Source organism: Sphingomonas horti (assembly GCF_009753715.1).
Lineage (GTDB): Bacteria > Pseudomonadota > Alphaproteobacteria > Sphingomonadales > Sphingomonadaceae > Sphingomonas_B > Sphingomonas_B horti.
This window is the reverse complement of record NZ_WQMS01000013.1, coordinates 111911-166523: the sequence shown is the minus strand read 5'-3', so window position 1 is coordinate 166523 and position 54613 is coordinate 111911. Positions and strand designations below refer to the sequence as shown.

Genomic DNA, 54613 nt, shown 5'->3' with positions numbered 1-54613 from the left:
GCACTCGAAGCAGCTGACGCCCTTGGCGACATGGATGTCGTGGCGGAAATAGACGAAGTCGGGCACCCGCGCGACGCGCTTCCAGTTCAGCGAGCGGTTCTCGGCCAGGCTCTGCCGCACCGGCGCCAGCATCGCCGCGTTGGTCCACAGCTGCGAATGGCAGGTCATGCAGACATGAGTCGCCGGAAACCCGGCATCGGCGCTGGTCTCGACCGAAGTGTGGCAATAGCGGCAGTCGATGCCGAGCTCGCCGGCGTGATGCTTGTGGCTGAACGGCACCGGCTGCATCGGCGTGCGCGCGACCTCCGTCATATATTGCGATCGGGCGACAGTGCCGCCCAGCAGCAGCGACCCGACCGTGCCGAGGACGAGCGCGATCAGGATGGCGCGCAGCCATGTGTCTGCGGTCGGCGAGAATATCTGCGCCACCCGGGCCCTCTCGACTGGGAACGGCCGACGAACGGACCAAACATAAGCTAAGTTCCGACTTTGGTTCCCGCCGGCGGAACGAATTTTCCTGAGGTCCGTTCGCCGGACGACCGCTCGTTTCCCCGAGGCGCCTCGTCCCATGTCCGAAGCCGATCATGCGCAGGATTTCGAACGGTCCGACGCGTCGCCCTGGCTGATCGTGGCGCTCGCCGCCGGCCTGGCGGCGACGGTGGTCGCGGTGATGATCGCGCTGAACCTGGTCTTTGCCCGCGCGCTGGTCGATCGCCCGAAAGGGCCGGTCGTGCCGCTGCCGCCGGCACCGCGGCTGCAGGTCGCGCCGAAGGCCGATCTTGCCCGTGTCGATGCCGCCGAGGCGGCGCGGCTGCAGCGCATCGATGCCGCGATGCGGCAGGTGGCGGCGGAGGGCTGGCGCCGATGAAGGCCGCGCTGGTGGGGGTCCTGCTCGCCATCGCCGCGCCATCAGCGGGGGCGGGGTTGCAGCCCGCCCAGTTCGGCGCGCTCGCCTTTCGCCAGCACCCCGGCGCTCAGGTCCCGCTCGACACCGTCCTCCGCGACGAACGCGGCCGCCCGGTCCGGCTCGGCGCGCTGCTGGCGAACAAGCCGGCCGTGCTGGTGCTCGAATATCTCCATTGCCCCAATCTGTGCGGCCTGGTGCTGTCGGGTCTGGTGCGCGACCTGAAGGCGGCGGGCCTTCAGCCGGGCCGCGACCTCCAATTCGTCGCGATCAGCATCGACCCGAGCGAAGGGCCCGCCGACGCCGCGCGGGCGCGCGCCGGCTATCTCGGCAAGGACGCCAACCCGGCCGGCTGGCATTTCCTGACCGGTCCCGAAGCGGAGGTCCGGCGCGTCGCCGACGCGGTCGGCTTCCGCTATCAGTTCGACAAGACCATCGGCCAGTACGCTCATCCCGCCGGCTTCGTGGTGCTGACGCCGGACGGTCGCATCGCGCGCTACCTGCTCGGCTTCGAGCACGACCCCGCCACGCTGAAGACCGCCGTCGCCGAGGCCGCGCGCGACCAGGTCGAGCCGCCCGCCCATCCGCTGCTGCTGCTCTGCTTCGGCTATGATCCGCAGGCGGGGACGATCGCCTATACCGCGATGCAGGCGCTCCGCATCGCCGCGGTCGCCGCCGTCGTCGCGCTGGCGCTGTACCTCCTCGCGTCGATCCGGCGCGAGCGCGTCCGCTGATGCGGGGCTTCCCGGTCTGGCCGGTCGAGGCGGGCCATTATGCCGGGGAAATGGACGCGCTGTTCATCGGTCTGGTCATCGTCACCGTCCTGACCGCCGGCTTCGTCTGCTTTCTGCTCATCTTCTTCGCCGCCCGGTACCGCGCCGGCCACGACGCGGACCGCAGCCACACGATCGAGAAGACCTGGCGATGGGAAGTCGGCTGGACGACCGCGTCGCTGCTGATCTTCGTCGGCCTCGCCGTCTGGGGCGCCGACCTTTATCTGCGCCTCTACCGCCCGCCGAAGAATGCGGTGCAGATCTTCGTTGTCGGCAAGCAGTGGATGTGGAAGGCCCAGCATCCGGGCGGCCAGCGCGAGATCAACGAGCTGCACGTCCCCGCCGGCCGCGCGATCCGCCTCGTGATGGCGTCGCAGGACACGATCCACAGCTTCTACGTGCCCGCGCTGAGGGTCAAGCAGGACGTGGTGCCGGGCCGCTACGAATCCATGTGGTTCCAGGCGGACAGGCCGGGCCGTTACCATCTGTTCTGCGCCGAATATTGCGGCACCGACCATGCCCGGATGGGCGGCTGGCTGACGGTGATGGCGCCGCGCGCCTTTGCCGGCTGGCTCCGCGACCGGGGCGGCCAGCAGAGCCTCGCCGCCCAGGGCGAGCAGCTCTTCCACGCCTTCGGCTGCAGCGGTTGCCACGGCCCAGGCGGGACGGTCCGCGCGCCCGACCTGAACGGCGTCTATGGCGGTCCCGTCGCGCTCCAGGACGGCCGCGTCGTCAGCGCGGACGAGCGCTATGTCCGCGATTCCATCCTGATGCCGAAATCTGAAGTGGCGGCCGGCTATGATCCGGTGATGCCGTCCTTCGCGGGCCAGGTGGGAGAGGACGACCTCGCCAAGCTGGTCGCCTATGTCCAGTCGCTGGGCAGAAAGGGGGCCGGCTGATGCACGGATCGCCCCCCAATTACCTGACCGCGCGGACGACGATCCGCTCCTGGCTGTTCAGCACCGATCACAAGCGGATCGCGCTCCTCTACTTCGCCTCGATCACTTTCTTCTTCCTGATCGGCGGGCTGGCGGCGGTGCTGATCCGGCTGGAGCTGGTCACGCCCGCCGCCGACCTGGTGCTGCCGGACACCTATAACCGGCTGTTCACGATGCACGGCGTGATCATGGTCTGGTTCTTCCTGGTGCCGTCGATCCCGACCACGCTCGGCAATTTCGTGCTGCCGCTGATGCTCGCCGCGCGCGACCTTGCCTTCCCGAGGCTGAACCTGGCGAGCTGGTATTTCTACATCGCCGGCGGCGCGCTGACCGTGCTCGCGCTGCTGCTCGGCGGCGTCGACACCGGCTGGACTTTCTACGAGCCCTACGCGTCGGCCTTTTCGAACGGCTATGTCACGCTTGCCGTGCTCGGCATCTTCCTCTCGGGCTTTTCGTCGATCCTGACGGGTCTGAATTTCATCGTCACGACCCACAAATTGCGTGCGCCGGGCATGACCTGGTACCGGCTGCCCTTGTTCGTCTGGTCGCTTTACTCGACCAGCGTGATCCTGGTGCTGGCGACGCCGGTGCTGGCGATGACCTTGTTGATGCTGGTCGCAGAGCGGGTGCTCGGCATCGGCATCTTCGACCCGGCCTTGGGCGGCGATCCTTTGCTCTGGCAGCACATGTTCTGGTTCTACAGCCACCCGGCGGTGTACATCATGGTGTTACCGGCGATCGGCATCGTCAGCGAGCTGGTGCCGGCCTTCGCCCGCAAGCAGATATTCGGCTACAAATTCGTCGCCTGGGCCAGCGTCGCGATCGCCGCGATCGGCTTCCTGGTCTGGGGCCATCACATGTTCGTGGCCGGCCAGTCGCTCTATGCCAGCCTGGTCTTCTCGTTCCTCAGCTACCTCGTCGCCGTCCCCTCGGCGATCAAGGTGTTCAACTGGGTGGCGACCCTGCACAAGGGCTGGATCCGCTTCGACGCGCCGATGCTCTACGCGTTCGGCTTCATCGGCCTGTTCACGATCGGCGGGCTGACCGGCCTGTTCCTCGCCGCCCTGGCGATCGACGTGCACGTGACGGACACCTACTTCGTCGTCGCGCATTTCCACTACATCATGGTCGGCGGCTCGGTCAGCGCGTTCTTCGGCGGACTCCATTACTGGTGGCCCAAGATCACCGGCCGCCTCTATCCCGAAGGCTGGGCGCGGGCCGCCGCGATCCTTATGTTCTTCGGCTTCAACCTGACGTTCTTTCCGCAATTCGTACTCGGCTGGTTAGGCATGCCGCGCCGCTATGACGCCTATCCGCCGGAGTTCCAGATCTGGCACGTCCTGTCCTCGGCCGGCGCCAGCACGCTCGCCGTCGCCTATGCGATGCCGCTCTTCTACTTCTTCTGGTCGCTGGTCTGGGGCGCGCGGGCGCCGGCCAATCCGTGGGGCGCGACCGGCCTCGAATGGCTGACCGGCTCGCCGCCGCCCGCGCGCAATTTCGAACGGACGCCGATCGTCGTGCGCGGTCCCTATGACTATGTCGAGGGCCAGCCCCGGCCGCAGGCCGAGAATGTCTGAAGCTTCGCCCGCCTTCCAATATGCGACCCTCTCGCAGCAGCGCGAGGCGGCGACGCTCGGCATGTGGGCATTCCTGGCGACCGAAGTGCTGTTCTTCGGCGCGCTGATCGCCGCCTATTCCGCCTACAGGACTGCCTGGCCCGCCGAGATTGCCGCCGCTGCCCGTCACACCAGGGTCGCGCTGGGCGCGATCAACACCGCCGTGCTGCTGACCAGCAGCGCCTTCATGGCGACCGCCGTGGCCGCCGAAGAGGCAGACCGTCGCCGCCCGCTGGTGCTGTGCCTGCTCGCTACCGCGGTGCTCGGCCTCAGCTTCATCGGCATCAAGGGCTATGAATATTGGCTCGAATACCGCGAAGGGCTGGTGCCGGCGCTGAACTTTGACTTCGGCCGCTATGGCGGCATCGGCGAGCTGTTCTTCCTCTTCTATTTCTTCGCGACTGGGCTGCACGCGGTCCACCTGACCATCGGCATCGTGATGGTGCTGGTGCTTGCTGCGCGGATCGGGGCAGGGCGCCCGCCGCGCCCGCCCGTGCTTCGCATGGTCGGGCTCTACTGGCATTTCGTGGACATCGTCTGGATCTTCCTGTTCCCGCTGATCTACCTGCCGGGGCGTACGGGATGAGCCGGGCGCTGGGCTGGATCTGGGCCTGCTGGGCGGCGCTGCTCGTGCTGCTCGCGACGACGACGGGGCTCGCCTTCCTGCCGCTTGGACGCTGGAACCTGGTGGTCGCGATTGCCATCGCGTCGCTGAAGGCGCTGATCGTCGTGATTGTCTTCATGGAGCTGCGGCGCAGCTCGGGCCTGGTCCGCGTGTTCGCCGGCGCTGGCTTCCTCTGGCTGATGATCCTGCTCGGCTTGACCGGCGCCGATTATGCGAACCGGCATGAGGCCTATATCCCGAACGCCTTCCAGCGGCACGAGCTGCCGGCGAAGCGATGATCCGCGTCGTCTCCTGGTGGAAGGCGATCCTGGCCGGCGTCGCGGGCGCGCTCGCTTGGGAAGCGACCGCCCGGCTGCTGATCTGGGCCGGCCTGCCGATGTTCGACATCGTCCGCCTGCTCGGCACCCTGTTCGTCGACGACGGCAGAAGCTGGCTGTGGTGGCCCGCCGGCCTCGCGCTCCATCTCGGCGTCGGCGCGCTCTGGGCGATCTTCTACGCCTATTTCTTCTGGTCGGTGCTGCCGTACCGGCCGTGGCAGCAAGGCCTGGTCTTCGCAGCCTTGCCGGCGCTGCTCGCCATCCTGATCGCGCGGCCGCAGCTGGAGCTGATGCACGTGCCGATCACCCGCTTCCCCTGGTCGGGGCTGTTCGGCCTGTCCGGCGGCTGGACTGGCCCGCTCAGCATCGCGCTCGGCCATGCCCTATGGGGCGCGGTCATGGGGGCGCTCTACACGCGGCCGGTCGGCCGGAAGGTCGGCAGCGAGCGCGCGCCGAAGCCGGACCGCGCGGTGCCCGACCTGATCTTCAAGCCGGCCGCCGACCCGCCGTCGCTGAAGGATTTCATGTTCGCGACCGGGATCGAATGCAGCTACCCGACGCTCGACAAGGGCAGCTGGCGGGTCGACCAGATGGAGATCTGCGGCCATTACCGCCACTGGCGCCGCGACCTGGAGCTGGTGCGGGAGCTCGGCATCTCGTACCTGCGCTACGGGCCGCCGCTGCACCTGATCCTGCTGGGGCCGGGCCGCTACGACTGGTCGTTCATGGATCAGGTGGCGGCTGCGATGCAGCGGCTCGGCATCTGTCCGATCGTCGACTTCTGCCATTTCGGGCTGCCGGACTGGCTGGGCAATTTCCAGAATCCGGAGCTGTGCCACGCGCTCGGCGACTATGCGGGCGCCTTCGCCAGGCGCTATCCCTGGATCGGCCATTACACGCCGATCAATGAAATGTATGTCTGCGCCCGGCTGTCGGCGCTCGAAGGGCTGTGGAACGAGCAGTGCACCGACGAGCGCTCGTTCGTCACCGCCGCGCGGCACCTCGCCAAGGCGGCGGTGCTGGTCACCCAGGCGGTGCGGCGCGAGCGGCCGGACGCGATCTTCGTCAACAACGAAAGCAGCGAGTTCTACCAGCCCTGCTGTCCCGATCCCGAGATCGAGCGGATCGCCGATTTCGAGAATGAGCGGCGCTTTATCCCGCTCGACCTGCTCTACGCCCATCCGCCGCGCGACGACGTGCGCGACTTCCTGTTCGCGAACGGCATGCCGAAGGACGAATATGCCTGGTTCATGAGCCAGGAAGTGCCGGAGCGGACCATCCTGGGCGTCGATTATTACGATTGGAACGAAAAGGTCATCAACCGCGACGGCCATGCCGATGCGATGGGGGAGCTGTTCGGCTGGTACGTGATCACCTCCCAATATTACCGCCGCTACAAGCGGATGGTGATGCACACGGAAACGAACAGCCGCGATCCCTCCGACGCGCCGATGTGGCTGTGGCGGCAATGGCACAATGTCGAGCTGATCCGGAAGGCCGGCGTGCCGGTGGTCGGCTTCACCTGGTACAGCCTGACCGATCAGATCGATTGGGACATCGCGGTCAGCCGCCCGATCGGCAACGTCACGCCCGTCGGCCTGTTCGACCTCAACCGCGACGTGCGCGGCGTCGGCCTGGCCTACAAGCAGCTGATCGAGATGTTCCGCGACAGCACGACCGTCTGCCCGCGCTGGGGCGAGCTGGACGAGACCGCGGCGCTGCCGCCGCAGCCGGAGCAGGAAAAGGAAGCGGCGCGGTGAGCGGCTGGCCGTTCCAGGGCAGCGACCCGTCGCCGCTGCAGCGACCCCGAGTGGCCGGCGCGATCGCGGCCGGGATCGCCGCCATTCCCGCCGCCGCGCTGGTCTGGCTGACCGGCTCGGCGCGGATGCCGGCGCAGGTGATCGGCGTGCCGGAATGGCTGCTGGTCCTGCTCAGCATCGCCGGCCTGGCGATATCGGGCGGCATCTACGGCTCGATCTTCCTTCGCGCCGCCAACGACCGGCGCGGCGGCTGGCTGTTCGGGCTCGGCTGGGGCTTCCTGACCTGGTCGCTCGGGCCGATCACCGTGTTCCAGTGGTGGATCGGCCGGCCGGTCGCGGTCGGCGAGCACGCGGCCTGGCTGCTCGCCGCGCACCTGCTCTGGGGGCTGCTGTTGGGCGCGGTCTTCCCGCTCGCCCAGAACGGCGTCAAGCGTACGATCGAGAACGCGCCGTCGCCGCGAGAGCAGAGCCTGCAGCGCCGCAACCCGCAAGGGAAAGCACCCGGCCGCTATCGCCGCATGGCGGGCGGGCGGGACGCCTAGGCGGCGACCGATTCCGGCCGCGCCGGGTCGCGGTGCAGATAGGCGGGATCGAAGCCCGCCATCGCGCGCAGGGCCGGGAAGTCGAAAATCTCCACCATCCGCCCGCGCTTGGCGACAAGCCCCCGCGCGCGCAGGGTCTGCAGCACGCGGTTCACGTGCACGCCGGTCAGCCCCAGCACGTCCGCCAGCTGCTCCTGGGTCAGCGGCAGCTCGATCCTGACGTGGCGGCGGTCCTGCTCGAAGCCGCGGCGGATCGCGAGCTCGCACAGCAGATGCGCCAGCCGCTCCTGCGCCGAAAGCCGGCCCAGGCAGAAGGTCCAGCGGCTCAGGATCGCGTTCTCGGCGAAGGCGGATTGCGAGAACAGGGCGGAGATCGCCGGAAAATAGACGCCCAGCGCCAGCGCCTTGTCGCGCTCGATCGTCAGCAGCGTGCCCGGCGTCAGCATCCGCACGCCATAGTCGATTCGCCCGAACGCGAGCACGTCGAGGTTGCAGAAGTCGCCGGGCAGCGCGAGACCGACGATCTGGCGGCTGCCGTTGCGCGAGGTCTGGTGGCGGAAGGCCCAGCCTTCGGCGAGCAGGAAAAGCGTGCCCGCCGGGTCGCCTTCGCCGACCAGCGCGGTGCGGGCGGGGACGGCGCGGCTGGTCAGCGCGGCCTCGAGATGGTGCCGCTCCTCCTGGCCGAGGGCGGCGAAGCGATTCATCCCGTTCAGGCTCATGGCTAAACTCCCCCGCTTGGACCCCGGAAACACTACGACCTTCTTTAGCCTATGTTTAGCAGACAAACGCGGGCGCTGCCACGCGAAACGAAACCGCTCTGTCCGCGTCCGAACAGGCCGTGTCCGTTTCCGGACATGAGGGCACGGGTCCGCCACGCCGTTTCTCTGGAGTGCGAGCGCTGGCACGGGCTTTGCTGATAAGGCGGCATGCCCCGCTTGGCCTCGCCCGTCCTTGCCGATAAGACGCGACAGGAACGCAAGTGTATTGCGTCCCTAAAACAGTTGTGCGAATAGGCAGCCCGATGACCGAGCAGAATTTCGAAGCGATGCGCCGCGCGATGGTGGAGAGCCAGCTGCGGACGACCGGCGTCAACGATCCCCGCGTGATCGCGGCGATGGCCGAGGTCCCGCGGGAGCGGTTCGTGCCGGTCGAGCGCCGCGCCTTCGCCTATATGGACCGGCCGGTCGCGCTCGGCTCCGGCCGCGCGCTGAACATTCCCGAAGCGACGGGCCTGCTGCTCACCGCCGCCGCCGTGCGCGCGGAGGACAAGGTGCTGCTGGTCGGCGCCGGCAGCGGCTACACGGCGGCGCTGCTGGAGAAGCTGGCCGCCCATGTCGTCGCGCTGGAGGAGGATCCGGCGCTGCTCACCTTTGCCCGCGAGAATCTCGGCGGCACCCGCATCGAGCTGGTCGAAGGGCCGCTGACGCAGGGCTGGGCTGCCGCCGCGCCCTACGACCTTATCGTGATCGACGGCCTGGTCGAGGAGGTGCCCCAGGCGCTGGTCGATCAGCTCGCCGAGACCGGCCGGCTCGCCTGCGCGATCCTCGACCGCGAAACGTCGCGCCTGGCGGTCGGGCGCAAGGCCGGCATCGGTTTCGGCCTCGACCTGTTCGCCGACTGCGAAGCCGCGGCGCTGCCCGGCTTCGCCCGTCCCAAGACCTTCGTGTTCTAACGAGAGAAACCCCCGAATGCGCTTCCCGACGACCCTGATCGCGACCACGGCGGCCTTCGCCCTCGCTGCGCCCGCCGCGGCCGATACCCTGCAGGAGGCGCTCGCCAAGGCCTATAACAGCAACCCGACGCTGACCGGCGCGCGTGCCCAGCAGCGCGCGAACGACGAGAACGTGCCGATCCAGCGCGCCGCGGGCCTGCCCAGCTCGGAGGTCACCGCCGGCTACAATGAGAATTACCTGGCGCCCGCCAACTCCTTCACCTTTCCCGCGCGCAGCATCGACGCGACGATCGGCCTCACCGTGCCGATCTATCAGGGCGGGGCGGTCAAGAATGCGGTCCGCGCCGCCGACCGGCGCGTCGAGGCCGGCGAGGAGTCGCTGCGCGGCACCGAATCGAGCATCTTCAGCCAGGTGGTGGCGGCTTATAACGACGTCATCCGCGATTCCGCGATCGTCGAGCTCAACCGCGCCAATGTCCGCCAGCTCGAGGTCAACCTGCAGGCGACCCGCGACCGCTTCGAGGTCGGCGATCTGACCCGCACCGACGTCGCCCAGTCGGAGGCGCGCCTGTCGCTTGCCCAGGGCGACCTGCGCACCGCCGAGTCGAATTATATTTCCAGTCGGGAGCGCTACATCGCGCTGGTCGGCGACACGCCGGACAATCTCCAGCCGCCGCCGCCGCTGCCGAACCTGCCGGCGACGCCGGAGGAAGCGATCGCGGTCGCGCTGCGCGAGAACCCGGACCTCGCCGCTGCCGAGCGCAGCCGCGAAGCCGCGAAGTATGACGTCCGCGTCGCGGAGGCGGGGACCCGGCCGAAGCTCTCCGCCTTCACCCAGGGGCAGTATTCCAACTATCTCGGCACGCTCGGCTCGGGCGTGCCCGGCCTCGGCATCACTCAGAAGACCAGCCAGGCGGTCGCCGGCCTCCAGGCCAAGATCCCGTTGTTCCAGGGTGGCCGCCCCGCCGCCCAGACCCGCCAGGCCCAGGCGCGCGAGTCGCAGTCGCTGGAGCAGGTGATCGCGGCAGAGCGCGGCGTGATCCAGCAGGTCCGCGCGGCTTTCGCGGCGTGGAAGTCCTCACAGGAAGTGATCCGCTCGGCCGAAACCGCGGTCTCGGCCAACACCCTGTCGCTGGAAGGCGTGCGCGCCGAAAACAGCGTCGGCAACCGCACCATCATCGAAGTGCTGAATGCTGAGCAGGAGCTGGTGAATGCGCAGGTCCAGCTCGTCTCGGCACGGCGCAACGCCTATGTCGCGGCCTTCACCTTGCTCGCCGCGATGGGGCAGGCGGAAGCGCGCGACCTCGATCTCGAAGGCGTGACGCTCTACGATCCGACCGCCAATTACCGCCGCGTCCGCCACAAGATCTGGGACTGGAGCAGCGACCCCGATCCGAAGACGATCGCCACGCGCACCGTTGACACGCCCTCGCAGAGGCCGGAAACAATCGTCGGGCCGAAATAGCCGGAACAGGGCATGAGCCAGACGAACGAGCCGTCGATGGAGGAGATACTCTCCTCCATCAAGCGCATCATTGCCGAAGACAGCGAGACGCTGGTGCCGCGTCGCGGCACGCCTGTGCCCGAGCCGGAGGATGAGCCCGACGTGCTGGAGTTGAACCAGCCGATCGGCGAGCCCGAGACGATGGACGCGCCCGCGGCCGAGCCGCTTGCCGCCGAGGAAGCGCCCGCGCTCTCGCCGGCTCCGTTCGCGCCGCCGCCGCGTCCGCCGGCGCCGTCTGCCGAGGATGAGGCCGGCGCCTTGCTCTCCGCGACCACCGAGGCCGCGACCCGCCACGCGCTCGCCGCGCTTTCGCGCATGGTCGTCAAGCCCGAGGACCCCGCCGCCGACAACACGCTCGAAGGTCTGGTCCGCGACATGCTGCGCCCGATGCTGAAGGACTGGCTCGACGCGAACCTGCCCGGCATCGTCCAGGCCACTGTCGACCGCGAAGTCGCCCGGATCAGCGGGCGGGGCTAATCCCATCCCGCTTGCGGGAGGGGTTAGGGGAGGGAAATCGCCTCCATTCGCTCGCCGAGGTCCAGGCCTTCCCCCGGCCCCTCCCGCTTGCGGGAGGGGAGACCTCTTCCCCTCGCACGCCCCGCTCGTCTAAGGCGCCGCGCATGAGCGAGTTGCCCAAGACCTTCGACCCCGGCGCCATCGAATCCCGCTGGTATCCCCATTGGGAAGCGAACAACCTGTTCCGCCCGGAGCGCGGCGACGCCGAGCCGTTCACGATCGTCATCCCGCCGCCCAACGTCACCGGCTCGCTCCATATCGGCCACGCGCTTGACAATACGCTGCAGGACATCCTGATCCGCCACGCGCGGCTGCAGGGGAAAGACGCCCTCTGGGTCGTCGGCACCGACCATGCCGGCATCGCCACGCAGATGGTGGTCGAGCGCGAAATGGCGCTCAGCCAGGACAAGCGGACCAATTATTCGCGCGAGGATTTCGTCGCGAAGGTCTGGGAGTGGAAAGCGCAGTCCGGCGGCCAGATCACCCGCCAGCTCCGCCGCCTGGGCGCGTCGTGCGACTGGGCGAACGAGCGCTTCACGATGGACGAAGGCTTCAGCCGCGCCGTCGTCAAGGTCTTCGTCCAGCTCTACCGCGAAGGCCTGCTCTACCGCGACAAGCGGCTGGTCAATTGGGACCCGAAATTCCAGACGGCGATCTCCGATCTGGAGGTCGAAACGAAGGAAGTGCAGGGCAGCTTCTGGCACTTCCGCTATCCGCTGGCCGATGGTTCGGGCCACATTTCGGTCGCGACCACGCGGCCCGAGACGATGCTCGCCGACATGGCGGTCGCCGTGCACCCGGAGGACGAGCGCTACACCCACCTGATCGGCGCGATGATCGCCCATCCGATCACCGGCCGGCAAATCCCGATCGTCGCCGACGAGCATGCCGATCCGGAGCTTGGTTCCGGCGCGGTCAAGATCACGCCCGGCCATGATTTCAACGACTTCGAGGTCGGTGTTCGCGCCGGCATCAAGCCATCGGACATGCTGAACATGCTCGATGCCGAGGCGCGGATCGTCCAGACCCAGGACGGCCGCGTGCCCGCCGAGCTGATCGGCCTCGACCGCTTCGAAGCCCGCAAGCGCGTCGTGCAGATGATCGACGAAGCCGGCCTGCTCGAACGCGTCGAGGACCGCGCGATCCAGACCCCATTCGGCGACCGCTCCGGCGCGGTGATCGAACCCTGGCTGACCGACCAATGGTATGTCGACGCGAAGACGCTCGCCGGCCCCGCGATCGAGGCGGTCCGCTCGGGCACCATCAAGGTCGTGCCGGAGACGTGGACAAAGACCTATTTCAACTGGATGGAAAACATCCAGCCCTGGTGCGTCTCGCGCCAGCTCTGGTGGGGCCACCGCATCCCGGCCTGGTTCGCCGACGACGGCCGAGTCTTCGTCGCGGAGACGGAGGAGGAGGCCCAGCGCGAGGCCGGCAACGTCAAGCTTCGCCGCGACGAGGACGTGCTCGACACCTGGTTCAGCTCCGCGCTCTGGCCGTTCGGCACCCTGGGATGGCCGGACGATAGTTCCTCCCCCAGCTTGCTGGGGGAGGGGGACCATGCGCAGCATGGTGGAGGGGCCGACGCCAACGGCGTCGGTTGCACCGACGCCGCCCCTCCACCGCCTTCGGCGGTCCCCCTCCCCGAGACAAGCTCGGGGAGGAGTCTCCTCTCCCGCCACTACCCCAACGACGTCCTCATCTCCGGCTTCGACATCCTGTTCTTCTGGGATGCGCGGATGATCATGCAGGGCTTGCACTTCATGAAAGAAGTGCCGTTCAAGACGCTGTATCTCCACGGTCTTGTCCGCGCCCCGGACGGCTCGAAAATGTCCAAGTCGAAAGGCAACACGGTCGATCCGCTTGGCCTGATCGACAGATACGGCGCGGACGCGCTGCGCTTCACGCTGGCGGCGATGGAAAGCCAGGGCCGCGACATCAAGCTCGATGAGCGCCGGGTCGAAGGCTATCGCAATTTCGCGACCAAGCTGTGGAACGCCACGCGCTTCTGCCAGTCCAACGGCATCGGCGCCTCGACCTCGCTGGAGCCGCCCGCCGCGAGGCTTCCGGTCAACCGCTGGATCGTCGGCGAGACGATCAAGACCGTCCAGCGCCTCGACCTCGCGCTCGCCGACCTGCGCTACGACGAGGCCGCGAACACGATCTACCATTTCGTCTGGAGCCAGTTCTGCGACTGGTATCTGGAGCTTATCAAAAGCGCGGTGGACGAGGAGACGAAAGCCGTCGCCGGCTGGGCGCTCGACCAGATCCTGGTCATGCTCCACCCGTTCATGCCCTTCATCACCGAAGAGCTCTGGCACGCGCTCGGCGACCGCCCGTACGACCTGATCGTCGCCAAATGGCCGATCGCCGACGCCCGCGCGATCGATCCGGAGGCGGGCAGGGAGATAGACTGGCTGATCCGGCTGGTCTCCGACGTCCGCACCGCGCGGACCGAGCTGAACGTGCCGCCCGGCGCCCGCGTGCCGTTCGCGGTCAGCGACGCCGGCGCCGAGACCGAGCGGCGCCTGTCCGCCCATGCCGCCGCCCTCGCGCGCCTCGCCCGGATCGAGCGCAGCGAAGCGCCCGGCGGCGAGGCGCAGATCATCGTCGACGAGGCGACCTACCTGCTCCAGCTCGGCGACGTCATCGACCTCGAAGCCGAACGCGCTCGCCTGTCCAAGGCGATCGCCGCCGCCGAGAAAGAACGCGACTCGTTGGCCGGCCGCCTGGCGAACCCCAGCTTCGTCGAACGCGCCAAGCCCGAAGCGGTCGAAAAGGCCCGCGCGGACCACGCCGACAAGGCCGCCGAAGCGGAACGCCTCGGTGCCGCCCTGAAGCGTCTCGGATAATCGTCACCCCGGCCTTGAGCCGGGGCCTACCTTCTTTTCCGGGGGGAAGGCAGGTGGGTCCCGGGCCGAGCGTGGGCACGACAAAAACTACCCCTGTCCTACATCCCCGATCCTGTGCCACACCCCGCGCATGGCAGCGGCGTCGGCACCTGGAAATCGCATCGCATCCGCGCCGCAAAGTTCACGCGTTCCGCTGATGACGTACCGTGACCTTTGGGACCTTTGCCGCGTTGTGAGGCCCCATGGCGCGTGAGAATCCCGCGAATCGCCGCGACCTGACGCAGGGGCCGATCGGCTCGACCTTGCTGCTGTTCGCGCTGCCCACGCTCGGCTCGTCGGTGCTCCAGTCGCTGAACGGGTCGATCAACGCGATCTGGATCGGCCAGATCCTCGGCGAAAAGGCATTGGCGGCGACGACCAACGCCAGCCTGGTCATGTTCCTGCTGTTCGCGGCGGTGTTCGGATTCGGCATGGCGGCGACGATCCTGGTCGGCCAGAATATGGGCCGCCGCGACATCGACACCGCGCGGCGCGTCCTCGGCACCGCGCTCGGCCTGTTCATCGCGCTGTCCATGGTGACGGTCGCCGCCGGCTGGGTCTTCGCGCCGGCGCTGCTGCGGCTGCTGAGCACGCCGGCCGAGGTCTTCCCGCTCGCGCTCGCCTATCTGCGCGTGATCTTCCTGTTCATGCCGGCGAGCTACCTGACCGTGCTGCTGATGATGGGCCTGCGCGGCATGGGCGATTCGATGACGCCGCTCTATTTCATGGGGCTCAGCGCGGTGCTGGACGTGGCGCTGAACCCGGTCTTCATCCTCGGGCTCGGCCCGGCGCCGGCGCTCGGCATCGCCGGATCGGCGGTCGCGACCGTGATTGCCGGCCTCGCCGGACTGGCCGGCATGATCGCCTATATCTACGTAAAGGACCTGCCGATCCGGCTGCGCGGCCATGAATGGCGCTATCTCGTCTGCGACCGCGGGCTGCTCAAGCGGATCGTCGGCCTCGGCGTACCGATGGGGCTGCAGATGATCGTCGTCTCCACCTCGGCGCTGGCGATGATCGGCCTGGTCAACCAGCAGGGGACGGAAACCACCGCGGCCTATGGCGCCGCCAACCAGCTCTGGACCTATATCCAGATGCCGGCGATGGCGATCGGCGCGGCGGTCAGCGCGATGGTCGCCCAGAATATCGGCGCCGACCGCTGGGACCGCGTCGCGCGGGTCACCCGCGCGGGCGTGTGGATGAACATGCTGATGACCGGCGCGCTGCTGGCGGTGCTGACCCTGCTGGACCGGCACGTGCTGTGGCTGTTCCTCGGCACCGACGCGGACGCGATCGGCATCGCCGTCCGCATCAACCTGCTCGCGGGCTGGAGCTTCCTGCTGTTCGGCATCTCGATCGTGCTGTCGGCGACGGTGCGCGCGAACGGCGCGGTGATCGGGCCGCTGGTGATCCTCGCCATCGCGATGTTCCCGGTCCGCTTCGGCTTCGCCTATTCGCTGGAGCCGAGCTGGGGCGGGGACGCGATCTGGTGGAGCTTCCCGCTCGGTTCGGCCGCCTCGATGCTGATGACGATCGGCTATTATCTCCACGGCGGCTGGCGCAGGCAGCGCCTGGTCGGCCCACCGACGGTGCTCGAGGCGGAGGAGCGCACGCTCGCCGATGCCGACGCCACCGGCAAGATGAACCCGGTGGCTTAGGACCGGGGCGCCGCGACTTCGATGATGCCTGCGGCAACGCGTGCCGTGCAGGGCGTGTGGGCCAGCACTTCGCCGTCGATCGAGATGGGAAGCGGCGGGTCGGTCGCGATGCGAAGCTCGACGCCGTGGAACTCGCGGACGGTGCGCTTGCGGGCGCGAAGGCGGAAGATGCTTGCCGCCCAGCTCCACACCAGCCGGTGCCGGCTGTCGCCCAGCACCGCCTGGACGACGATCTCGCCGCTGTCGAGCCGGGCGTCGTCGACCAGCTCGGTGCCGCCATGGAAGCGGCCATTGGCGATCCGCACCTCGACCGCGTCGATCGTCTCGTTGCCGACCGTCAGTTTGAAGGGACGGAAGCGCAGGAACTGGATCGCCGCCCAGCCGAGATAGCCGACTCGCCCCAGATACCGCTTCAGATTGTGCGGGATCGTCTCCGCGATCAGCGGCGACATGCCGATCGCCGCCGCGTTGGCGAAATAGTCGGCGTCGATCATCCCCAGGTCGATCCGCCGCCGCTGCCCGCAAGCGATCACGTCGATCGCGCCTTCCAGCTCCAGCGGGATGCCGAGCGTCCGCGCGAAGCTGTTGGCGGTGCCGAGCGGCAGCAGCGCGAACACCGTGTCATGGGCCACGAAGTCGTCCACCGTTGAGGACAGCGTTCCGTCGCCGCCGCCGACGATCACCATCGGCGGGTCGGCCGCCAGCACGCGCCGGATCGTCGGCCGCAGCTGCTTCGGATCGCGCACCGCATGCGCCTCGAGCAGCTCGATGCCGCGCGCCTTCAGCAGCGCGCAGGCCTGGGCGAACAGGTCGCGCCCCTTGCGGGACTGGGCGTTGACGACAAGGGCGGCGCGCTTGGGAAGCTGTTTCACTGGCATCGGAACGCCGCTTCGGGCTAGTCGGGCGCATGCACAACGCCTCTTATCCCGCGCTCCGCCTGCGCCGCACCCGCGCCTCGGCCTGGAGCCGCGCGCTGCACGCCGAAACCGTCCTCACGCCCGCCGACCTGATCTGGCCTTTGTTCGTCGTCGAAGGCGAGGGGGTCGAGCAGCCGATCTCGACCATGCCCGGCGTCTCGCGCTGGTCGGTCGACCGGATCGTCGAGCGCGCGCGCGTCGCTCGCGACCTCGGCATCCCGTGCCTCGCGCTGTTCCCGAACACGCCCGAGCCTCTGCGCACCGACGATGGCGGGGAAGCGCTCAACCCGGACAATCTGATGTGCCGCGCGACTCGGGCGATCAGGGACGCAGTGCCGGAAGTCGGCATCCTCACCGACGTCGCGCTCGATCCCTACACCGCGCACGGCCATGACGGGCTGATCGACGCCGCCGGCTATGTGCTGAACGACGCGACCAAGGACGTGCTGGTCAGTCAGGCGCTGAACCAGGCTCGCGCGGGCGCCGACATCATCGCCCCGTCAGACATGATGGACGGCCGCGTCGCCGCGATCCGGGAGGCACTGGAAGGCGAAGGTTTCGTCAACGTCCAGATCATGGCCTATGCCGCCAAATACGCGTCCGCCTTCTACGGCCCGTTCCGCGATGCGGTCGGCTCGCGCGGGCGGCTGCAGGGTGACAAGAAGACCTACCAGATGAACCCCGCCAATGCAGAGGAAGCGCTGCGCGAGGTCGCGCTCGACCTGGCCGAAGGCGCGGACACGGTGATGGTGAAGCCGGGCCTGCCTTATCTCGACATCATCCGCCGCGTGAAGGAGCGGTTCGAGGTGCCCGTCTTCGCCTACGCCGTCTCCGGCGAATATGCGATGATCGAGGCAGCGGCCGCGGCCGGGGCAGGGGACCGCGACGCGCTGGTGCTGGAAAGCCTGATGTCGCTGAAGCGCGCCGGCTGCTCGGGCGTGCTCACCTACCATGCGCCGCTCGCGGCGAGGCTGATGGCCCGTTGAGCGAGCGCGAGCGACTGCGGGCATTGGCCGCCGCCGCGCGTCCGCTGGAGCCGGACGCTGGCGAGCGCGCGGCGTTGATGGCGGCCGTGCAGGCGCAGGCGGAGCGCTATCTCCAGGCGCTGCCCGAGGCGCCGACCTATCGCACCGGCGCCATGGCCGCGCCTGGCTTTCCCGATCGGCCGGCCGGCATCGACGATGCGCTCGCTTTCGTCTCGGAGCAGGTCGAGCAGCGCGGAATCGCCACCGCGTCCGGCCGCTTCATGGGCTATATCCCCGGCGGCGGCCTGTTCCATTCGGCGCTCGGCGACTTCCTCGCCGACGTGTCCAACAAATATGCCGGCTTCGCCTCCGCCGCACCGGGCGCGGTGCGGCTGGAGAATGCGTGCGTGCGCTGGCTGGCGGACGTGGTCGGCTACCCGGCCGACGCGGCCGGTGCGCTGACCTCGGGCGGCAGCATCGCGAACCTGTCGGCGATCGTCGCCGCCCGCGACGCGCTCGACCCGGACGGCGGCGGCGCCGTCTATGTCGCGCCGACCGCCCATCACTGCGTCGACAAGGCGCTGAAGATCGCCGGCCGCGGCCATGCCCCGCGCCGGATGCTTGCTCTCGACGCCAATCACCGGATCGCGCTCGATTCATTGGAAGCCGCGCTGGAGCAGGACCGGCGCGACGGCGTTCGGCCCTGGCTCGTCGTCGCCTCGGCGGGAACGGTCGACACCGGCTCGGTCGACCCGTTGGAAGGCATTGCCGAGCTCTGCGCGCGCCACGGCGCCTGGTTCCATGTCGACGGCGCCTATGGCGGCCTGTTCATGCTGTGCGCGGAAGGGCGCGCGGTGCTGGGCGGGATCGAGCGCGCCGACACGCTCGCGGTCGATCCGCACAAGACGTTGTTCCTGCCCTACGGCACCGGCGCCGTGCTCGCGCGCGACGGTCGCACCCTGCGCGCGTCGTTCAGCGCGACCGCCGACTATCTGACGCCGTTCGGGTCCCACGAGGACGTCTCGCCCGCCGATCTGTCGCCGGAGCTGACCCGGCATTTCCGTGCGCTGAGACTCTGGCTGCCGATCCAGCTCGCCGGCCTCGACGCTTTCCGGGCGGCCCAGTCGGAGAAGATCGGCCTTGCCCGCTACATGCACGCGCGGCTGACGGAGCTGCCGGGCTGGGAGACCGCCGCGCCGCCCGACCTGTCCGTGTTCGCCTTCCGCTACCGCCCCGCAGGCGGCGACGTCGACACCTTCAACGAGCGCCTCACCAAGCGGCTGCAGGACGAAGGCCGCGTGTTCTTGAGCTCGACGCGCATATATGGCCGCGTCCATCTGCGCGCCGCGATCGGCTCCTTCCGCACGCATCTGGCGCATGTCGACGAGGCGATCGACGCGCTCCGGCACGCCGCGCAGGCGCTGGAAGCGGAGTAGGGCGTGGCGACCGCGATCGGCGCGATCGAGGCGGCCGGGAGCGGCGAGAAGCGCCGCGACCTCGGCCCGCTGTTCGTCGGCACGATCTTCGTCGGCTCGTTCCTGGCGTTCCTGGTCCAGCCGATGATCGCGCGGATGGTGCTGCCCCGGCTCGGCGGCGCGCCGGCGGTCTGGAACAGCGCGATGCTGGTCTATCAGGCGCTGCTGCTCGGCGGCTATGCCTATGCCCATGCGCTGGCGCGGCTGAACGTGCGCACGCAGTCGGTCGTCCACCTGCTCCTGCTGGCGGCGGCGGCGCTGCTGCTGCCGATCGGGCTGATCGGGCGTGTGCCCTCGGCGACCGCATCGCCCGCCTTCTGGGTGCCGTGGCTGCTGCTGTTGTCGATCGGGCCGCTCTTCTTCGCGGTCGCCGCGCAGGCGCCGCTGATCCAGCGCTGGTATGCGGCGGCGACCGGAGGCCGCGACCCCTATCCGCTCTATGCCGCATCCAACCTGGGCAGCTTCACCGGCCTGCTCAGCTACCCGCTGCTGGTGGAGCCGCGCCTGCCGCTTGGGGACCAGAGCGAGCTCTGGACGGGCGGCTATGTCCTGCTGGTCGTGCTGACGCTCGCCTGCGCGGCAGTGCTGCCGCGGGCCGGGCTCGACACGTCGGACGCCGGCTACACTGCGGAAGCGCCGCCAGCGCTCGGGCGCCGGCTCTGGTGGATTCTGCTCGCGGCCGTCCCTTCCGGGCTGATGCTGTCGACGACGACCTATCTCACCACCGACATCGTCGCGATGCCGATGATGTGGGTGATCCCGCTCGGCCTCTACCTGCTGAGCTTCACGCTGGCCTTCGCCGAGGCGCGCGGGGCGGTTGTCGCGCTGTGCCGCATCTCGCCGCTGGTGCTGCTCGCGATCGGCGGTCTCGCGATCGAGAACGCGCCGCGCCAGCCGCTCCTGACCGCCGCGGTCGAGCTGATCCTGCTGTTCGTGGTCGCGGTCACGCTGCATGGGCAGATGTACCGGACGCGGCCGGCGCCGATCTACCTGACCGGCTTCTATCTCTGCATGGCGGTCGGCGGCGCGCTGGGCGGGCTGTTCTCGGGCCTGGTCGCGCCGCTGGCGTTCGATTGGACCTATGAGCATCCGCTGCTGATCCTGGCCGCCGCCGCTTTGGTGCCGCAGCACTATCTGTTCGTCTGGACCGAACGCCTGTGGGAAAGCCCCGTGCGCGCCCGCCTGCTGACCACCCTGATGGCGGTGCTGACCATCGCCATCGCCGCCATCTCGATCGAGCAGCCCTGGCCATGGCTGTGGGGCCGCGCCGGCTGGTTCGGCGCCGGCGCGATCGGGCTGCTGACCTTCGTCTGCCTCGGCAAGCGCGGGCCGTTCCTGATCGGCATTGCCGGCATGATGCTGGTGCTGGGCGGCTATGACGCGATCCGCCTGTCGCTGACGCCGGACGCGCGCTTCCGCAGCTATTTCGGCGTCTATACGATCCGCGATTATGACGACATCCGAACGCTCGCGCACGGCACCACGTCCCACGGCCTCCAGCTGCTGACGCCGGGCCATGAGCGGGACCCGACCAGCTATTACAGCCCGAGTTCGGGGGTAGGCCAGGCGATGCTGCACCTGCCTGCGATCTCCGGTCCGAACGCGCGAGTCGGCGCGGTCGGGCTCGGCACCGGCACGCTGGCCTGCTATGCGCGGCCGGGGCAGGACTGGCGCTTCTACGAGATCGACCCGACGGTCGTGCATATCGCGCGGCAAACGGGGAAGTTCACCTTCCTCGCCCGCTGCGACCCCGCCGCCGCGATCGTGCTGGGCGACGCGCGGCTGTCGCTGGACGCCGCCGCGACCGACAGCCTCGACATGCTGGTGCTCGACGCTTTCACGTCGGACGCGATCCCGATGCACCTGCTGACGCGCGAGGCGTTCGCGATCTACGCCCGGGTGCTCGATCGGCGCGGCATGCTGCTCGTCCACATCTCCAACCGCTTTCTAGACCTTGAGCCGGTGGTCGCGGCGGCGGCCCGCGACGGCGGCTGGTATGCCGCCCGCTATGACGACACGATCGCGCCCGACAGCGAGGCCTATCGGACCATCTCCAGCTCCAGCTGGATCCTGATGACGCGCGATGCGGCTGTGCTGAGCGCGGCGATCGCCGATCCGCCCGCCGGCGGCGCCTGGACGCCGCTCCGCGAGGACCCCGGCTTTTCCGGCTGGAGCGACGACTATGCGACGATCCTGCCGCTGGTGAAGGTGCTGCGATGAGCTTCGCCCAGGTCACCGAGCGGCTGGTCCTGCGTAGCTGGCGCGAGGAGGACGTCGACGCGTTCGAGCAGGCCTGCAACACGCCCGCGGTCATGCGCTACCTGGGCGGCCTCCAGACGCGCGATCAGATCGAGGCCGCCGTCGCGCGCATCCGCGCCTGCGAGGCCGAGCATGGCTATTGCTTCTGGGCGGTTGAGCGGCGGGCGGACCGCGGCTTCCTCGGCTTTTGCGGCCTCAAGCCGCTTAACGCCCCCGGCGCGCCGCAGCGGATGCAGGCGGAGCCGGAGATCGGCTGGCGGCTCCGCGAGGACACATGGGGGCAGGGCTATGCGAAGGAAGCCGCCCGCGCCGCGCTCGATCTGGCCTTCTCGCGGTTCGGCATGCGCCAGGTCTATGCGATCACCATGACGGAGAACGCGCCGAGCTGGGGTCTGATGCGGCGCCTCGGCATGGCCGCGCGGCCGCAGCTCGATTTCGACATGCCCGGCTATGGCCGGCACGTGACCTACCGCATCGGGAGCGACGAATGGACGGGGTAAGCCTGATCGAAATCCACGGTAAGCGGCCGCGCATCCACGACACGGCCTTCATCGCCCCCGGCTGCCGGCTGATCGGCGATATCGAGATCGGGCCGGACGTCAGCATCTGGTACAATTGCGTGCTGCGCGCGGACGTGAACTTCATCCGCATCGGCGCCCGCACCAACATCCAGGACGGCAGCGTCTGCCATGTCGATTCGCCGCGGCCCGGCGCGCCGGACGGGCACCCGCTGATCATTGGCGAGGACGTGCTGATCGGGCACATGGCGATGGTGCATGGCTGCACGCTTGCCGATCGCAGCTTCGTCGGCTTGGGCGCGATCGTGATGGACGGCTGCGCGATCGACAGCCACGGCATGCTCGCCGCCGGCGCGATGCTGACGCCGGGGCGCCGCATCGGTGCGCGTGAGCTCTGGGGCGGTCGCCCTGCCAAGCTGATGCGGGAGCTGACCGACGCTGAAGTCGCCGGCAACGCGATCGGCGTCGCGCATTATGTCGAAAACGGCCGCGCCCACCGGGCGGCGATCAGCGGACGATCCGCGCCCTGATCCGGTCGAGGTCGCGCTGCTGCGCCTCGACGATCGCGCCGACTTCGGCATCGGCGGCCTGCAGCTCCGTCAGGCCGGCCTCGCTGCCGGTCTTCACGCGCTCCGCGATCAGCGCGTCCAGCTCGGCCAGTGCCGTCGTCGACGGCGCGCGCTCGCTTTCCAGCGCGCTCAGCAGCTCCTGCGCCACCACCCAGCTTTCGCTGCCATCGGCGCCCGCGCCCGATGCCGCGCTCTCGGCCTTGGGGAGCAGCGCGGCAAAGCCACTCTGGCCGGCCCGCGCCCGTGCGACCAAGCCGTCGATCTGCGCCTTCAGCGAGGCGTCGGCGGGGGCGGGGGGCGCCACCTGGCGCACGGGCTCGCTCAGGTCGCGATCCTCGATCGGCCGCTTGGCCAGCGAGGGGCCGACACCCGCGCTCGCGCAGCCGGCGAGCATCAGCGGAACCAGGAGAAACAGGCGCGTCATCGCCGCTCCGCCTAGGTCGTTCGATTGAGGCCCGCAATGGGGTTGCATCCACCGAACGACCCGCCTATGTCGCCGCTTCCCGCGCGCCCGTAGCTCAGCTGGATAGAGCATCAGACTACGAATCTGAGGGTCGGACGTTCGAATCGTTCCGGGCGCGCCATTTTCTCCGCAGCTTCTGCGGCCCACGAAATCCTGCCGGCGACCCCTCGGCCCCTCTCCCATGGGGAGAGGGCGACTCGCGCTTCAGCGCGAGCGGGGGGAGGGGAACAGCACTTTGTGGAGGGCGCCATACCCCCACCCGGTCCGCGCAAGCGCACGAACGTCCAGAAGGTGGGATTTCCAAACTTCCCGTTTGACGAGGAAATGCGGCGCGGGCAGGCTGGTCGTAGCAGCACCGGGTATTGGGAACATGACCACTGCGCGCGCGCAACGCCACTTCCGGACGCCGAACGGGAAGCGCCGGATGGCGCAGCTGGTTTATCGGGAGGTCTATTCCCGGGCACCGACACCGTTCCTCCTGATGACGCCCGAGTTCGAGATCATTGACGCAAATGATGCGTATCTCGCGGCCACAATGCGGCAGCGCGACAGCCTGGCCGGGCGCGATATGTTCCAGGCTTTTCCGGACAATCCTGCGGTTCCCGGCGCAGATGGCGTCGCCAACCTCAAGCAATCGCTGACCACGGCGCGCGCCTCCGCGTCGCGGCAGGTCATGAAAGTCCAACGTTACGACGTGATCGATCCGGAGGGTCAGTGGAAAAAGCGCTACTGGCGTCCCGTGAATTGGCCCGTACTCGACAAAGCGGGCACCGTACTGGCGCTGGTGCACCACGTAATGGACGTGACTTCGGAGGCGCTTGTCAGAGAGCGCGTCGAGTGGACCGACATATTGTTCCGGCGGGCAGACGCCGCTTGCGAGCAATCCCGGCTGCTTCGCGAAGAAACCCGACAACGGCTGGAGCGCTTGCGGCGACGACCATATACAAGCTGACCACAGCAAAGAGGGCGCGAGGGCCGCTCTTGTCGCGGTAAGTCTGCCACAACTCGTCAATGCCGAGCGCGCCACGAAATGTCTGTCCTACTCGCGCGTGTTCCTGCTACGTTCCGCTTGAATGGACGACTCGCCCGCCTTCCAATCTTCGGTCCTGATCGCCCCGGTCGATCAATCCCGTACCATTGATCGAGGGGATTTTTTCCGCACGCCGAACCTTCGTAACCTTCCGCGCTTGGGGCCGGCGTTGCGCGGTATCGCTTGCCTTGCCGGGGCGGAGGGGCTTGACTGACGCTTTCGGGAGAGCGCGCATGACCATTCACACCGCCGACTGGACCAGGGATGCCGAGGCGATCCTGCCCGATCTCGTCGCGCTGCGCCGCGCGATCCATGCCGAGCCGGAGCTCGGGCTGTCGCTGCCCAAGACCACGGCGAAGGTGAAGGCGGCGCTCGACGGGCTGCCGCTCGATTATCGCGAGGGCGGCGCCACCACCGGGGTCGTCGCGGTGCTGAAGGGCGCCCGGCCAGGCCGGACGGTGCTGCTGCGCGGCGACATGGACGCGCTGCCGATGGACGAGGATACCGGCCTCTCCTTCGCGTCCGGCACGGCGGGGGCGATGCACGCCTGCGGGCATGACAGCCATGTCGCGATGCTGGTCGGCGCCGCGAAGCTGCTGAGCGCGAAGCGCGAGGCGTTGGCGGGGACCGTCCTCTTCATGTTCCAGCCGGGCGAGGAAGGCTGGCACGGCGCGCGGCACATGCTCGACGACGGCCTGCTCGATCCGCTGCCCGACGCGGCGTTCGCGCTGCACGTGATGCCGAATGCGCCGCACGGCGTGTTCAGCAGCCGCGCCGGGCCGCTGCTCGCCTCGGCCGACAAGATTAAGGTGACGGTCCATGGCCGCGGCGGCCATGCGTCGATGCCGCACGACGCGCTCGATCCGGTGCCGGTCGCCTGCGAGATCGTGATGGCGATCCAGACCTGGGTGACGCGGCACGTGTCGGTCACCGATCCGGCGGTGGTCACGATCGGCAAGGTCGAGGCGGGCTCCACCGACAATGTGATCCCGGAAAGCGCCTTCCTGCTCGGCACCATCCGCACCCTGTCGCCCGGCACGCGCAAGGCGGTGCAGGACGGGCTGAAGCGTTTGGCCGAGGGCATCGCCGCCGCCCATGGCGCGAGCGCGACCGTCGCGTTCGAGGCCGGCTTTCCGCCGACCGTCTGCGACGCCCGCGCGGTCGCGTTCGCGCGGGCGACGGTGGAGGCAGTGTTCGGCCCCGAGGCGTGGCTTACCATGCCCGCGCCGGTGATGGGGGCGGAGGACTTCTCCTATGTGCTGGAGAAAGTGCCCGGCGCGATGGCGTTCCTGGGCGCGTCTGAAAGCGGCAGCGACTGGCGCAGCTGCTGCGGGCTGCACTCCAACCGGATGGTGCTCGACGAAAGCGTGATGGCGCGCGGCGCCGCGCTCCACGCGGCCATTGCGGAGCGCTTCCTTGCGGACGGCTTTGGCTGAGCTATTCCATCATCATGTGCTGCGGCCCGTCGGCGGGCTTGCCCGGCCGGCGCAGGAAGATCACCAGCGGCACTGCCAGCATCGTCACGATCGCCATCATCTTGAAGTCGTCCAGATAGGCGATCATCAGCGCCTGCCGGTTGATCTCGGCGTCGATCGCCGCCATGACGGCATCGCCGGCGCCCGCCAGCCGCTCCGACGCCGAGGGGTCGATCGAAGGCAGGCTGAACGGGGTGATGTGGCCGACCAGGTCCGAATGGCTGGTCTGGACGTTGCGGGCGAGGAAGGTCGTCACCACCGAGATGCCGGCCGAGGCGCCGATCGAGCGGAACAGGTTCAGCAGGCTCGCGCCTTCGGTCCGGTACTTGGGATCCAGGGTGGCGAAGGCGGTCAGGTTCAACGGCATGAACACCAGGCCCATGCCGAGGCCCTGGATCGCGCCCGAAATCACGATCCAGCGATAGTCCATGCCCAGCGACCACTGCGTCATTTCCCAAAGCGACAGCGCCGCGATCGCCATGCCGGTGCCCACCAGCCAGCGCGGATCGACCTTGCCCATCAGCTGGCCCGCCACCCACATCGTCGCGAGCACGCCGACGCCGCGCGGGGCGAGCAGCAGGCCGGCGTCGATCACCGGATAGTCCCAGATGCGCTGCAGCATCGGCGGCAGCAGCGCCATCGTCGCGAACATGATGACCCCGATCACCACCATGAAGAACAGCGCCGTGATCATGTTGCGGTTGGCGAACAGTTCCCGGTCGAACATCGGGTGCTTGCCCGTCACCATGTGGACGATGAACATCCAGGCGGCGGCCAGCGCCACGCCGGCCTCGATCCGCACTTCCCAGCTGTCGAACCAGTCGAGCTGCTGGCCGCGATCCAGCATGATCTGGAAGCAGGAGACGGCGAGCGCCAGCAGCGCGAAGCCGAAGATGTCGAACCGCCTCGGCCGCAGCGGCTTGGCCGGCAGCAGCAGCCACATCATCGCGAAGGTGATGATGCCGAACGGGACGTTGACGTAGAAGCACCAGCGCCAGTTGAAATTGTCGGTCAGCCAGCCGCCCAGCACCGGGCCCAGGATCGGCCCGACCATGATGCCCATGCCCCACACCGCCATCGCCCGCGCTTGGCGGGAGGGCGGGTTGATGTCCATCATCACCGTCTGCGACAGCGGGTTGATGAACGCGGCGGCGATGCCCTGGAAGACGCGGAAGATCACCATCTCGCCCAGGCTGGTGGCAATCCCGCACAGCATCGAGGCGATGACGAAGCCGGCGACGGCGGCGAGGAACAGGTTGCGCGATCCGAACCGGTCGGCGAGCCAGCCGGTCACCGGGATCGCGATCGCCGAGGCGACGATATAGCTGGTCAGCACCCAGGTGACGGTGTCCGCCGTCGCCCCCAGCGACGTCTGCATGTGCGGCAGCGCGACGTTGGCGATGGTCGTGTCGAGGATCTGCATGATCGTCGCGAGCATCACCGCGATCGTCAGCAGCCCGCGTTGTTCGACCGGCGTGGCGGCGACGTCCGCCGCCGCGACGGGATTAGTGCTGGCCGCGGACATCGACCGTCACATCGGCGCTCAGGCCCGCGATCAGCGGCCGCGGCGACGCCTCGTCGATCGCGATCCGCACGGGGACGCGCTGCGTGACCTTCACCCAATTGCCATTGGCGTTCTGCGCGGGCAGCACCGAGAATTCGGAGCCGGTGCCGGCGCCGAAGCTCCAGACATGACCCTTCAGCTTCAGCCCCGAATAGGCGTCGATCTCGATCTCCGCCGGCTGGCCGACGCGCACCTTGTTCAGCTGCGTCTCCTTGAAATTGGCCTCGACCCAGGTGCGGTCGCCGACGACGATGCTGAGCGCGGGCAGGCCGGAGACGATCTGGTTGCCGACCTGCAGCCGGTCCGCCTGGCTGACGGTGCCGGGCGCCGGCGCGCGGACTTCGGTGCGCTTCAGGTTCAGGAGCGCTTGGTCGAGCTGCGCGCGCGCCGCCGCGATCTGCGGGTTCTCGCCGGGGACGGCGGCGCCGGTCTGCAGCTTCGCCTTGGCCAGCGCGGCCTCGGCCTGCGCGTTCTGCAGCTGCACCTTGGCCTGCTGCAGCGCGTGCTGCGAGTTCAGGTAATTGGCCCGGGTCGTGAACCCGCGCGCCATCAGCGCGGACTGGCGATCGAAATCCTCCTGCGCCTGCTGGATCGCGATGCGCGCCCCTTCGATATCGGCGCCCTTCCCCTGATATTCGGTGCGAAGCGTCTGCACGTTGACCTGCGCGCTGGCGAGCGCGGCGCGCGCCTGCTCGACCGCGATGCGATACGGCTCCGGGTCGATCCGGAACAGCAGGTCGCCCTTGTTCACGTGCTGGTTCTCGCGGACCGAGACCTCGACGATGCGGCCGCCGACATCGGCGCTCACCGACACCTTGTCCTGCTGCACATAGGCGTTGTCGGTGGACACGAACCGGCCGGACGTCAGCCAGAAATAGGCACCGACGCCGATGATGATCAGCGGAACCGACAGGAGTGCGACGATGCGCAGCCAGCCGCGCTTCGGCTTTTCGGCGGCCGGCTCGGCCGCGGCCGGGGCCTGGACGTCGGCCGGAGCGGTGATTTCGCGCTCGGCGATGATGGGGCGATCTGCGTCAGCCATTTGCGGCGGCCTTTTCTTTGCGTTCGTCGTTCAGGTTGGTGCGGATTCGTTCCAGCAGCGCCATCAGCCGCTCGCGATCCGACTCGCTGACGCCATCCAGCGCGTCCTCGATCAGACCGTCGCCGAGAGAACGCAGTTCGCCCAGAATCGGGCGCGCGCGATCGGTCAGATAGATGCGCCAGGCGCGGCGGTCCGTTGGATCGGGGCGGCGCTCGACCAGGTCGGCGTCCGACAATCGGTCCACCATCCGGCACAGGGTGATCGCCTCGACGTCCAGCAGGTCGGCGAGGCGGCCTTGGTTCACGCCTTCGTGGCGCGAAAGCGTGGTCAGCATCCGCCATTGCTGGCGCGTGACCCCGATCGTGCGCGCGCGCACGTCGAACGCACGCCGCATCAGGCGCGAGATGTCGCCGATCAGGAATCCGAGCGTATCAGCCATGGGCGGCGCACATAATAGTGCATGCTTATTATTCAATCGTTGATGCAGATCATTTGTGCGGCCATGGCGAGGGCGAGAGGAGGCGAGCGATGGAAACGGTCACCGGCGGCTGCCAGTGCAGGCGTATCCGCTACGAAGTCGGCATCGAGAATGACGAGGCCTATCTCTGCCACTGCCGCATGTGCCAGCGCGCGACGGGAGGCTTCGCGGCAGCGTTCAAGAGCGTGAAGCGCGCCGATGTTCGCTGGCTGGGCGACGAGCCGGACTGGTATGACAGCTCGCCGATCGCGCGGCGGCCGTTCTGCGCGACCTGCGGCACGCCGCTCGGCTTCGCGTTCCTTGAGGGCAGCGACAATATGGACCTGACCCTCGGCAGCTTCGACGATCCGGGACGGTTCGCGCCGGTCCATCATTTCGGCGCCGAGAGCATGCACGAAGCCTGGCTCGACACCTCGCAGCTGAAGCGCATCCGCACGGACGAGTATCAGCTGCTGGTCGACAAATGGGTGCAGGCGACGGGAAAGATGCCGGAATGAGCCCGAAGACCCACTTCTTCACTGCCTCGGACGGCGTCCGCCTTGCCTGGCACGAGCAGGGGAAGGGGCAGCCGGTGGTGCTGATCCACGGCTATATCTCCTCGGCCGACATGAACTGGATCCGGTTCGGCCATGCCGCCAAGGTGGCGGCCAAGGGCTTCCGCGTGATCATGCCGGACCTGCGCGCGCATGGGCAAAGCGAGGCGCCGCACGATCCCGCCCTGTATCCGCCCGACATCCTGACCGACGACAATCTCGCCCTGATCGCGCATCTGGGCCTGACGGACTATGATCTCGGCGGCTACTCGCTCGGCGCGCGCACCGTCGCGCGCATGCTCGCCCGCGACGCCAGTCCCCGCCGCGTCATCTTCTCCGGCATGGGGCTGGAGGGGCTGATCCATACCTCGCGTCGCGCCGGCCATTTCCGGCACGTGCTGACCAACCTCGGCAGCTTCCGGCCCGGCACGCCCGAGGGCAATGTGCAGGGCTTCATCAAGTCGACCAAAAGCGACCCGATCGCCTTGCTGAACATCCTCAGCACCTTCACCGACACGCCCGAACCCGTCATCCGTGCCATCGAGCAGCCGGTGCTGGTGCTGTGCGGCGAGGAGGATGACGACAACGGATCGGCAACCGCCCTTGCCGAGGCGCTGCCGCACGGAGAGCTCGCGCTGGTACCGGGCGGCCATATGAGCGCGGTGGTGAAGCCGGAGCTGGGCGAAGCGCTCGCGCGGTTCCTCGCCGCTTGACCTCGGGCGCGTCGCGGCGTCATCTGCTTGCCATCCGGACATGAGAGGATGCCGATGAAGAGGATGATGATTTCCGCGCTCGCCGTCGCGGCGGCGCTCGCCGCGGGCAGCGCGGTGGCCCAGCAGCCCGCCGCCCCGACCGCGGCGGAGGCCGACGCCTTCGTCGCCAACGCCGAAAAGCAGCTGGCGGAGTTTTCCGTCGATGCCGCGCGGATCGCGTGGATCAACAACACCTATATCACCGACGATACCGACGCTCTGGCGGCCAAATACGGTACGATCGGGACCGAGATGTCGGTCAAGTTCGCCAAGGAGGCCGCCCGTTTCCAGAAGGTTCCGGGGCTTTCCTTTGACACGAAGCGAAAGCTCGACATCCTGCGCGGCGGCCTCGTCCTGCCGGCCCCGACGACGCCCGGCGCAGCGACGGAGCTCAACGAGATCGCGACGCGGCTGAACTCGACCTACGGCAAAGGCAAGGGCATGCTGCACGGCAAGCCGATCAGCGGCAGCGATATCGAGGCGGCGATGGGCACCAGCCGCGACCCCGCCGAGCTGAAGGAGATGTGGATCAGCTGGCACGACAATGTCGGCAAGCCGATGCGCGCCGATTATGCGCCGATGGTCGAGATCGCGAACCAGGGCGCGAAGGAGCTCGGCTACCCGGACACCGGCGCGATGTGGCGCTCCCAATATGACATGCCGCCCGACCAGTTCGCGGCGCTGACCGACAAGCTCTGGAACCAGGTCAAGCCGCTCTATGACGAGCTGCATTGCTACACCCGCGCCAGGCTGAACGCGAAATATGGCGACGCGGTCCAGCCCAAGGCCGGCCCGATCCGCGCCGACCTGCTCGGCAACATGTGGGCGCAGGAATGGGGCAACATCTACGACATCGTCGCGCCCCCCGGCGCCGGCGACCTGGGTTACGAAGTCGGCGACTTGCTGAAGGCCAAGGGCTATGACTGGAAGAAGATGGTCCAGACCGGGGAGGGCTTTTATTCCTCGCTCGGCTTCGCGCCGCTTCCCGAAACGTTCTGGCAGCGCTCGCTGTTCCTGAAGCCCGCCGACCGCGAAGTCGTGTGCCACGCCTCGGCCTGGGACATCGACAACAAGGACGATCTGCGCATCAAGATGTGCATCAAGGTGAACTCGGACGATTTCACCACCATCCATCACGAGCTTGGCCACAATTACTATCAGCGGGCCTATAACAAGCAGCCGTTCCTCTATCTGAACGGCGCGAACGACGGTTTCCACGAAGCGATCGGCGATTTCGTCGCGCTGTCGATCACGCCGCAATATCTGGTCAGCATCGGCCTGCTCGATCCCGCCAGGGTGCCGAGCGCGGACAAGGATATCGGCCTGCTGCTCCGCCAGGCGATGGACAAGGTCGCGTTCCTGCCGTTCGGCCTGCTGGTCGACAAATGGCGCTGGGGCGTGTTCTCGGGCCAGATCCAGCCCGCCGACTACAACACCGCGTGGACCGCGCTGCGGCTTCAATACCAGGGCGTGACGCCGCCGGCGCCGCGCGATCCGGCGACGTCGTTCGATCCGGGCGCCAAATATCACGTGCCCGGCAACACGCCCTACACGCGCTATTTCCTGGCCCGGCTGCTGCAGTTCCAATTCTACAAGGCCGCGTGCGAGCAGGCCGGCTGGAAAGGGCCGCTGCACCGCTGCTCCTTCTACAACAACAAGGAGGTCGGTCGCCGCCTGAACGCGATGCTGGAGATGGGCGCGTCCAAGCCCTGGCCCGATGCGCTGGAGAAATTCACCGGCACCCGCGAAATCTCGGGCGATGCGATGGTGGCCTATTTCCAGCCGCTGATGGCCTGGCTGAAACAGCAGAACAAAGGCCAGAAATGCGGATGGTAAGCGCCTTGCTCCGCACGGTCCTGGCCGCCACTGCCGCCATAGCGGCGGCGACCGCGGCGCACGCCCAAGGCGGCCCGATCTCGCCCGCACTACCGGCACCTGGCCAGGTGCTGCTCCAGCTTCTGGCCACAGGCAGCGTGACCCTGCCGGCGGATCGTGCCGCATGGCGCGTCCAACTCGTCTGCAAAGGCAAGACGCTTGCCGAAGCTCGACAGGCCAGCAAGGCACGGCTGGATCAACTGGCGAGCGCATTGCGTGCGGCCGGGGGCGATGCGGTCAAGCTTCAGGCTGTCGCTCCGAACGGCCCGTTCGGCTTCATCGGAAATGAACAATATGGCGATGCAGTCGCGGCCTTGGCGGCCACCGGTCTCCCCGATGCGACGAGCGTGCCGCAGGAGAAGACGATTGTCAGCTCTTACGAAGTTACGCTCGCCGATCTTTCCAGAACGTCGCTGGTTCGGGCGGCCATAGAATCGGTTGCCAATGGCGGCAGCGATCCGGTCTACCGCTTGAATGACGCGGATAACGCGCGCCGCAAGGCAGGCGCTCAAGCATTGGCTAAGGCAAGCCTAGACGCTCAGGCCTATGCTGCGGCGGCCGGGATGAAGCTGGGCCCGATGACGCGACTGGCTAATGTGGGGCCGGCGGGCATCGAGCGATGGAACCAGGAACTTCAGGCACGGATTTTCGGCGCCCCCGAGCCGCCCGGGACCGTGACGACAACTGAAACCGTGTATGTCGATTTCGTGCTGAACCCTTAAGGCAGCCGCTCCGGGACCATGTTCTCGTCGGCGATCATCGCCTCGAACTGGGCGCTCGAATCGGAACCGTCCGTCTGGTGCGCGGTCAGCGCGGGCTCCGGCGTCTCGCCGTTCCCGCGCCGCCGTGCCAGCGCGTAGATGGCCGCCGCTACGCCGCCCAGGATCGCGGCCGCCGCCCAGGGCCGCATCTGGGCTTCCAGCGCGAGGCTCTGCCGGCGCACATAGCCGTCGCGGTTGCTGTGGACATGGCCGTCGCGGCGCGGCCGGAACAGATTGTCCGCCTCGCCCTTGCGGGCCGGCTTCTCCGTCGTCTGGATCGGCAGCCCGAGCAGTTCCATCACCCGATCGGTCAGGCCGGGGGCGAGGTTGCCGGCCTTGCTGATCATCAAGCCGGCGCCGCCGACTGTCATTTCCCGCTTGCGGTTCTCAGCCGCGAACAGGATCGCGCGCGCGACCAGCTCGGGATCATAGACGATCGGCGGAATCTTCGCCGGCTCGTCCAGCTTGTTGCGCGCATGCTCGGGATAGGGCGTGTCCATGCCGTTCGGCTTGATCAGCGTCACGGAGACCGGCGCACCGTCGGCCTCCAGCTCCATGCGCAGCCCGTCGGTAAAGCCCTTCACCGCGTGCTTCATCGCCGAATAGACGCTCTGGTAGATCATCGTGCGTTCGGACAGCACCGAGCCGATATTGATGATCGCGCCGCCGCGCTCCTTCAGCTCGCGCGCGGCATGGAGCGACGCCGCGACCAGTCCGAAATAGCCGACGTCGAACACCCGCCGGTGCTCGTCCATCGAGGTCTCTTCCAGCTTGCCGTAGATCGCGACGGCGGCATCGTTGACCCAGGTGTCGAACGGGCCGAACCGCTCCGCGCAGAAGCCGGCGATCCGTTCGGCCGCGTCCTCGTCTGCGATGTCGAGGGCAAGCGACGCCGCGCGCCCGCCCTTCAGCTTGATCTGCTCGACCGTTTCGTCGAGCGCTTGGGCGTTGCGTGCCACCAGCACCACGCGCGCGCCCGCATCGGCGGCGCGGCGCGCGGTGGCAAGCCCGATCCCGCTCGACGCGCCCGTAATGACGATGATCTGTTCGGCAAGCGGCTTCAGTCGCCCGGGCATGGTGTTTCCTCCGGCTGGTTGCCGGGGGAACGCGTGAAGGGAGCGGCGTTTCCCTTACCGGAACGGCGGCTCGTTAAACGCTCGCAGCTTGCGGCTATGGAGCTTCGCCCCTTCGCGGCGGAGCTCGACGCATGCCTCGATGCCGATGCGCATATGCTCGTTGATCGCGCGTTCGTAGAAGCGGTTTGCCTGGCCCGGCAGCTTCAGCTCGCCGTGCAGCGGCTTGTCGGACACGCAGAGCAACGTGCCGTAGGGCACCCGGAAGCGATAGCCCTGGGCCGCGATCGTCGCCGATTCCATGTCCACGCCGACGGCGCGGGACAGCGAGAAGCGCAGCGCCGACTTGCTGTAGCGCAGCTCCCAATTGCGATCGTCGGTGGTGACGATCGTGCCGGTGCGCAGGCGACGCTTCAGCACGTCGGCGGTCTCGCCCGAAATCGCTTCTGCGGCGCGATAGAGCGCCTGCTGGACCTCGGCGATCGCGGGCACCGGGATCTCGGGCGGCAGCACGTCGTCAAGGACATGGTCGTCCCGCAGATAGGCGTGCGCCAGCACATAGTCGCCGATCCGCTGGCTGGGCCTCAGCCCGCCGCAATGGCCGATCATCAGCCAGGCTTCTGGCCTCAGCACCGCCAGATGGTCGGTGATCGTCTTGGCGTTGGACGGGCCGACGCCGATATTGACCAGGCTGATGCCTGACCGGTCGGGTGCGGTCAGGTGCCAGGCCGGCATCTGGTGGCGGCGCCAGGCGAAGTCGGCGACCGCCTTGTCCGGGTCGACCGTGTCGCGCGTCATGAACAGGCCGCCGGGGCCGGACAGGGCAGTGAACCGCTCATCCTCTCCCAGCGACTTGCATGCCCATTGGACGAACTCGTCGACATAGCGGTGATAGTTGGTGAACAGGATATAGCGCTGCACATTCTCGGGCGGCGTACCGGTATAGTGCCGCAGCCGTGCGAGCGAGAAATCGGTCCGCAACCCGTCGAACAGTGCCAGGGGGCGCGGCAGCTCGCCGTCGGCAGCGGGAATGCCGTCGGCGATCTCGTCGCCGATATGGGCGAGCTCCGTCGCCGGAAACCAGTGCGCCAGCTCGGCCGGCGACACGCCTTCCAGCGTCAGGTCGTGGCCGGGGTCGAGGACATAAGGGAAGGGGATTTCCTGCCGGCTCCGGCCCACCTCGACAGTGACGCCATACCCATCGATCAGCAGGGTCAGCTGCTCGTTCAGATACTCGGCGAACAGGCGCGGCCGCGTGACCGTTGTCGCATAGGTTCCGGCCGCCACCAGCCGTCCGAACGAGCGGATCGGCAGAGGCGTGGGGCCGCCGCCGCGGTAGCGCAGGCGCAGCTCCGGATAGCAGAACAAGCCGTCCTTGCGCGCTTTCCGGTCCGGCTTGGTGCCGTCGACCACATAGGCGGAAATGGCGGCCTGTAGCGCCTCGACCGCGTCGTCGTAGATGCGCGCCAGCGCGTCGATCAGCGCGGCTGGATTCTGCTCGATCTTATTCTCTGTCATGGCAGGTCGTTAATGGCCCGCCATGACAGTGGCAAGTCAGCCCTTGTCGCTCGACTTTTCCGACCGGCCGCTGCTCATCTTGTCGCGCATGGCGCCGGCCGCCTCGACGATCTTATCCTTGTTCATCACCGCCGCCGCAGCCGCCGCGACACCGCCGATCACAGCCGCTGTGGTGCCGGGATTGTTCTTCACGGCATCGACGCCGCCCTGGAACAGCGTGCCGGCACGTTCCTTCAGGTCGCTCGCCCGGTCGGCCATCGTCGTGCCGCCCTGGCTCTGGTTGGTCGCGTTCGTCTGATTGTCGGTGGCCATTTGCCAGTCCTCCGTTCTTCGTTCGGTTGCCCTATCAACCGATGGCGGGAGGCCTCCGTTCCGAGCTCTCAGAGGTGTTCGAGCATATATTCGGCAGAACTCACCTCGAACGCGCCCGGCTGCTCCACGTTGAGCGCCTTCACGACGCCGTCATCGACCACCATAGAGTAGCGCTGGCTGCGGGTGCCCATTCCGAACTTGCCGAAGTCGGCATCCAGGCCCAGCGCCTTTGCGAACGCGCCGTTGCCGTCCGCCAGCATCGTGACCTTGCCGTCCGCGCCGGCCTGCTTCGCCCAGGCGCCCATCACGAACGCGTCGTTGACCGCGGTGCAGGCGACCTCGTCGATACCCTTCGCCGTCAGCTCGTCGATCTTGTTCAGGAAGCTCGGCAGATGACGCGCGGAGCAGGTCGGCGTAAAGGCACCGGGCACGCAGAACAGCGCGATCTTGCGGCCGGCGAAATAATCGTCCGTCTGCACTGCATCGGGTCCGTTCTCGGTCACCTTGATCAGGGTCGCACTCGGCAGCCTGTCGCCAACCTTGATGGTCATGTCCGTCTCCTCGTCGCGCCCGAGTCGGGCCTGCCCAGCCTCGTGTCGGGCCGGGAAGGGAGCGTCAAGGGATTGGGCTCGCGGGTCGCGACGCCTATAACGGCCGCATGAGTCCCCCGTTCCTGACCGGCCAATTGCTGCTCGCCATGCCCGGCATCGGCGATCCACGCTTCGAAAAGGCGGTGATCGCCGTCTGCATGCATGACGAGCGCGGCGCGCTCGGCATCGGCATCGGCCGGCTCGCGCCGCGCCTCGGCTTTCATGCGCTGCTCGAGCAATTCGATATCCCGGCCGGCGAATCGTCCGACTCGCCGGTGCATCTGGGCGGGCCGGTTGACCCGCAGCGAGGTTTCGTGCTGCATTCGCTCGACTGGGGCGGGCAGGATACGATCGAGGTCGACGGCCGCTTCGCGCTCACCAACACGATCGACGTTCTGCGCGCGGTGGCCGAAGGGAAGGGGCCCAGCCGCTGGCTCGCCGCGCTCGGCTATGCCGGGTGGAGCGAAGGCCAGTTGGACGAGGAAATGACGCGCCACGGCTGGTTCACGGTCGAGGCGACTGAGACGTTGCTGTTCGACACGCCGGTGGAGCAGCGCTGGGGCGCCGCGTTCCAGAGCGCCGGCATCGACCCGCGGCTGCTCAGCGCAAGCGCCGGCCAGGCCTAGTAGCGAAAGAAGAACAGCACGGCGACGCCCACGCCGATCGTCATCACGGTCAGGCGCAGCACGAACGGGCTGACGACGCTGGCGAGGCGGCCGCCCAACGCTCCGCCGATCAGCGACCCGCCCGCCATCGCTGCGGCCGCGCTCCAGACGACCAGCCCCGATCCGCCGAACACCAACACGGCCGCGAGGTTGGCGGACAGCGACAGCGCCTGCTTCAGGCCATTGAGCCTCGTCAGGCTGTCATCGATGGTGAGGCCGAGCACGGCAAGGAAGATCACGCTCAAGCCGGCGCCGAAATAGCCGCCATAGATCGCGCCCAGGAATACGGGGGCGATGGCCCAGCCGATTCCCAGGGCGCCGGACCGGCGCTGCAGCGCGCCGCGGATTCGGTCCTGGATGCCGAGCAGCGCGCAGCCGCCGAGCAGCAGCCAGGGGACGAGCGCCTGGAACAGCTTCGCGCTGCTCATCAGGATCAGGAATCCGCCCAGCAGGCCGCCGACCAGCGCCACCGGTGCGAGCAGCCAGACGCGCCGGGACTGGCCTTTCAGGTCGCGCGCCTGGCCCAGGATGCCGCCGATATAGCCGGGGAAAAGCGCGACGGTGTTGGTCACATTGGCCGCGACCGGAGGCACGCCGGCGGCGATCAGCGCCGGGAAGGTCAGGATCGACCCGCCGCCCGCCAGCGCGTTGATCGCGCCGGCGCCGATCGCGGCGAGGGCCAGCAATGCGAGTTCGGCTGGACTCAGGCCGCGAGCCTCAGCTCAAGCCGGTCCCAGATCTCGACCAGCGCGTCGGTGAGTTCGCGCATCATCTCGGGGCTGTGGGTCGGGCCGGGCGTGAAGCGCAGGCGCTCGGTGCCGCGCGGCACGGTCGGGAAGTTGATCGGCTGCACATAGACGCCGTATTCGGCGAGCAGGATATCGCTGATCCGCTTGGCCTTGACGGGATCGCCGACCATCAGCGGCACGATATGGGTGGTGGTGGGCATGACAGGCAGCCCGGCATCGCGGAACATCGCCTTCAGCGTCGCGGCGGCGGCCTGCTGCCCTTCGCGCTCGATGGAGCTTTGCTTCAGGTGCCGCACGCTTGCGAGCACGCCTGCGACCAGCACCGGCGACAGTGAGGTCGTGAAGATGAAGCCCGGCGCATAGCTGCGGATCACGTCGACGATCACCTTGTCGGCCGCGATATAGCCGCCCATCACGCCGAACGCCTTGNGACCGCATGCACTTCGTCGAGATAGGTGAGCGCGCCATATTTGTCGGCAAGGTCGCAGATCCGGGCGATCGGCGCCACGTCGCCGTCCATCGAATAGACGCTCTCGAACGCGATCAGCTTGGGCGCCTCCGGGTCCGCCGCCGCGAGCAGCTCTTCCAGATGCTCGAGGTCATTGTGCCGGAACACCCGCTTCTCGGCGCCCGAGTTGCGGATGCCGGCGATCATCGAAGCGTGGTTCAGCTCGTCGGAAAAGATCACGCAGCCGGGCAGGATCCTGGCGAGCGTGGAGAGCGTCGCCTCGTTCGAGACATAGCCCGAAGTGAACAGCAACGCCGCTTCCTTGCCGTGCAGGTCGGCGAGCTCCGCTTCCAGATCGACATGGTAATGGGTGTTGCCGGCGATGTTGCGCGTGCCGCCGGCACCGGCGCCGACATCGTGCAGCGCCTCCTCCATCGCCGCGATCACCTTGGGATGCTGACCCATCGACAGATAGTCGTTCGAGCACCACACCGTGATCGGCTTCGGACCATTATGCCCGGCAAAGCAGCGCGCGTTCGGGAACGTCCCCTTGTTGCGCAAGATGTCGATGAACACCCGGTACCGGCCCTCGCCGTGCAACCGGTCGATCGCCTGCGTGAAAATGCGGTTGTAGTCCAAAACCCTAGCCTGCCTTGCCCGTCCGGGTGACGGACTATTTACCGTCGCGCGGGCGGGCAAGCCAGTGCGAACAACTCGCAATAAGCCTAGGCGGCGGCCAGAGGCCGGCGCCGCGCGGCTCCCCCGATCAGGCCGAAGCCCGCGATCAGCATCGCCCAGACCGCCGGTTCCGGGATACCGCTCATCGGGGATGCGGTGCCGGTCAGGTTGTCGATGCGGAACGCCGTCGGCGCCCCGAAGTCCGAAACCCTGATGTCGAGCGTGTTGACGCCGGCAACGAAGCCGCTGTTCAGCACGAAAGGCACCAATGCCGAGAAGCCGTTGATGTCGATGCCGGTGTCGACGCCGTTCAGGAAGATGCGGCCGGCATTGTCGCTGCCGCCGCTGCCGCTGATCGACGCCGTGGTCGGGTCCAGCCCGGCCAGGCTGAACGAGAGCCGGTAGAAGGTCACGTTGCTGCCCGGATTTCCGTTCGCGGACAGCGAAACCCAGCGAGAATCCGCATCGTCCGCAACATAGCAGCATTGGAACGTCACTGCCTGCTGCCCGGCAAATCCCGGCGATGTCGAGGAGAAGATCGAATAATGCGGGTCGACGGTGCCATTGCCGCCGACCAGCGCCACATTGTTCGAATCGGTGCCCGTGTTGAACAGGCCGGTGATGGTGGCGGCGTTCGCGGATGCGCCGGCCATGGCCATTGGCGCGAGAATCCAGAGCAATTTCTTCATGATCACTCCCCTTTCTGCGACCGTCATCGTGGTTCTTGCAGTGGGCGTGAAACGTGTCGCGGCAACTGTCGCGCCGCCGACGAATCGCGTGCACCTGGCCAAGCTTATAGCACGGTTGTCCGCGCCAGGCCAAAGCGGTCGAGCGCCGGCCGAAGCGCGTCGATCTCATGGGCGGCGCGGGTGAAGACGGCCACTCCGGCCTGCGGAGCGGAAGGCCAGGTCTGGCCGTCGCAAAGGAACCGGATCCGCCGCGCAATCCCCTCTGCGCCGTCGACATAGGCGAGCGGCCGCGCCGCCGAGAGCTCCGGTTCGACCAGCCGGAAATGGGTGCAGGCGAGGACGACCGTGTCGATGCGCGCGCCTTCCGGCTGGCTGATCAGCCCGTCCAGGATGCGCGCATAGGCTGCCGGATCGGTCGGCTCGCTGCGAAGCTTCGCCTCCGCGAGGTCGACGAGCTCCGCCGAGCCGTGGCGCAGCACCAGGCAGTCGCTCGCGAACTCGGCGGCGAGCCGGTCGACATAAGGCTGGCGGATCGTCGCGTCGGTGCCGAGCACCCCGATCGCGCGCGTCCTCGACAGCAAGGCCGCCGGCTTGATCGCCGGAACGGTGCCGACCACCGGCACGTCCAAAGCGCTTCGCACATGGCCCAGCGCGATCGTGGAGGCCGTGTTGCAGGCGATCACCACAAGCCGGGGATGATAACGCTCGACCAGCCGCCCGAGCAGCGCCGGCACGCGCGCCGCGATCTCAGCTTCCGACTTGGTGCCATAGGGATAGCCGGCATTGTCCGCGGCATAGACGATCGGCGCATCCGGCAGCAGCATCCGCGCCGCCGCGAGCACGGAAAGCCCACCCACGCCAGAATCGAAGAACAGAAGCGGGCGGGGATCGGTCATGGAGGGGCCACCTAGCCAAGTTTCCGGCGGGAATCACCGCTCGAAGCGAACGGAGTTGTGTTTTGCGCGCTTTTGCGGTTTGTCCGGGCCCATGGGGGCGCAAACCACCGACGTGCTGTGGGAAATGCCGGCGCTTGCGCTGGCACTCGGCTATCTGCTGGGGTCGATCCCGTTCGGGCTGATCCTGACCCGGCTCGCCGGCGCGGGCGATCTGCGCGCGATCGGGTCGGGCAATATCGGCGCGACCAACGTGCTGCGCACCGGACGCAAGGGCCTGGCCGCCGCGACCCTGCTGCTCGACGCGCTGAAGGGCGCCGCCGCGGTCTGGCTGGGCGAAGCGATCGCGCCCGGAGGCGGCGTGCTCGGCGCAGCCGGCGCGTTCTTCGGCCATTGCTACCCGATCTGGCTCAGGTTCAAGGGGGGAAAAGGGGCGGCGACCTTCGGTGGCATCGGCTTTGCCGCCTGGTGGGCGATCGGGCTCAGCTATCTCCTGGTTTGGGTCGGCGTGCTCGCGCTGAGCCGCTATTCATCGGTCGGCAGTCTCGCGGCGGCACTGGCGGCTCCGATCGCCGCCTTCGCTTTCGGCCGCGCCGATTTCGGCGTGCTGTTCATCGCGCTCGCATTGATCGTCTTCTGGAGGCACCGCGGCAACATCGCGCGGCTGTTCGCCGGCACCGAACCCAAGGTCGGGCGCAAGAGTGGCTGATATCGAGCCCGACCACCGCGCGGCGAAGCTCCAGCTGCTGCGCACGCCGAACATCGGACCCGTCTCATATCGCCAGTTGATTGCCCGTTTTGGCAGTGCTGCCGCCGCGCTTGAGGCGTTGCCGATGTTGGCGGCGAGGGGAGGGCGCCGCGATTTCCGGCCGGCCGACCCGCGGCGGATCGAGCGGGAGCTTGCCGCGATCGCGAAGCTCGGCGCCCGTGCGCTGTTCGTCGACGATCCGGACTATCCGGCCCTGCTGCGCGCGACCGAGAGCGCGCCGCCGATGCTGATCGTGCGCGGACATATGGAATTGCTCGACCGGCCGATGGTCGCCATCGTCGGCGCGCGCAATGCCTCGGCCGCCGCCTGCCGTGTCGCGCGCGGTCTCGCGCAGCAGCTGGCGGGCGAGGGCGCGACGATCGTCTCCGGCCTCGCGCGAGGGATCGACACCGCCGCGCATGTCGGCGCGCTGCAGGGCGGCACGATCGCGGTGATCGCGAGCGGGATTGATGTCGCCTATCCGCCCGAGAATGCCGCGCTGCAGGAGAAGATCGCCACCGACGGCCTGCTGATCGCCGAGCAGCCGCCGGGCACCGAGCCGCTCGCCCGCCATTTCCCGTCGCGCAACCGCATCATCGCCGGCCTGTCGCTCGGCACGGTGGTGGTGGAGGCGGCGCCGAAGTCCGGCTCTCTGATCACGGCCCGCATCGCCGCAGAGTTGGGCCGCGAGGTGATGGGGGTGCCCGGATCACCGCTCGACCCGCGCGCGCAGGGCTGCAACCTGCTGATCCGCGAGGGCGCGACCCTGATCCAGAACGCGGCCGACGTGCTGGAGCAGATCCGCCCAATCGACCCGCGGGCGGTAGCCCAGCCCCTTAGCTCGTACGAACCGGGCCGGGCCGACGATGCGTCCGACACAGAACGTGAGGCAGTGCTGGACCTGCTCGGCCCCACCGCGGTCCCGGTGGACGAGGTCATCCGCCTGTCCGGCTTGCCGAGCGCCGTGGTGCAGACCGCCTTGCTGGAGCTGGAGCTCGCCGGCCGGCTGGAGCGCCACGCCGGCGGGCGCGTCAGCCTCGCCGCCTGAATGCGCATCTTCCGCCACCTCTATGCCCAGGTGCTCGTCGGCATCGTGCTGGGCGTGCTGGTCGGCTGGTTGTGGCCGGAATTCGGCGCGGCGCTGAAGCCGCTCGGCGACGCCTTCATCAAGCTGGTCAAGATGATGATCGCGCCGATCATCTTCACGACCGTGGTGCTCGGCATCGCCAAGATCGGCGATCTGCGCGCGCTCGGCCGCGTCGGGCTGAAGGCGCTCGTCTATTTCGAGGCGGTGACGACGCTGGCGCTGGTGATCGGGCTGGTGATCGTGAACCTCGTCAGGCCCGGCGACGGCATCAACGCCGATCCGGCGACGCTCAGCATGGCCGGTGTCGCCGACTATGCCGGCAAGGCGCATGAGCAAGGCGTGGCGCCGTTCCTGCTCGGCATCATCCCCGACAGCTTCTTCGGCGCGCTGACCGGGCCGGACCTGCTGCCGGTGCTGCTGGTCGCGATCCTTTCCGGCCTGACGCTCGCGCATATGGGCGAGAGCGGGGAGGCCGCCGTCCGCTTCCTCGACCGCGCGAGCGAGTTCTTCTTCCACATCATCGCGATGCTGATGCGCGTGGCGCCGATCGGCGCGTTCGGCGCGATGGCGTTCACGATCGGCAAATATGGCGTCGGCACGCTCGCGCAGCTCGGCGTGCTGATGCTCAGCGTCTATGCGACCTGCCTGCTGTTCGTGTTCGTCGTGCTGGGCGTGATCGCCTGGGCGAGCGGGTTTAGCATCTTCGCGTTCCTTCGCTACATCGCCGCCGAAATCCTGATCGTGCTCGGCACCTCATCGTCTGAAACCGCATTGCCACGGCTGATGCGCAAGCTGGAGGACCTCGGCTGTGCCAAGCCGGTCGTCGGTCTCGTCGTGCCGACCGGCTATTCGTTCAACCTGGACGGCACTTCGATCTACCTGACGATGGCCGCGATGTTCATCGCCCAGGCAACGAACACCGAATTGACGATTGGCCACCAGCTCGGCCTGCTTGCGATCCTGCTGCTGACGTCGAAAGGCGCGGCGGGCGTGACCGGCAGCGGGTTCGTGACGCTGGCGGCGACGCTCAGCGCCACGCACACGGTGCCCGTCGCCGGCATCGCCCTGATCCTGGGCATAGACCGTTTCATGTCGGAAGCGCGCGCGATCACCAACATCATCGGCAATGGCGTCGCGACTGTCGCGATCGCCCGCTGGGAAGGCGCCCTCGACCGCGACCGCATGCGCCGTGTGCTGGCGGGCGAACCGATCCACGATCCGGTGCTGGCGGACGAGTGACGTCGAACCATCCCATACCGTCATTGCGAGGAGCGAAGCGACGAAGCAATCCAGTCGTCCCGCCCCCCTTGCTGGATTGCTTCGCTTCGCTCGCAATGACGGCAACCATGTTTCAAGGCTTGCGCCTGATCGGCACCGGGATGTTGCAAATATCCGCTCCGCCCGCCGGCACGATGAAAAAAGCGTCCCTCCGGTTCGCCCGCGCGTCCGCGTAAGCGGCAAAGCTGGCGCTCTCGGTCGAGAGATACTGGAGATGCGGCCGCGCCGCCGCCGGCTGCTCGGACGCGAGCCGGATCGAGGCGATCGGCACCCGCTGCTCCGGCTTTTCATAGACGCCGAGCGGCCCCGTCCCGCGCGGCAGGCTGGACAGGTTCTCGATCCCCTCCACCACGCGCCCGACCAACGCGATGTTGCGGTCCAGATGCCGCGGCGCATGCCCGATCACGGTGTAGAGCTCGGCGCCCGTGCCCGCATCGGGCGGCATGTTCCGACCGACGCCAACCATGCCGTAGCAGTGGACGGGCCAGGCATTTCGTGTTGTCGACGGCGGCATCGGTCGCCCATTCTGATCGACGACTGGCACATCGTGTATGAGCTCAAAGGCGAGGGGCCAGCCAGAGTCGAAGAGAGTTCCGCGGGAATAGGGATCTGGATAGCGAAAGCGTGAGAGCCTGTTCTCCGCCGGTTTGGGTATGACGGTCATATAGGCACGCTCGGAAGCCTTCATCAGCCCCGCCGGCAGCGGCTTCTTCTCCGTCGGGTCGCCCCATTGCGCGACATAGTTGTCCTGCACGCGGGTGACGGCGGTGCCGTCCCACCAATGCGCTTTCGCAAGCGTGCGGATGTTCGCGATCCAGGGCTGGGAGAAGGGCGGCGGCATCAGCTGGATCACCACTTTTCGCGCGGCGCCGTCGCGATCGGGCGCGAGCTGCATCACCAGCAGGTCGTCCGGCGCGATGTCGACCCAGTCCGACGCCGGCGCCGCGGCGACGATCTCGCTCGGGGCCTTGGCGGGGGCGGCGGGGGCAGGGGCGGCGGCTTGCAGCAGCAGGAGCATCGTCAGCATGCCGCAAAGCATTGCACGCTGCCGAACCACAGGATAGGGGGCAGCGCTTCAACAGGCATGCGGAGCGGTGGCCGAGTGGTCGAAGGCGCTCGCCTGGAAAGTGAGTATACGGCAAAACCGTATCGAGGGTTCGAATCCCTCCCGCTCCGCCACCCGGTCTCCAGCTAGCGCCTCCGCGTCGCGACGCGCGGATCAGCTCTTCTTGTCGGGCAGCTTGCTGCGCTTGGTGTGGGCGAGCTTTTCGAGCTCTTTCTTGCTCATCGAGCTTTCCATCTGCTTCGACGCGCCTTTCAGGCTCGATTTCGGCTTTTCGCCTTCCTTAACCGCAAGCGCCGCGCCGGCGGCCATTTGCTGCTTCTTCGATTTGGCAGGCATCTGCTTCTCCTTTACGTCTGCTCCGTCTGCTGCGCCTGGCCCAGCAGGCGCACCACTTCCTCGTCGCTGGTCTGCTCGAAATCGCGGTAATAGAGCCCGACCGCGTAGAATGGGTCCGGCGTCGCGAGGCACAGGATCTCGTCGGCCTCTGACCCGAGGCTCTCGATCGTATCGGCCGCCGCCACGGGAACGGCCAGGATTAGCCGTCGCACCTCGGCTCCGCGCAAGGCCCGCAGCGACGCGCGGACCGTTCCTCCCGTCGCGATTCCGTCGTCGACCACCATGACCGTGCGGCCTTTTAGGGCCAGCGGCTCGCGGTCGCCCAGATAGGCGCGGCGTCGGCGTTCGATTTCCTGGAGCTCGCGCCGTTTCTGCTCCTCGACATAGGCGGAAGGAATGTTGAGCTGGCGCGCGACGTCGTTCAGCACGACCTGCGGATGATCGCCGTCGACCACCGCGCCGATCCCATATTCGGGCTGGCCGGGCGCTCCGATCTTACGCACGAACAGCAGGTCCATCGGCGCGCCGAGTGCCGTCGCCACTTCATAGGCGACCGGCACGCCGCCGCGCGGCAGCGCCAGCACGATCGGGTGCTCGGCCGCATAACGGCGCGCAGCCTCCGCCAGTTTCCGGCCGGCATCGCGGCGATCGTCGAAGCGGGCCGGCGTTCGGGAATCGGTCATGCCGAAGACCATCGGACCTCCGTTGCGGTAACGGAGAGCGCCGCGCGCCTGTTCCCTCTGCGCCGAGCCGTGGAAACGGTCGCGCGCGCGAATCGTTGGGGCAGGCACAAGGAGATTGTCCGTGCCCAGTCTTGACGAAGCTCGTATCGCCCCTGAAACGTCGCCCGGGAACGCACCTGCCGGCGACGCGGCAGGCAATGCAACGGAGAAACCGGTGAACGAGATCGTAGAATCAGCGCGGCTTCACAAGGACGGAGAGGAAAAGGCTGCGTCAGAAAAGCGAACCGCCTGGCTGGCGGCAGGCGTCGGCGTGGGCATCGGCTCGGCCGCCCTGGTCGCCGCGATGCTGTACGCGAACCGCGACAAGGGCAAGGGGCGCAAGAAATAGCGGACGCGCATATCGCCGAATCGAAAAGGGCGGCCCCGAACGGGACCGCCCTTTGTCTTTGTAAGTGTCGCGAGCCTTAGCGCTTCGAGAACTGGAAGCTGCGGCGGGCCTTGGCGCGGCCGTACTTCTTGCGCTCGACGACGCGCGAGTCGCGGGTCAGGAAGCCGGCGGCCTTGACCGTGGAGCGCAGCGCCGGCTCGTAGCGGCTCAGCGCCTGGGCGATGCCGTGCTTGACAGCACCTGCCTGGCCCGAAAGCCCGCCGCCCTTCACGGTCGCGATCACGTCATACTGCTCGCGGCGTTCGGCGACGTCGAACGGCTGGTTGATGACCAGGCGCAGCGTCGGGCGGGCGAAATAGACTTCCTGGTCGCGGCCGTTGACGACGATCTTGCCGCTGCCCGGCTTCAGCCAGACGCGGGCGACGGCGTCCTTGCGGCGGCCGGTCGCATAGGCGCGGCCCTGTTTGTCGATCTGCTGCTCGCGCAGCGGCGCGGCGGGCTGGGCGACCGGAGCGGCGGCTTCGCCTTCGGCCGCGACGGCGGGCTCAACGCCCTGGGTGATGTTGCCGAGGTCGGCGAGGGACTGACGCGTATCGGACATTATGCGCCCACCTTGTTCTTGCGGTTCATCGAGGCGACGTCGAGCACCTCGGGGTTCTGCGCGGCATGGTCATGCTCCGCGCCGGCGAAGATGCGCAGGTTGCGCATCTGCTGGCGGCCGAGCGGACCGCGTGGGATCATCCGCTCGATCGCCTTCTCGAGCACACGCTCCGGGAAGCGGCCTTCCAGCACCTTGCCCGCGGTGATTTCCTTCAAGCCGCCCGGATAGCCGGTGTGCTTGTAGTACATCTTGTCCTGCAGCTTGTTGCCAGTGAACCGCACCTTGCCCGCATTGACGATGATGACGTTGTCGCCGCAGTCGATGTGGGGGGTAAAGCTCGGCTTGTGCTTGCCGCGCAGGATGTTGGCGACGATCGAGGCGAGACGCCCGACCACCAGACCGTCGGCATCGATCAGATGCCACTTCTTCTCGACCGTGGCCGGCGTTGCCGACTTGGTCGTCTTCATCAGCGCCTTCATGGCCACCTCTGCTAGAAACAAACGACGCCGCCCGGCAGGGGCGGTGCTGCTGGCGGGGCATTTGCGTGGGGAGGGGCGAAAAGTCAAGCAAAACGGCGCGGTTCGTGACGGGTAAAATAATACCTTGCTCAAATCAGGTCGGACGTGACAATCCCGATCGCGGATGCAACAAACCCTTCCCATGACCAAGGCCTTGCTGCTCGCAACGCTCGCCCTCGCTCCTGCCATCGCCACCGCCCAGACGCCGCCGATGGCGCCGGACACGGTCGCCGAATATCAGCGCGTGCGCCCGCAGGCCGATTACATCCGGCGCGAGGTGATGATCCCGATGCGCGACGGGGTTAAGCTGTTCACCGTCATCGTGATGCGCAAAGGCACGAAGAACGGGCCGATCCTGCTCAGCCGCACGCCCTATGACGCGGACAAGGCGACGTGGCGCATCCCGAGCCAGCGGATCGAGGACATCCTGCCGATCATGGACAAGGAGTTCGTCAACGACGGCTATATTCGCGTCTATCAGGACGTGCGCGGCCTTCATAAGTCGGAGGGCGACTATGTGATGAACCGCCCCCTGCGCGGGCCGCTCAACGACACGCCGGTCGACCACGCCACCGACGCCTATGACACGATCGACTGGCTGGCGAAGAACGTGCCCGAGTCGAACGGCAAGGTTGGCATCACCGGCTCCTCCTATCTCGGCTTTACTTCTCTGATGGCCCTGGTCGACCCGCACCCGGCGTTGAAGGCGGCGGTGCCGCAAAGCCCGATGGTCGATGGCTGGATGGGCGACGACTGGTTTCACAACGGCGCCTTCCGCCTGAACAGCTTCGACTATTTCACAGGGCAAATGGCAAAGGACAATGGCGGCGACATTCCGCACGGCGATGGCGACGACTACACGACCTATCTGGACGCCGGCTCGGCGGGCGATTTCGCTCGCGCCTATGGCCTCGACGCTTTCGCCGTCACCCGCAAGTTCATGGAGCACCCGGCCTATGACAGCTACTGGCAGGATCAGGCGGTCGATAAATTGCTCGGCGCCCGCAAGCTGACCGTGCCAACCATGCTCGTCGTCGGGCAATGGGACCAGGAAGACAGCTACGGCGCGCCCGCCGTCTATCGCGCGCTGGAGCCGCAGGACGCGAACAACGACATGGTGTCGCTGGTGATCGGCCCATGGCGGCACAGCGGCGTCAATTACGAGGCGCGCGAGCTCGGCCAGGTGAAGCTGAAGGGCGATACCGGCCTTCAATTCCGCCGCGATTATATGAAGCCGTTCCTCGACCGCTATCTGAAGGACGGCGCGCCGCAGACGCCGACGCCGCCGGTGCTGACCTATGCGACCGGAGCCGACCAGTGGCAGGTCTCGCAGAAATGGCCCGCCGGCACCGCGACGCCGCTTTATCTGCAGGGCGATTTCGGCCTGTCCTGGAGCAAGCCTCGCGGCGGGTCCGACAGCTACGTCTCCGATCCCGCCAAGCCGGTGCCGTTCGTGCCGCGCCCGGTGCATTTTCGCGAGAACGACGTCTGGCGGACCTGGCTGCTCCACGACCAGCGCTTCGTCGAAAGCCGGCCGGACGTGCTGACCTTTACGTCCGCCGCGCTCGACAAGCCGGTGCACATCATGGGTGCGCCGAAGGTGGACCTATGGGCGGCAACCAGCGGCACTGACAGCGATTGGGTGGTGAAGCTGATCGACGTCTCGCCCGACGGTTCGGAGCTGCCGATCGGCATCGAGATCTTCCGCGGCCGCTATGTCCACAGCTTCGAGAAGCCGGAACCGCTGAAGCCCGGCAAGGCTGAGGACTACAAATGGTCGCTGCCGAACGTGAACCATGTGTTCCAGCCGGGCCACAAGCTGATGGTGCAGGTCCAGTCGAGCCTGTTCCCGCTCTACGACCGCAACCCGCAAACGTTCGTGCCGAACATCTTCAACGCGAAGCCGGCAGACTATCGGAAAGCGACTCAGACCATCTACCACGATGAGTGGCGGCCGAGTGCGGTGTGGCTGCCGGTGGTTTCGGACTGACTCCTGTATTCCCGCGAAAGCGGAAATCTAGAAACGGCGTCGAGAAAAGAGGGATTCCCGCTTTCGCGGGAATACAGGACAGATTCAGCGCCTGAACGCCCCGTCCACGGCTTTTTTCGCCTGCGCTTCCGGCACGCGCCCGACCAGCGACAGGCCGCGCAAGCGGATGCTGCTGCCCCCCAGCAAATGCCCTTCGCGCACATAGGCGAGCTGATACACCGCCGCCGCGTCATGCATCTCGCCTTTGCTGGTGAAGCGGCTGACGATCGCGACCGGCACGCGCAGGTCGCCGGCGGCGGTGCGCTTCGCGTCCGATTCCTTCAGCGCGTCGGCCAGCCAGCGCGCCTCGATCCGCGCATCGCCGGCCGTTTCGATCGGCGTGACGTCCAGCTTCGACGGCAGGATCAGCCGCTGGCTCTGGATCACCTGATCCGGGTCGACCGCCTCGATGGTCAGCCTCTTGCCGTCATCGACAGGGCGGGCACGGAGCACCAGCGCCGCCTCCACCTTGCCTTCCTTCTGCGCTGTGGCGGCGCGGTCGGCTTCCGCGCTCCTGCGCTCCGCATAGCTGTTCCATAGCGTCGCGGCGGAGATCAGCACGGCCGCGACGGCGACGGCTTCGCCCAGCGAAATCCAGCGGCGGCGGATCTTGGCGGCTTCGCGCCGTTCCTTAGGTGTTTCGCTCAAAACTCTCTGATCCCGACCAATTTACGTGGCGCGACCAGCTTCCAGCTGAGCTCGATCCGGTCGGCGACATGATCCCAGTCCGTGTCGCCGCTGTCCAGCCGCACGCCGACCCAGCCGCTCGGCCCGAAATAGGCGGGGCGGTAGTAGATGTCGGGATCCTGGTCGATCAGCTGCGCCTGCTCGTCAGGCCCGCTGGTCTTGACGATGATCGCGATGATGCCGTCGCCATGATGGTCGTGCGTGAAATAGCAGAACATCTTGCCGCCCTGAACGCGGAAGCAGGGCATGCCGTGGGAAATCGTCTCCTCCGCACCGGGCAGCTGGGTGGCGATCTCGCGCACGCGGCCTAGCTTCGCCTCGGGCGTGCGGTCGCGCGTCACGAAATTGGCCAGCGCGCGCGGATAGAGCTGATGCTCCGCGATCAGCACCCGCGCGGCGAGCGTCTCGGCCGTGTCGCCCGGCAGCACCGCGACCTCGATCTGATCCAGCACCGGCCCGTCGTCGAGCTCCGCCGTCACTTCGTGCACAGAGCAGCCGACCGTCCGGTCGCCGGCTTCCAGCGCCCGTGTATGGGTGTCGAGCCCCTTGTATCTGGGCAGCAGGGACGGGTGAATGTTGACGATCCGCCCGCCCCATTTGTCGATGAACTCGGGCGAGAGCAGCCGCATATAGCCGGCCAGCGCCACATAATCGGCGCCGGCAGCCCGCAGCTGCGCGTCGATCAGCGCATCGAACTCCGCGCGCCCCATCCCCTTGTGGCTGAGCGCGAACGTGGGAACCCTTTCCGCCTTCGCCAGCGCCAGCCCCGCCGCGTCCGGATCATTCGAAGCGACCAGCACGACCTCGTACGGGCAATCCGGCAGCCGGGATGCGTAGAGCAAGGCAGCCATGTTCGACCCGCGCCCGGAAATGAGCACGGCGACCCGAGCGCGCTCAGGCAAGGTGCTTTGCCTCCCAGGGCTCTCGTGCCGACCAGGCTTCGTCCGAGCCGGCGACGGTGCAGCCGCGCGGGCCTTGTTCGACACGGCCGATCGCGAACACCGTCTCGCCCGCGGCTTCCAGCGCGGCCTTGACGCCATCGGCCTGGTCCGGCGCGACCACCGCGACCATGCCTATGCCGCAGTTGAAGGTGCGCGCCATTTCCTCCGGCTCGATTGCGCCTTGTGCCTGCAGGAACGCCATCAGCCGCGGCTGCGGCCAGGCGTCGGCGTCGATGCGGGCGTGGAGGCCGTCGGGCAGCACGCGCGGCACATTCTCCAGCAGCCCGCCGCCGGTGATGTGGGCCAGCGCCGCGATCTTGCCCGCGCGCACCAGCGGCAGCAGCGACTTCACATAGATGCGCGTCGGCGCCATCAGCGCGTCGATCAGCAGCGCGTCCTGGTCGAACAGGGCAGGGCGGTTCAGCTTCCAGCCCTTGTCCGCCGCCAGCCTGCGCACCAGCGAATAGCCGTTGGAATGAACTCCGGTGGAAGCGAGGCCCAGGATCATGTCGCCGGCCTTGACGCGGTTGCCGGTGAGCGCCTGGTCCCGCTCCACCGCGCCGACGCAGAAGCCGGCCAGATCATAGTCGCCATCGACATACATGCCCGGCATTTCCGCCGTCTCGCCGCCTATCAGCGCGCAGCCGGCCCGGCGGCAGCCCTCGGCGATGCCGGCGATCACGCGTTCGGCGACGCCGCTCTCCAGCCTTCCGGTCGCGTAATAGTCGAGGAAGAACAGCGGCTCCGCGCCCTGCACGATCAGGTCGTTCGCGCACATCGCGACAAGGTCGATGCCGACGCCGTCGTGCCGGTCATGCTCGATCGCGAGCTTCAGCTTGGTGCCGACGCCGTCGTTCGCCGCGACCAGCAGCGGGTCGGCATAGCCCGCCGCCTTCAGATCGAAGAAGCCGCCGAAGCCGCCCAACTCCGCGTCTGCCCCCGGCCGCCGCGTCGCCTTGGCCAGCGGCGCGATCGCCTTCACCAGCGCATTTCCGGCCGCAATCGAGACGCCCGCCCGGGCATAGGTATAGCTGTCGCCCTCACTCATAGGCGCGCGCCCTAGCGACAAGACGCTTGGATTTCCACCGGGGACGCGCCAGAAGGGCGCCGTGATCGCGCTGCGCCGTTTCTCCGTTCCGATTCCGTTGGTCCTGTTGCTGGTCGTGGCGCTCGGCGCCGCGGCGGTGCTGCGCGCGCAGATCGAAGGTGGCGATCGCGGCGTGCCGCCGGTCGACAGCTCGTCGAGCTTCGAGGTGACGGGGATCGACGTCGACGTTTATGCGGCGAACGCGGAAGCCGCGCGGCTTGCCGGCTGGCGGCTGGCGCAGCGCCGCGGCTGGGACGCGCTCTGGGCGCGGACCCATGGCGGCGAGAAAGGGCCCAGCCTGTCCGATTCGGCGCTGGACGGAATCGTCGCCGGCATCGTCGTCGAGAATGAGCAGATCGGCCCGCATCGCTATATCGCGCGGCTGGGCGTCCTGTTCGACCGCGCCCGCGCCGGCACCATCCTCGGCACCACCGGAAACCTGATGCGCTCGGCGCCGATGCTGATCATCCCCGTGCAATGGTCCGGCGGCGTGCCGCAATCGTTCGAGACGCGCACCGAATGGCAGAAGGCCTGGGCCCGTTTCCGCACCGGCGGCAGCCCGATCGATTATGTCCGGCCGACCGGCACCGGAGTCGATTCGCTGATCCTGACGCCGGCCCAGACCCGGCGCCCCGGTCGCACCTGGTGGCGGCTGCTGATCGACGGCTATGGCGCCGCCGACGTGCTGGTCCCGCAGGTGGAGATTCAGCGCCAGTGGCCCGGCGGCCCGGTGATCGGTCGCTTCTCCGCCTATCATGGGCCCGATCGCGAATATCTTGGCGGCTTCGTGCTCCGGGTCGACTCGGCCGACGGGCTGCCGAAGCTGCTGGATGAAGGCGTGAAGCGGATGGACGCGCTGTTCGTCCAGGCGCTGCAGCAGGGCAGGCTGGTCCCCGACCCGTCGCTGATCGCCGAGCCGGTTGCCCCCACCGACGAAGAGCTGGACGCGCTCGCCAACGCGGCTCCGGAAGAAACGCCGACCGTCGTTTCCGACGTGCTGACGCCCGGCGTCTCGGTCATCAACGTTCAGTACGACACGCCGGACGTCGCGTCCGTCAGCGCCGGCGAGTCGACCCTTCGCGGCATCCCCGGCGTTCGGACCGCGCAGACGGCGAGCCTCGCGCTCGGCGGCGTGTCGGTGATGCGGGTGAACTTCGCCGGCGATCAGGGCGCGCTCGCCGCGGCTCTCCAGGCGCGCGGCTGGCAGGTCCAGCAAGGCCCGAGCACGCTCCGCATCCGTCGCGGCGCACCGGCGGCTCCGGCGTCGCCGTCGCCAAGCCCGAGCGGAACCCCGGCCCGCAAATGAACCAGATGGCGCTGCCGCTCGGCTGGCCCGCCGACGAGCGTCAGGAAGACTTCATCGTCGGCGAAAGCAACGCGCGCGCGGTCAAGCACCTCGAACATTGGGGCACCTGGCCGGTGATGGCGACCTTGCTGGTCGGGCCGCGCAAATCCGGCCGCAGCCTGCTCGGCCGCCTGTTCGCCCGGAAATCGGGCGGACGGTTGATCGACGATGCAGACCGCCGGCCGGAGGAAGAGCTGTTCCACGCCTGGAACGGCGCGCAGGAGAGCCATAAGCCGCTGCTGATCGTCGCCGACGAAGCGCCGCCGGCCTGGAAAATCCGGCTGCCGGACCTGAGGACCCGCCTGTCGGCCACGCCGGTGATCAGCCTGGGCGATCCCGACGACGCGCTGGCCGCGAGGCTGATCGAAAAGCTGCTGCTGCAGCGCAATTTGCAGGTGCCGCCCGGTCTCGTGCCCTGGCTGATGCCCCGGATCGAGCGGACCCATATCGGGATTATCCAGGCGGTCGACGCGCTCGACGAGGCGGCGTTGGCCAAACGCGTGCGATTGTCGATCAAGCTGGCGCGCGATACGTTCGCCGCGAAGCAGGAGGATTTGTTCTGATGCGCCCCGAACCGGCCCTGCGCGAGGAAGCGGCGCCGAGCGACGGCCAGCGCTATTTCAACCGGGAGCTGAGCTGGCTCGCCTTCAACCGGCGGGTGCTCGAAGAAGCCTGCAATCCGAACCATCCGTTGCTGGAGCGGCTGCGTTTCCTGTCGATCTCCGGCAACAATCTCGACGAGTTCTTCATGGTGCGGGTGGCGGGCCTGAAGGGTCAGCAGCTCCAGGACGTCGACGAGCGCTCGCCCGAGGGCTTCACCGTCAATCAGCAACTCGCCGCCGTGACCGCCGAGGCCGAGGCGCTGATGCAGGCGCAGCAGCGGGTCTGGGCCGATCTCCGCGAGGCGCTGGCGGCGGCCGAGATCGCGCTGGTCGACGAACATGACCTGCCGGCGGACGCCCGCAACTGGCTGGAAGCCCATTTCCGCGCCCACATCTTCCCGATCATCACGCCGCAGGCCCTCGATCCGGCGCACCCGTTTCCCTTCATCCCGAATCGCGGGCTGGGCGTGATCTTCGACCTGGTGCGCCTGTCGGACAAGGAGCCGATCCGTGAGCTGGTGATGCTGCCGCCGACCTTGCCGCCGTTCGTGCGGATTCCCGGCGAGCGGGCGCGCTACATCGCGATGGAATCAGTGCTCCGCGCCTTCACCGCGCTGCTATTCCCAGGCTACGAGGTGAACGGCTCCGGCGTGTTCCGGGTGATCCGGGACAGCGACATCGAGATCGAGGAGGAAGCGGAAGACCTGGTCCGCTATTTCCGCAGCGCGATCAAGCGCCGCCGCCGCGGTCGGGTGATCCGGCTGGAGCTGGAAAAGGGCATTCCCGAAGCGCTCGAGCGCCAGGTCCGCGAGGAACTGGGCGGCGATACGATCGTGACCGTCGCCGGCGGCTTGCTCGGCATCGGGGACCTCGAGGCGCTGGTCGAGGAAGACCGGCCCGACCTCAAATGGGACCCGTTCTCGCCCCGCTTCCCGGAACGCATCCGCGAATATGGCGGCGACTGCTTCGCCGCGATCAAGGCCAAGGACATCGTCGTCCATCACCCTTACGAAACGTTCGACGTCGTGCTCGCCTTCCTGAACCAGGCCGCGGCTGACCCTGACGTGGTCGCGATCAAGCAGACGCTCTACCGCGCCGGCAAGCAGTCGGCCGTCATCCGCGCGCTGATCGACGCGGCGGAGGCCGGCAAGTCGGTCACCGCCGTGGTCGAGCTGAAGGCGCGCTTCGACGAAGAGCAGAACCTGCTCTG

The 54613-nt window shown here is 67.9% G+C and carries 56 protein-coding genes, 2 tRNA genes and 1 pseudogene (2 of these 59 cut by a window edge); 35 read left to right on the top strand and 24 right to left on the bottom strand.

Annotated features, from left to right (window positions below):
- On the bottom strand, nucleotides 1-429 hold the 5' portion of the coding sequence (locus GON01_RS10365) for a cytochrome c3 family protein (RefSeq protein WP_181600037.1). Its footprint begins 231 nt before the window's first position; 429 of the gene's 660 nt are visible here — the first part of the coding sequence; its start codon is at nucleotides 427-429; its stop codon lies off the left edge, out of view.
- Between the two features lie 139 nt (nucleotides 430-568).
- On the opposite strand from GON01_RS10365, the gene GON01_RS10360 reads away from it, so the two are divergent.
- Genes GON01_RS10360 through GON01_RS10325 form a run of 8 tightly spaced genes read left to right on the top strand, consistent with a single transcriptional unit; the run spans nucleotide 569 to nucleotide 7475 of the window.
- On the top strand, nucleotides 569-868 hold the full coding sequence (locus tag GON01_RS10360; protein WP_157027297.1) for a hypothetical protein: 300 nt from the start codon (nucleotides 569-571) through the stop codon (nucleotides 866-868).
- A complete protein-coding gene (locus tag GON01_RS10355) occupies nucleotides 865-1638 on the top strand; it encodes an SCO family protein (protein WP_157027296.1) in 774 nt (257 codons plus the stop codon). Before GON01_RS10360 ends, GON01_RS10355 begins: the two co-directional genes overlap by 4 nt.
- A complete protein-coding gene (gene coxB / locus GON01_RS10350) occupies nucleotides 1638-2576 on the top strand; it encodes a cytochrome c oxidase subunit II (RefSeq protein WP_157027295.1) in 939 nt (312 codons plus the stop codon). The genes GON01_RS10355 and coxB overlap by 1 nt, the downstream gene beginning before the upstream one ends.
- Nucleotides 2576-4192 (top strand): cytochrome c oxidase subunit I, encoded by a 1617-nt coding sequence (ctaD, locus tag GON01_RS10345; protein ID WP_157027294.1) that lies wholly within the window; start codon nucleotides 2576-2578, stop codon nucleotides 4190-4192. Before coxB ends, ctaD begins: the two co-directional genes overlap by 1 nt.
- Nucleotides 4185-4817 (top strand): cytochrome c oxidase subunit 3, encoded by a 633-nt coding sequence (locus tag GON01_RS10340; protein WP_157027293.1) that lies wholly within the window; start codon nucleotides 4185-4187, stop codon nucleotides 4815-4817. The genes ctaD and GON01_RS10340 overlap by 8 nt, the downstream gene beginning before the upstream one ends.
- Nucleotides 4814-5134, top strand: coding sequence for a cytochrome C oxidase subunit IV family protein (locus GON01_RS10335; RefSeq protein WP_157027292.1), 321 nt, complete (start codon nucleotides 4814-4816; stop codon nucleotides 5132-5134). Before GON01_RS10340 ends, GON01_RS10335 begins: the two co-directional genes overlap by 4 nt.
- The gene (locus GON01_RS10330) at nucleotides 5131-6933 is read left to right on the top strand and encodes a family 1 glycosylhydrolase (RefSeq protein WP_232328775.1); all 1803 of its coding nucleotides are present in this window, start codon (nucleotides 5131-5133) and stop codon (nucleotides 6931-6933) included. Before GON01_RS10335 ends, GON01_RS10330 begins: the two co-directional genes overlap by 4 nt.
- Nucleotides 6930-7475 carry a hypothetical protein gene (locus GON01_RS10325; RefSeq protein ID WP_157027291.1) on the top strand — a complete coding sequence of 182 codons (546 nt, stop codon included), beginning with the start codon at nucleotides 6930-6932 and terminating at the stop codon, nucleotides 7473-7475. Before GON01_RS10330 ends, GON01_RS10325 begins: the two co-directional genes overlap by 4 nt.
- Here the strand turns inward: GON01_RS10325 and GON01_RS10320 are convergent.
- Nucleotides 7472-8194, bottom strand: coding sequence for a Crp/Fnr family transcriptional regulator (locus GON01_RS10320; RefSeq protein WP_157027290.1), 723 nt, complete (start codon nucleotides 8192-8194; stop codon nucleotides 7472-7474). The genes GON01_RS10325 and GON01_RS10320 overlap by 4 nt on opposite strands.
- A 302-nt stretch (nucleotides 8195-8496) precedes the next feature.
- Between GON01_RS10320 and GON01_RS10315 the strand changes: the two genes are divergently transcribed.
- The 5 genes from GON01_RS10315 (at nucleotide 8497) to GON01_RS10295 (ending at nucleotide 15716) form a co-directional block, all read left to right on the top strand.
- On the top strand, nucleotides 8497-9147 hold the full coding sequence (locus tag GON01_RS10315; protein WP_157027289.1) for a protein-L-isoaspartate O-methyltransferase family protein: 651 nt from the start codon (nucleotides 8497-8499) through the stop codon (nucleotides 9145-9147).
- A 16-nt stretch (nucleotides 9148-9163) separates the two neighbouring features.
- A complete protein-coding gene (locus GON01_RS10310; RefSeq protein ID WP_157027288.1) occupies nucleotides 9164-10612 on the top strand; it encodes a TolC family outer membrane protein in 1449 nt (482 codons plus the stop codon).
- A 12-nt stretch (nucleotides 10613-10624) separates the two neighbouring features.
- Nucleotides 10625-11128, top strand: coding sequence for a DUF2497 domain-containing protein (locus GON01_RS10305; RefSeq protein ID WP_232328774.1), 504 nt, complete (start codon nucleotides 10625-10627; stop codon nucleotides 11126-11128).
- A 143-nt stretch (nucleotides 11129-11271) separates the two neighbouring features.
- Complete coding sequence (locus tag GON01_RS10300; protein ID WP_157027287.1) at nucleotides 11272-14019, top strand: valine--tRNA ligase; 2748 nt, start codon at nucleotides 11272-11274, stop codon at nucleotides 14017-14019.
- Between the two features lie 242 nt (nucleotides 14020-14261).
- Nucleotides 14262-15716 (top strand): MATE family efflux transporter, encoded by a 1455-nt coding sequence (locus GON01_RS10295; protein ID WP_157027286.1) that lies wholly within the window; start codon nucleotides 14262-14264, stop codon nucleotides 15714-15716.
- Here the strand turns inward: GON01_RS10295 and GON01_RS10290 are convergent.
- Nucleotides 15713-16594: a diacylglycerol kinase family protein gene (locus GON01_RS10290; RefSeq protein ID WP_157027285.1), complete on the bottom strand. Its 882-nt coding sequence runs from the start codon at nucleotides 16592-16594 to the stop codon at nucleotides 15713-15715. The two genes, GON01_RS10295 and GON01_RS10290, sit on opposite strands and share 4 nt — an antisense overlap.
- 29 nt (nucleotides 16595-16623) lie before the next feature.
- On the opposite strand from GON01_RS10290, the gene hemB reads away from it, so the two are divergent.
- Genes hemB through GON01_RS10265 form a run of 5 tightly spaced genes read left to right on the top strand, consistent with a single transcriptional unit; the run spans nucleotide 16624 to nucleotide 22380 of the window.
- Nucleotides 16624-17619 carry a porphobilinogen synthase gene (hemB, locus tag GON01_RS10285; RefSeq protein WP_157027284.1) on the top strand — a complete coding sequence of 332 codons (996 nt, stop codon included), beginning with the start codon at nucleotides 16624-16626 and terminating at the stop codon, nucleotides 17617-17619.
- Nucleotides 17616-19034 (top strand): pyridoxal phosphate-dependent decarboxylase family protein, encoded by a 1419-nt coding sequence (locus GON01_RS10280; RefSeq protein ID WP_157027283.1) that lies wholly within the window; start codon nucleotides 17616-17618, stop codon nucleotides 19032-19034. Before hemB ends, GON01_RS10280 begins: the two co-directional genes overlap by 4 nt.
- 24 nt (nucleotides 19035-19058) lie before the next feature.
- Nucleotides 19059-21293, top strand: coding sequence for a spermidine synthase (locus GON01_RS10275; protein ID WP_408640921.1), 2235 nt, complete (start codon nucleotides 19059-19061; stop codon nucleotides 21291-21293).
- Entirely contained in the window at nucleotides 21290-21832 is a 543-nt protein-coding gene (locus GON01_RS10270) for a GNAT family N-acetyltransferase (protein WP_157027282.1), read from the top strand. The genes GON01_RS10275 and GON01_RS10270 overlap by 4 nt, the downstream gene beginning before the upstream one ends.
- A complete protein-coding gene (locus tag GON01_RS10265) occupies nucleotides 21820-22380 on the top strand; it encodes a gamma carbonic anhydrase family protein (protein WP_157027281.1) in 561 nt (186 codons plus the stop codon). Before GON01_RS10270 ends, GON01_RS10265 begins: the two co-directional genes overlap by 13 nt.
- On the opposite strand, the gene GON01_RS10260 is transcribed toward GON01_RS10265, so the two are convergent.
- A complete protein-coding gene (locus GON01_RS10260; protein WP_157027280.1) occupies nucleotides 22358-22843 on the bottom strand; it encodes a hypothetical protein in 486 nt (161 codons plus the stop codon). The two genes, GON01_RS10265 and GON01_RS10260, sit on opposite strands and share 23 nt — an antisense overlap.
- 83 nt (nucleotides 22844-22926) lie before the next feature.
- Between GON01_RS10260 and GON01_RS10255 the strand changes: the two genes are divergently transcribed.
- The 3 genes from GON01_RS10255 to GON01_RS10245 all read left to right on the top strand — a co-directional run bounded on the left by GON01_RS10255 (nucleotide 22927) and on the right by GON01_RS10245 (nucleotide 25348).
- Nucleotides 22927-23003 (top strand) — tRNA-Arg (locus tag GON01_RS10255).
- A 303-nt stretch (nucleotides 23004-23306) separates the two neighbouring features.
- Nucleotides 23307-23834 (top strand): PAS domain-containing protein, encoded by a 528-nt coding sequence (locus GON01_RS10250; protein WP_198159828.1) that lies wholly within the window; start codon nucleotides 23307-23309, stop codon nucleotides 23832-23834.
- 311 nt (nucleotides 23835-24145) lie between these two features.
- On the top strand, nucleotides 24146-25348 hold the full coding sequence (locus tag GON01_RS10245; RefSeq protein WP_157027278.1) for a M20 metallopeptidase family protein: 1203 nt from the start codon (nucleotides 24146-24148) through the stop codon (nucleotides 25346-25348).
- Between the two features lies 1 nt (nucleotide 25349).
- Here the strand turns inward: GON01_RS10245 and GON01_RS10240 are convergent, their stop codons facing one another.
- From GON01_RS10240 to GON01_RS10230, 3 genes are read right to left on the bottom strand one after another with little or no spacing between them, the layout of a single operon-like run.
- The gene (locus GON01_RS10240) at nucleotides 25350-26912 is read right to left on the bottom strand and encodes a DHA2 family efflux MFS transporter permease subunit (protein ID WP_157027277.1); all 1563 of its coding nucleotides are present in this window, start codon (nucleotides 26910-26912) and stop codon (nucleotides 25350-25352) included.
- The gene (locus GON01_RS10235; protein ID WP_157027276.1) at nucleotides 26893-27993 is read right to left on the bottom strand and encodes an HlyD family secretion protein; all 1101 of its coding nucleotides are present in this window, start codon (nucleotides 27991-27993) and stop codon (nucleotides 26893-26895) included. The genes GON01_RS10240 and GON01_RS10235 overlap by 20 nt, the downstream gene beginning before the upstream one ends.
- Complete coding sequence (locus tag GON01_RS10230; RefSeq protein ID WP_157027275.1) at nucleotides 27986-28432, bottom strand: MarR family winged helix-turn-helix transcriptional regulator; 447 nt, start codon at nucleotides 28430-28432, stop codon at nucleotides 27986-27988. Before GON01_RS10230 ends, GON01_RS10235 begins: the two co-directional genes overlap by 8 nt.
- A gap of 89 nt (nucleotides 28433-28521) precedes the next feature.
- Between GON01_RS10230 and GON01_RS10225 the strand changes: the two genes are divergently transcribed.
- From GON01_RS10225 to GON01_RS10210, 4 genes are read left to right on the top strand one after another with little or no spacing between them, the layout of a single operon-like run.
- Nucleotides 28522-28968 carry a GFA family protein gene (locus GON01_RS10225; RefSeq protein ID WP_157027274.1) on the top strand — a complete coding sequence of 149 codons (447 nt, stop codon included), beginning with the start codon at nucleotides 28522-28524 and terminating at the stop codon, nucleotides 28966-28968.
- Nucleotides 28965-29717 (top strand): alpha/beta fold hydrolase, encoded by a 753-nt coding sequence (locus GON01_RS10220; protein ID WP_157027273.1) that lies wholly within the window; start codon nucleotides 28965-28967, stop codon nucleotides 29715-29717. Before GON01_RS10225 ends, GON01_RS10220 begins: the two co-directional genes overlap by 4 nt.
- Nucleotides 29718-29771: 54 nt before the next feature.
- On the top strand, nucleotides 29772-31592 hold the full coding sequence (locus GON01_RS10215; protein ID WP_157027272.1) for a M2 family metallopeptidase: 1821 nt from the start codon (nucleotides 29772-29774) through the stop codon (nucleotides 31590-31592).
- Nucleotides 31586-32353, top strand: a complete 768-nt coding sequence (locus tag GON01_RS10210) for an SIMPL domain-containing protein (RefSeq protein ID WP_198159827.1) — start codon at nucleotides 31586-31588, stop codon at nucleotides 32351-32353. Before GON01_RS10215 ends, GON01_RS10210 begins: the two co-directional genes overlap by 7 nt.
- On the opposite strand, the gene GON01_RS10205 is transcribed toward GON01_RS10210, so the two are convergent.
- The 4 genes from GON01_RS10205 to GON01_RS10190 form a co-directional block, all read right to left on the bottom strand.
- Entirely contained in the window at nucleotides 32350-33468 is a 1119-nt protein-coding gene (locus tag GON01_RS10205; protein ID WP_157027270.1) for an SDR family oxidoreductase, read from the bottom strand. The genes GON01_RS10210 and GON01_RS10205 overlap by 4 nt on opposite strands.
- A gap of 54 nt (nucleotides 33469-33522) precedes the next feature.
- The gene (locus tag GON01_RS10200; RefSeq protein WP_157027269.1) at nucleotides 33523-34983 is read right to left on the bottom strand and encodes an AMP nucleosidase; all 1461 of its coding nucleotides are present in this window, start codon (nucleotides 34981-34983) and stop codon (nucleotides 33523-33525) included.
- A gap of 36 nt (nucleotides 34984-35019) precedes the next feature.
- Nucleotides 35020-35295 (bottom strand): hypothetical protein, encoded by a 276-nt coding sequence (locus GON01_RS10195; protein WP_157027268.1) that lies wholly within the window; start codon nucleotides 35293-35295, stop codon nucleotides 35020-35022.
- Nucleotides 35296-35363: 68 nt separating this feature from the next.
- A complete protein-coding gene (locus GON01_RS10190) occupies nucleotides 35364-35846 on the bottom strand; it encodes a peroxiredoxin (protein WP_157027267.1) in 483 nt (160 codons plus the stop codon).
- A 107-nt stretch (nucleotides 35847-35953) separates the two neighbouring features.
- Between GON01_RS10190 and GON01_RS10185 the strand changes: the two genes are divergently transcribed.
- On the top strand, nucleotides 35954-36511 hold the full coding sequence (locus GON01_RS10185; protein ID WP_157027266.1) for a YqgE/AlgH family protein: 558 nt from the start codon (nucleotides 35954-35956) through the stop codon (nucleotides 36509-36511).
- Here the strand turns inward: GON01_RS10185 and GON01_RS10180 are convergent.
- The 5 genes and pseudogenes from GON01_RS10180 to murI form a co-directional block, all read right to left on the bottom strand.
- Nucleotides 36508-37236, bottom strand: a complete 729-nt coding sequence (locus GON01_RS10180; protein ID WP_198159826.1) for a sulfite exporter TauE/SafE family protein — start codon at nucleotides 37234-37236, stop codon at nucleotides 36508-36510. The genes GON01_RS10185 and GON01_RS10180 overlap by 4 nt on opposite strands.
- Nucleotides 37237-37253: 17 nt before the next feature.
- Nucleotides 37254-37728: pseudogene (locus GON01_RS16990) on the bottom strand (aminotransferase class I/II-fold pyridoxal phosphate-dependent enzyme); the annotation flags it as partial.
- 1 nt (nucleotide 37729) lies between these two features.
- Nucleotides 37730-38386 (bottom strand): 5-aminolevulinate synthase (gene hemA / locus GON01_RS16985; RefSeq protein ID WP_232328773.1); only part of this gene is annotated, 657 nt, incomplete at its 3' end.
- An 86-nt stretch (nucleotides 38387-38472) separates the two neighbouring features.
- Complete coding sequence (locus GON01_RS10170) at nucleotides 38473-39114, bottom strand: PEPxxWA-CTERM sorting domain-containing protein (protein WP_181600035.1); 642 nt, start codon at nucleotides 39112-39114, stop codon at nucleotides 38473-38475.
- A 104-nt stretch (nucleotides 39115-39218) separates the two neighbouring features.
- Entirely contained in the window at nucleotides 39219-40010 is a 792-nt protein-coding gene (gene murI, locus GON01_RS10165) for a glutamate racemase (RefSeq protein ID WP_157027264.1), read from the bottom strand.
- Between the two features lie 91 nt (nucleotides 40011-40101).
- On the opposite strand from murI, the gene plsY reads away from it, so the two are divergent.
- From plsY to GON01_RS10150, 3 genes are read left to right on the top strand one after another with little or no spacing between them, the layout of a single operon-like run.
- Nucleotides 40102-40716 carry a glycerol-3-phosphate 1-O-acyltransferase PlsY gene (gene plsY / locus GON01_RS10160; RefSeq protein WP_157027263.1) on the top strand — a complete coding sequence of 205 codons (615 nt, stop codon included), beginning with the start codon at nucleotides 40102-40104 and terminating at the stop codon, nucleotides 40714-40716.
- A gap of 1 nt (nucleotide 40717) precedes the next feature.
- Nucleotides 40718-41803 carry a DNA-processing protein DprA gene (gene dprA / locus GON01_RS10155; RefSeq protein ID WP_181600066.1) on the top strand — a complete coding sequence of 362 codons (1086 nt, stop codon included), beginning with the start codon at nucleotides 40718-40720 and terminating at the stop codon, nucleotides 41801-41803.
- A complete protein-coding gene (locus GON01_RS10150) occupies nucleotides 41804-43081 on the top strand; it encodes a dicarboxylate/amino acid:cation symporter (RefSeq protein ID WP_157027262.1) in 1278 nt (425 codons plus the stop codon). It abuts the gene before it with no gap.
- A gap of 112 nt (nucleotides 43082-43193) precedes the next feature.
- On the opposite strand, the gene GON01_RS10145 is transcribed toward GON01_RS10150, so the two are convergent.
- Nucleotides 43194-44147, bottom strand: a complete 954-nt coding sequence (locus GON01_RS10145) for a peptidylprolyl isomerase (protein ID WP_408640918.1) — start codon at nucleotides 44145-44147, stop codon at nucleotides 43194-43196.
- 61 nt (nucleotides 44148-44208) lie between these two features.
- On the opposite strand from GON01_RS10145, the gene GON01_RS10140 reads away from it, so the two are divergent.
- Nucleotides 44209-44299 (top strand) — tRNA-Ser (locus GON01_RS10140).
- A gap of 40 nt (nucleotides 44300-44339) precedes the next feature.
- Here GON01_RS10140 and GON01_RS10135 read toward each other — a convergent pair.
- Both GON01_RS10135 and GON01_RS10130 read right to left on the bottom strand, forming a co-directional pair.
- The gene (locus tag GON01_RS10135) at nucleotides 44340-44522 is read right to left on the bottom strand and encodes a DUF3008 family protein (protein ID WP_157027260.1); all 183 of its coding nucleotides are present in this window, start codon (nucleotides 44520-44522) and stop codon (nucleotides 44340-44342) included.
- Nucleotides 44523-44533: 11 nt separating this feature from the next.
- Nucleotides 44534-45205, bottom strand: a complete 672-nt coding sequence (locus tag GON01_RS10130; protein ID WP_157027259.1) for a phosphoribosyltransferase — start codon at nucleotides 45203-45205, stop codon at nucleotides 44534-44536.
- Between the two features lie 214 nt (nucleotides 45206-45419).
- On the opposite strand from GON01_RS10130, the gene GON01_RS10125 reads away from it, so the two are divergent.
- Entirely contained in the window at nucleotides 45420-45593 is a 174-nt protein-coding gene (locus GON01_RS10125) for a hypothetical protein (RefSeq protein ID WP_181600034.1), read from the top strand.
- Between the two features lie 76 nt (nucleotides 45594-45669).
- Here the strand turns inward: GON01_RS10125 and rpsI are convergent, their stop codons facing one another.
- Nucleotides 45670-46194, bottom strand: coding sequence for a 30S ribosomal protein S9 (rpsI, locus tag GON01_RS10120; protein ID WP_157027258.1), 525 nt, complete (start codon nucleotides 46192-46194; stop codon nucleotides 45670-45672).
- Nucleotides 46194-46673, bottom strand: coding sequence for a 50S ribosomal protein L13 (gene rplM, locus GON01_RS10115; protein ID WP_157027257.1), 480 nt, complete (start codon nucleotides 46671-46673; stop codon nucleotides 46194-46196). The genes rpsI and rplM overlap by 1 nt, the downstream gene beginning before the upstream one ends.
- A 181-nt stretch (nucleotides 46674-46854) precedes the next feature.
- Here rplM and GON01_RS10110 point away from each other — a divergent pair, with 181 nt between their 5' ends.
- Complete coding sequence (locus GON01_RS10110; RefSeq protein WP_232328772.1) at nucleotides 46855-48702, top strand: CocE/NonD family hydrolase; 1848 nt, start codon at nucleotides 46855-46857, stop codon at nucleotides 48700-48702.
- Between the two features lie 84 nt (nucleotides 48703-48786).
- Here the strand turns inward: GON01_RS10110 and GON01_RS10105 are convergent, their stop codons facing one another.
- From GON01_RS10105 to purM, 3 genes are read right to left on the bottom strand one after another with little or no spacing between them, the layout of a single operon-like run.
- Nucleotides 48787-49389 carry a hypothetical protein gene (locus GON01_RS10105; protein ID WP_157027255.1) on the bottom strand — a complete coding sequence of 201 codons (603 nt, stop codon included), beginning with the start codon at nucleotides 49387-49389 and terminating at the stop codon, nucleotides 48787-48789.
- Complete coding sequence (gene purN, locus GON01_RS10100) at nucleotides 49386-50330, bottom strand: phosphoribosylglycinamide formyltransferase (protein WP_157027254.1); 945 nt, start codon at nucleotides 50328-50330, stop codon at nucleotides 49386-49388. Before purN ends, GON01_RS10105 begins: the two co-directional genes overlap by 4 nt.
- Nucleotides 50323-51417: a phosphoribosylformylglycinamidine cyclo-ligase gene (purM, locus tag GON01_RS10095; protein ID WP_157027253.1), complete on the bottom strand. Its 1095-nt coding sequence runs from the start codon at nucleotides 51415-51417 to the stop codon at nucleotides 50323-50325. Before purM ends, purN begins: the two co-directional genes overlap by 8 nt.
- A 61-nt stretch (nucleotides 51418-51478) precedes the next feature.
- On the opposite strand from purM, the gene GON01_RS10090 reads away from it, so the two are divergent.
- The 3 genes in view from GON01_RS10090 to GON01_RS10080 are tightly spaced (each overlapping or abutting the next) and all read left to right on the top strand, a layout consistent with a single transcriptional unit that may run on beyond the window.
- A complete protein-coding gene (locus tag GON01_RS10090) occupies nucleotides 51479-52762 on the top strand; it encodes a heavy-metal-associated domain-containing protein (RefSeq protein ID WP_309503442.1) in 1284 nt (427 codons plus the stop codon).
- Nucleotides 52759-53364, top strand: coding sequence for a P-loop NTPase family protein (locus tag GON01_RS10085; RefSeq protein ID WP_157027251.1), 606 nt, complete (start codon nucleotides 52759-52761; stop codon nucleotides 53362-53364). Before GON01_RS10090 ends, GON01_RS10085 begins: the two co-directional genes overlap by 4 nt.
- Nucleotides 53364-54613, top strand: partial view of an RNA degradosome polyphosphate kinase gene (locus tag GON01_RS10080; protein ID WP_157027250.1) — the 5' portion only. Its footprint extends 889 nt past the window's final position; 1250 of the gene's 2139 nt are visible here — the first part of the coding sequence; the start codon lies at nucleotides 53364-53366; the stop codon falls past the right edge of the window. The genes GON01_RS10085 and GON01_RS10080 overlap by 1 nt, the downstream gene beginning before the upstream one ends.

What these genes read in the sequence shown, in the direction of transcription:
- GON01_RS10360 (WP_157027297.1), top strand. Translation starts at nt 569, where the DNA reads ATGTCCGAAGCCGATCATGCGCAGGATTTCGAACGGTCCGACGCGTCG.
- GON01_RS10355 (WP_157027296.1), top strand. Translation starts at nt 865, where the DNA reads ATGAAGGCCGCGCTGGTGGGGGTCCTGCTCGCCATCGCCGCGCCATCA.
- coxB (WP_157027295.1), top strand. Translation starts at nt 1,638, where the DNA reads ATGCGGGGCTTCCCGGTCTGGCCGGTCGAGGCGGGCCATTATGCCGGG.
- ctaD (WP_157027294.1), top strand. Translation starts at nt 2,576, where the DNA reads ATGCACGGATCGCCCCCCAATTACCTGACCGCGCGGACGACGATCCGC.
- GON01_RS10340 (WP_157027293.1), top strand. Translation starts at nt 4,185, where the DNA reads ATGTCTGAAGCTTCGCCCGCCTTCCAATATGCGACCCTCTCGCAGCAG.
- GON01_RS10335 (WP_157027292.1), top strand. Translation starts at nt 4,814, where the DNA reads ATGAGCCGGGCGCTGGGCTGGATCTGGGCCTGCTGGGCGGCGCTGCTC.
- GON01_RS10330 (WP_232328775.1), top strand. Translation starts at nt 5,131, where the DNA reads ATGATCCGCGTCGTCTCCTGGTGGAAGGCGATCCTGGCCGGCGTCGCG.
- GON01_RS10320 (WP_157027290.1), bottom strand. Translation starts at nt 8,194, where the DNA reads ATGAGCCTGAACGGGATGAATCGCTTCGCCGCCCTCGGCCAGGAGGAG.
- GON01_RS10315 (WP_157027289.1), top strand. Translation starts at nt 8,497, where the DNA reads ATGACCGAGCAGAATTTCGAAGCGATGCGCCGCGCGATGGTGGAGAGC.
- GON01_RS10310 (WP_157027288.1), top strand. Translation starts at nt 9,164, where the DNA reads ATGCGCTTCCCGACGACCCTGATCGCGACCACGGCGGCCTTCGCCCTC.
- GON01_RS10305 (WP_232328774.1), top strand. Translation starts at nt 10,625, where the DNA reads ATGAGCCAGACGAACGAGCCGTCGATGGAGGAGATACTCTCCTCCATC.
- GON01_RS10300 (WP_157027287.1), top strand. Translation starts at nt 11,272, where the DNA reads ATGAGCGAGTTGCCCAAGACCTTCGACCCCGGCGCCATCGAATCCCGC.
- GON01_RS10295 (WP_157027286.1), top strand. Translation starts at nt 14,262, where the DNA reads ATGGCGCGTGAGAATCCCGCGAATCGCCGCGACCTGACGCAGGGGCCG.
- GON01_RS10290 (WP_157027285.1), bottom strand. Translation starts at nt 16,594, where the DNA reads ATGCCAGTGAAACAGCTTCCCAAGCGCGCCGCCCTTGTCGTCAACGCC.
- hemB (WP_157027284.1), top strand. Translation starts at nt 16,624, where the DNA reads ATGCACAACGCCTCTTATCCCGCGCTCCGCCTGCGCCGCACCCGCGCC.
- GON01_RS10270 (WP_157027282.1), top strand. Translation starts at nt 21,290, where the DNA reads ATGAGCTTCGCCCAGGTCACCGAGCGGCTGGTCCTGCGTAGCTGGCGC.
- GON01_RS10265 (WP_157027281.1), top strand. Translation starts at nt 21,820, where the DNA reads ATGGACGGGGTAAGCCTGATCGAAATCCACGGTAAGCGGCCGCGCATC.
- GON01_RS10260 (WP_157027280.1), bottom strand. Translation starts at nt 22,843, where the DNA reads ATGACGCGCCTGTTTCTCCTGGTTCCGCTGATGCTCGCCGGCTGCGCG.
- GON01_RS10250 (WP_198159828.1), top strand. Translation starts at nt 23,307, where the DNA reads ATGGCGCAGCTGGTTTATCGGGAGGTCTATTCCCGGGCACCGACACCG.
- GON01_RS10245 (WP_157027278.1), top strand. Translation starts at nt 24,146, where the DNA reads ATGACCATTCACACCGCCGACTGGACCAGGGATGCCGAGGCGATCCTG.
- GON01_RS10240 (WP_157027277.1), bottom strand. Translation starts at nt 26,912, where the DNA reads ATGTCCGCGGCCAGCACTAATCCCGTCGCGGCGGCGGACGTCGCCGCC.
- GON01_RS10235 (WP_157027276.1), bottom strand. Translation starts at nt 27,993, where the DNA reads ATGGCTGACGCAGATCGCCCCATCATCGCCGAGCGCGAAATCACCGCT.
- GON01_RS10230 (WP_157027275.1), bottom strand. Translation starts at nt 28,432, where the DNA reads ATGGCTGATACGCTCGGATTCCTGATCGGCGACATCTCGCGCCTGATG.
- GON01_RS10225 (WP_157027274.1), top strand. Translation starts at nt 28,522, where the DNA reads ATGGAAACGGTCACCGGCGGCTGCCAGTGCAGGCGTATCCGCTACGAA.
- GON01_RS10220 (WP_157027273.1), top strand. Translation starts at nt 28,965, where the DNA reads ATGAGCCCGAAGACCCACTTCTTCACTGCCTCGGACGGCGTCCGCCTT.
- GON01_RS10215 (WP_157027272.1), top strand. Translation starts at nt 29,772, where the DNA reads ATGAAGAGGATGATGATTTCCGCGCTCGCCGTCGCGGCGGCGCTCGCC.
- GON01_RS10210 (WP_198159827.1), top strand. Translation starts at nt 31,586, where the DNA reads ATGGTAAGCGCCTTGCTCCGCACGGTCCTGGCCGCCACTGCCGCCATA.
- GON01_RS10205 (WP_157027270.1), bottom strand. Translation starts at nt 33,468, where the DNA reads ATGCCCGGGCGACTGAAGCCGCTTGCCGAACAGATCATCGTCATTACG.
- GON01_RS10200 (WP_157027269.1), bottom strand. Translation starts at nt 34,983, where the DNA reads ATGACAGAGAATAAGATCGAGCAGAATCCAGCCGCGCTGATCGACGCG.
- GON01_RS10195 (WP_157027268.1), bottom strand. Translation starts at nt 35,295, where the DNA reads ATGGCCACCGACAATCAGACGAACGCGACCAACCAGAGCCAGGGCGGC.
- GON01_RS10190 (WP_157027267.1), bottom strand. Translation starts at nt 35,846, where the DNA reads ATGACCATCAAGGTTGGCGACAGGCTGCCGAGTGCGACCCTGATCAAG.
- GON01_RS10185 (WP_157027266.1), top strand. Translation starts at nt 35,954, where the DNA reads ATGAGTCCCCCGTTCCTGACCGGCCAATTGCTGCTCGCCATGCCCGGC.
- GON01_RS10170 (WP_181600035.1), bottom strand. Translation starts at nt 39,114, where the DNA reads ATGAAGAAATTGCTCTGGATTCTCGCGCCAATGGCCATGGCCGGCGCA.
- murI (WP_157027264.1), bottom strand. Translation starts at nt 40,010, where the DNA reads ATGACCGATCCCCGCCCGCTTCTGTTCTTCGATTCTGGCGTGGGTGGG.
- plsY (WP_157027263.1), top strand. Translation starts at nt 40,102, where the DNA reads ATGGGGGCGCAAACCACCGACGTGCTGTGGGAAATGCCGGCGCTTGCG.
- GON01_RS10150 (WP_157027262.1), top strand. Translation starts at nt 41,804, where the DNA reads ATGCGCATCTTCCGCCACCTCTATGCCCAGGTGCTCGTCGGCATCGTG.
- GON01_RS10145 (WP_408640918.1), bottom strand. Translation starts at nt 44,147, where the DNA reads ATGCTGACGATGCTCCTGCTGCTGCAAGCCGCCGCCCCTGCCCCCGCC.
- GON01_RS10135 (WP_157027260.1), bottom strand. Translation starts at nt 44,522, where the DNA reads ATGCCTGCCAAATCGAAGAAGCAGCAAATGGCCGCCGGCGCGGCGCTT.
- GON01_RS10130 (WP_157027259.1), bottom strand. Translation starts at nt 45,205, where the DNA reads ATGACCGATTCCCGAACGCCGGCCCGCTTCGACGATCGCCGCGATGCC.
- rpsI (WP_157027258.1), bottom strand. Translation starts at nt 46,194, where the DNA reads ATGTCCGATACGCGTCAGTCCCTCGCCGACCTCGGCAACATCACCCAG.
- rplM (WP_157027257.1), bottom strand. Translation starts at nt 46,673, where the DNA reads ATGAAGGCGCTGATGAAGACGACCAAGTCGGCAACGCCGGCCACGGTC.
- GON01_RS10110 (WP_232328772.1), top strand. Translation starts at nt 46,855, where the DNA reads ATGACCAAGGCCTTGCTGCTCGCAACGCTCGCCCTCGCTCCTGCCATC.
- purM (WP_157027253.1), bottom strand. Translation starts at nt 51,417, where the DNA reads ATGAGTGAGGGCGACAGCTATACCTATGCCCGGGCGGGCGTCTCGATT.
- GON01_RS10085 (WP_157027251.1), top strand. Translation starts at nt 52,759, where the DNA reads ATGAACCAGATGGCGCTGCCGCTCGGCTGGCCCGCCGACGAGCGTCAG.